47 protein-coding genes and 1 pseudogene (1 of these 48 cut by a window edge) are annotated in these 46046 nt (G+C 71.1%); 28 read left to right on the forward strand and 20 right to left on the reverse strand.

The annotated features are described in order from the left end of the window. The 3 genes from ACIBJB_RS38800 to ACIBJB_RS38810 form a co-directional block, all read left to right on the forward strand. A protein-coding gene (locus tag ACIBJB_RS38800; protein WP_398938132.1) for a polyprenyl synthetase family protein crosses the window boundary here: on the forward strand, positions 1-435 show its end. It extends 540 nt beyond the left edge of the window; 435 of the gene's 975 nt are visible here — the last part of the coding sequence; its start codon lies off the left edge, out of view; it ends in the stop codon at positions 433-435. A 70-nt stretch (positions 436-505) separates the two neighbouring features. Beyond that, positions 506-1465, forward strand: coding sequence for a threonine/serine dehydratase (locus ACIBJB_RS38805; protein ID WP_398938134.1), 960 nt, complete (start codon positions 506-508; stop codon positions 1463-1465). Positions 1466-1630: 165 nt separating this feature from the next. Next, positions 1631-3277 (forward strand): serine/threonine protein kinase, encoded by a 1647-nt coding sequence (locus tag ACIBJB_RS38810; protein ID WP_398938136.1) that lies wholly within the window; start codon positions 1631-1633, stop codon positions 3275-3277. Here ACIBJB_RS38810 and ACIBJB_RS38815 read toward each other — a convergent pair. Further along, a complete protein-coding gene (locus tag ACIBJB_RS38815; protein ID WP_398938138.1) occupies positions 3269-4687 on the reverse strand; it encodes a serine hydrolase domain-containing protein in 1419 nt (472 codons plus the stop codon). The genes ACIBJB_RS38810 and ACIBJB_RS38815 overlap by 9 nt on opposite strands. A gap of 86 nt (positions 4688-4773) precedes the next feature. Between ACIBJB_RS38815 and ACIBJB_RS38820 the strand changes: the two genes are divergently transcribed. The 4 genes and pseudogenes from ACIBJB_RS38820 to ACIBJB_RS38835 all read left to right on the forward strand — a co-directional run. After that, positions 4774-5745, forward strand: a complete 972-nt coding sequence (locus ACIBJB_RS38820; RefSeq protein ID WP_398938140.1) for an LLM class F420-dependent oxidoreductase — start codon at positions 4774-4776, stop codon at positions 5743-5745. Between the two features lie 95 nt (positions 5746-5840). Further along, positions 5841-6896 (forward strand): hypothetical protein, encoded by a 1056-nt coding sequence (locus ACIBJB_RS38825; RefSeq protein WP_398938142.1) that lies wholly within the window; start codon positions 5841-5843, stop codon positions 6894-6896. Between the two features lie 61 nt (positions 6897-6957). Next, a complete protein-coding gene (locus tag ACIBJB_RS38830) occupies positions 6958-7395 on the forward strand; it encodes an SsgA family sporulation/cell division regulator (RefSeq protein ID WP_398938144.1) in 438 nt (145 codons plus the stop codon). A 107-nt stretch (positions 7396-7502) separates the two neighbouring features. Continuing rightward, positions 7503-8183 (forward strand): annotated as a pseudogene (locus ACIBJB_RS38835) (DUF2238 domain-containing protein); the annotation flags it as partial. Here the strand turns inward: ACIBJB_RS38835 and ACIBJB_RS38840 are convergent. Both ACIBJB_RS38840 and ACIBJB_RS38845 read right to left on the reverse strand, forming a co-directional pair. Beyond that, positions 8116-8601 carry a DUF6328 family protein gene (locus ACIBJB_RS38840; RefSeq protein ID WP_398938146.1) on the reverse strand — a complete coding sequence of 162 codons (486 nt, stop codon included), beginning with the start codon at positions 8599-8601 and terminating at the stop codon, positions 8116-8118. The pseudogene ACIBJB_RS38835 and the gene ACIBJB_RS38840 sit on opposite strands and share 68 nt — an antisense overlap. Positions 8602-8685: 84 nt before the next feature. Then, positions 8686-9669: an aldo/keto reductase gene (locus tag ACIBJB_RS38845; protein ID WP_398938148.1), complete on the reverse strand. Its 984-nt coding sequence runs from the start codon at positions 9667-9669 to the stop codon at positions 8686-8688. Between the two features lie 136 nt (positions 9670-9805). Here ACIBJB_RS38845 and ACIBJB_RS38850 point away from each other — a divergent pair, with 136 nt between their 5' ends. Then, positions 9806-11518, forward strand: a complete 1713-nt coding sequence (locus ACIBJB_RS38850; RefSeq protein ID WP_398938151.1) for a cholesterol oxidase substrate-binding domain-containing protein — start codon at positions 9806-9808, stop codon at positions 11516-11518. On the opposite strand, the gene ACIBJB_RS38855 is transcribed toward ACIBJB_RS38850, so the two are convergent. The 3 genes from ACIBJB_RS38855 to ACIBJB_RS38865 form a co-directional block, all read right to left on the reverse strand. Further along, complete coding sequence (locus ACIBJB_RS38855) at positions 11515-12099, reverse strand: TetR family transcriptional regulator (protein WP_062048371.1); 585 nt, start codon at positions 12097-12099, stop codon at positions 11515-11517. The two genes, ACIBJB_RS38850 and ACIBJB_RS38855, sit on opposite strands and share 4 nt — an antisense overlap. After that, entirely contained in the window at positions 12096-13574 is a 1479-nt protein-coding gene (locus tag ACIBJB_RS38860; RefSeq protein ID WP_398938153.1) for an MFS transporter, read from the reverse strand. Before ACIBJB_RS38860 ends, ACIBJB_RS38855 begins: the two co-directional genes overlap by 4 nt. 94 nt (positions 13575-13668) lie before the next feature. Continuing rightward, positions 13669-14880, reverse strand: coding sequence for an FAD-dependent monooxygenase (locus ACIBJB_RS38865; RefSeq protein WP_398938222.1), 1212 nt, complete (start codon positions 14878-14880; stop codon positions 13669-13671). A 186-nt stretch (positions 14881-15066) separates the two neighbouring features. Here ACIBJB_RS38865 and ACIBJB_RS38870 point away from each other — a divergent pair, with 186 nt between their 5' ends. After that, the gene (locus tag ACIBJB_RS38870) at positions 15067-15519 is read left to right on the forward strand and encodes an SRPBCC family protein (RefSeq protein ID WP_069758491.1); all 453 of its coding nucleotides are present in this window, start codon (positions 15067-15069) and stop codon (positions 15517-15519) included. A gap of 21 nt (positions 15520-15540) precedes the next feature. Here ACIBJB_RS38870 and ACIBJB_RS38875 read toward each other — a convergent pair whose 3' ends face one another. Next, positions 15541-16236, reverse strand: a complete 696-nt coding sequence (locus tag ACIBJB_RS38875) for a ribonuclease H (protein WP_059208887.1) — start codon at positions 16234-16236, stop codon at positions 15541-15543. A 23-nt stretch (positions 16237-16259) separates the two neighbouring features. Further along, the gene (locus tag ACIBJB_RS38880) at positions 16260-16841 is read right to left on the reverse strand and encodes a TetR/AcrR family transcriptional regulator (RefSeq protein ID WP_398938156.1); all 582 of its coding nucleotides are present in this window, start codon (positions 16839-16841) and stop codon (positions 16260-16262) included. 74 nt (positions 16842-16915) lie between these two features. Between ACIBJB_RS38880 and ACIBJB_RS38885 the strand changes: the two genes are divergently transcribed. After that, the gene (locus ACIBJB_RS38885) at positions 16916-17716 is read left to right on the forward strand and encodes a class I SAM-dependent methyltransferase (protein ID WP_398938158.1); all 801 of its coding nucleotides are present in this window, start codon (positions 16916-16918) and stop codon (positions 17714-17716) included. Here ACIBJB_RS38885 and ACIBJB_RS38890 read toward each other — a convergent pair. Continuing rightward, positions 17713-18513 carry a VOC family protein gene (locus ACIBJB_RS38890; RefSeq protein WP_398938160.1) on the reverse strand — a complete coding sequence of 267 codons (801 nt, stop codon included), beginning with the start codon at positions 18511-18513 and terminating at the stop codon, positions 17713-17715. The genes ACIBJB_RS38885 and ACIBJB_RS38890 overlap by 4 nt on opposite strands. A 139-nt stretch (positions 18514-18652) precedes the next feature. On the opposite strand from ACIBJB_RS38890, the gene ACIBJB_RS38895 reads away from it, so the two are divergent. The 5 genes from ACIBJB_RS38895 (at position 18653) to ACIBJB_RS38915 (ending at position 24253) form a co-directional block, all read left to right on the forward strand. Continuing rightward, the gene (locus ACIBJB_RS38895) at positions 18653-19660 is read left to right on the forward strand and encodes a zinc-binding alcohol dehydrogenase family protein (protein ID WP_398938224.1); all 1008 of its coding nucleotides are present in this window, start codon (positions 18653-18655) and stop codon (positions 19658-19660) included. 159 nt (positions 19661-19819) lie between these two features. After that, positions 19820-21256 carry a family 2B encapsulin nanocompartment shell protein gene (locus ACIBJB_RS38900; RefSeq protein WP_398938162.1) on the forward strand — a complete coding sequence of 479 codons (1437 nt, stop codon included), beginning with the start codon at positions 19820-19822 and terminating at the stop codon, positions 21254-21256. Further along, positions 21253-22302 (forward strand): family 2 encapsulin nanocompartment cargo protein terpene cyclase, encoded by a 1050-nt coding sequence (locus ACIBJB_RS38905; RefSeq protein ID WP_398938164.1) that lies wholly within the window; start codon positions 21253-21255, stop codon positions 22300-22302. The genes ACIBJB_RS38900 and ACIBJB_RS38905 overlap by 4 nt, the downstream gene beginning before the upstream one ends. Before the next feature lie 50 nt (positions 22303-22352). Then, complete coding sequence (locus ACIBJB_RS38910) at positions 22353-23228, forward strand: geranyl diphosphate 2-C-methyltransferase (protein WP_398938166.1); 876 nt, start codon at positions 22353-22355, stop codon at positions 23226-23228. A gap of 125 nt (positions 23229-23353) precedes the next feature. Further along, positions 23354-24253 (forward strand): SGNH/GDSL hydrolase family protein, encoded by a 900-nt coding sequence (locus tag ACIBJB_RS38915; RefSeq protein ID WP_398938168.1) that lies wholly within the window; start codon positions 23354-23356, stop codon positions 24251-24253. Between the two features lie 27 nt (positions 24254-24280). On the opposite strand, the gene ACIBJB_RS38920 is transcribed toward ACIBJB_RS38915, so the two are convergent. Beyond that, on the reverse strand, positions 24281-24763 hold the full coding sequence (locus ACIBJB_RS38920; protein ID WP_398938170.1) for a VOC family protein: 483 nt from the start codon (positions 24761-24763) through the stop codon (positions 24281-24283). Positions 24764-24899: 136 nt separating this feature from the next. Between ACIBJB_RS38920 and ACIBJB_RS38925 the strand changes: the two genes are divergently transcribed. The 3 genes from ACIBJB_RS38925 (at position 24900) to ACIBJB_RS38935 (ending at position 27460) form a co-directional block, all read left to right on the forward strand. After that, positions 24900-26111, forward strand: a complete 1212-nt coding sequence (locus ACIBJB_RS38925) for an epoxide hydrolase family protein (RefSeq protein ID WP_398938172.1) — start codon at positions 24900-24902, stop codon at positions 26109-26111. Between the two features lie 121 nt (positions 26112-26232). Then, on the forward strand, positions 26233-26856 hold the full coding sequence (locus ACIBJB_RS38930) for a ClpP family protease (protein ID WP_059208879.1): 624 nt from the start codon (positions 26233-26235) through the stop codon (positions 26854-26856). Between the two features lies 1 nt (position 26857). After that, on the forward strand, positions 26858-27460 hold the full coding sequence (locus ACIBJB_RS38935; protein WP_398938174.1) for a ClpP family protease: 603 nt from the start codon (positions 26858-26860) through the stop codon (positions 27458-27460). Positions 27461-27478: 18 nt separating this feature from the next. Here the strand turns inward: ACIBJB_RS38935 and ACIBJB_RS38940 are convergent, their stop codons facing one another. Further along, positions 27479-27910: a helix-turn-helix domain-containing protein gene (locus ACIBJB_RS38940; protein WP_398938176.1), complete on the reverse strand. Its 432-nt coding sequence runs from the start codon at positions 27908-27910 to the stop codon at positions 27479-27481. 88 nt (positions 27911-27998) lie between these two features. On the opposite strand from ACIBJB_RS38940, the gene ACIBJB_RS38945 reads away from it, so the two are divergent. Both ACIBJB_RS38945 and ACIBJB_RS38950 read left to right on the forward strand, forming a co-directional pair. Then, positions 27999-28778 (forward strand): class I SAM-dependent methyltransferase, encoded by a 780-nt coding sequence (locus ACIBJB_RS38945; RefSeq protein WP_398938227.1) that lies wholly within the window; start codon positions 27999-28001, stop codon positions 28776-28778. Between the two features lie 221 nt (positions 28779-28999). Next, complete coding sequence (locus ACIBJB_RS38950; RefSeq protein WP_398938178.1) at positions 29000-29896, forward strand: RNA polymerase sigma factor SigF; 897 nt, start codon at positions 29000-29002, stop codon at positions 29894-29896. A 66-nt stretch (positions 29897-29962) separates the two neighbouring features. Here ACIBJB_RS38950 and ACIBJB_RS38955 read toward each other — a convergent pair whose 3' ends face one another. Beyond that, positions 29963-30421: an ATP-binding protein gene (locus tag ACIBJB_RS38955; RefSeq protein ID WP_398938180.1), complete on the reverse strand. Its 459-nt coding sequence runs from the start codon at positions 30419-30421 to the stop codon at positions 29963-29965. 87 nt (positions 30422-30508) lie between these two features. Beyond that, positions 30509-31741, reverse strand: coding sequence for a DUF6777 domain-containing protein (locus ACIBJB_RS38960; protein WP_398938182.1), 1233 nt, complete (start codon positions 31739-31741; stop codon positions 30509-30511). Between the two features lie 173 nt (positions 31742-31914). Between ACIBJB_RS38960 and ACIBJB_RS38965 the strand changes: the two genes are divergently transcribed. Beyond that, entirely contained in the window at positions 31915-33192 is a 1278-nt protein-coding gene (locus ACIBJB_RS38965) for a streptophobe family protein (RefSeq protein ID WP_398938185.1), read from the forward strand. 44 nt (positions 33193-33236) lie between these two features. Then, positions 33237-33650 (forward strand): nuclear transport factor 2 family protein, encoded by a 414-nt coding sequence (locus ACIBJB_RS38970; RefSeq protein ID WP_398938188.1) that lies wholly within the window; start codon positions 33237-33239, stop codon positions 33648-33650. Here the strand turns inward: ACIBJB_RS38970 and ACIBJB_RS38975 are convergent, their stop codons facing one another. The 4 genes from ACIBJB_RS38975 to ACIBJB_RS38990 all read right to left on the reverse strand — a co-directional run bounded on the left by ACIBJB_RS38975 (position 33651) and on the right by ACIBJB_RS38990 (position 37997). Beyond that, positions 33651-34628, reverse strand: coding sequence for a serine/threonine-protein kinase (locus ACIBJB_RS38975; protein WP_398938190.1), 978 nt, complete (start codon positions 34626-34628; stop codon positions 33651-33653). Beyond that, positions 34618-35166 (reverse strand): hypothetical protein, encoded by a 549-nt coding sequence (locus ACIBJB_RS38980; protein WP_398938192.1) that lies wholly within the window; start codon positions 35164-35166, stop codon positions 34618-34620. The genes ACIBJB_RS38975 and ACIBJB_RS38980 overlap by 11 nt, the downstream gene beginning before the upstream one ends. 7 nt (positions 35167-35173) lie before the next feature. Then, positions 35174-37507, reverse strand: coding sequence for an FHA domain-containing protein (locus ACIBJB_RS38985; protein WP_398938194.1), 2334 nt, complete (start codon positions 37505-37507; stop codon positions 35174-35176). A 79-nt stretch (positions 37508-37586) separates the two neighbouring features. After that, positions 37587-37997: a hypothetical protein gene (locus tag ACIBJB_RS38990; RefSeq protein ID WP_266553580.1), complete on the reverse strand. Its 411-nt coding sequence runs from the start codon at positions 37995-37997 to the stop codon at positions 37587-37589. A gap of 331 nt (positions 37998-38328) precedes the next feature. Here ACIBJB_RS38990 and ACIBJB_RS38995 point away from each other — a divergent pair, with 331 nt between their 5' ends. Together ACIBJB_RS38995 and ACIBJB_RS39000 are read left to right on the forward strand one after the other, a co-directional pair. Further along, complete coding sequence (locus ACIBJB_RS38995) at positions 38329-38712, forward strand: nuclear transport factor 2 family protein (protein WP_398938197.1); 384 nt, start codon at positions 38329-38331, stop codon at positions 38710-38712. A 71-nt stretch (positions 38713-38783) separates the two neighbouring features. Then, positions 38784-39068: a DUF1905 domain-containing protein gene (locus ACIBJB_RS39000; RefSeq protein WP_398938200.1), complete on the forward strand. Its 285-nt coding sequence runs from the start codon at positions 38784-38786 to the stop codon at positions 39066-39068. A gap of 113 nt (positions 39069-39181) precedes the next feature. Here the strand turns inward: ACIBJB_RS39000 and mgrA are convergent, their stop codons facing one another. Further along, the gene (gene mgrA, locus ACIBJB_RS39005) at positions 39182-40177 is read right to left on the reverse strand and encodes an L-glyceraldehyde 3-phosphate reductase (RefSeq protein WP_266376093.1); all 996 of its coding nucleotides are present in this window, start codon (positions 40175-40177) and stop codon (positions 39182-39184) included. 124 nt (positions 40178-40301) lie between these two features. Here mgrA and ACIBJB_RS39010 point away from each other — a divergent pair, with 124 nt between their 5' ends. The 3 genes from ACIBJB_RS39010 to ACIBJB_RS39020 all read left to right on the forward strand — a co-directional run bounded on the left by ACIBJB_RS39010 (position 40302) and on the right by ACIBJB_RS39020 (position 43339). Next, positions 40302-41234, forward strand: a complete 933-nt coding sequence (locus tag ACIBJB_RS39010; protein WP_398938202.1) for a LysR substrate-binding domain-containing protein — start codon at positions 40302-40304, stop codon at positions 41232-41234. A 67-nt stretch (positions 41235-41301) separates the two neighbouring features. Then, on the forward strand, positions 41302-42801 hold the full coding sequence (locus ACIBJB_RS39015; RefSeq protein WP_398938204.1) for a carotenoid oxygenase family protein: 1500 nt from the start codon (positions 41302-41304) through the stop codon (positions 42799-42801). Positions 42802-42829: 28 nt separating this feature from the next. Continuing rightward, on the forward strand, positions 42830-43339 hold the full coding sequence (locus ACIBJB_RS39020; protein WP_398938206.1) for a DinB family protein: 510 nt from the start codon (positions 42830-42832) through the stop codon (positions 43337-43339). On the opposite strand, the gene ACIBJB_RS39025 is transcribed toward ACIBJB_RS39020, so the two are convergent. Both ACIBJB_RS39025 and ACIBJB_RS39030 read right to left on the reverse strand, forming a co-directional pair. Continuing rightward, on the reverse strand, positions 43327-44400 hold the full coding sequence (locus ACIBJB_RS39025; RefSeq protein ID WP_398938208.1) for an adenosine deaminase: 1074 nt from the start codon (positions 44398-44400) through the stop codon (positions 43327-43329). The two genes, ACIBJB_RS39020 and ACIBJB_RS39025, sit on opposite strands and share 13 nt — an antisense overlap. Before the next feature lie 41 nt (positions 44401-44441). After that, a complete protein-coding gene (locus ACIBJB_RS39030) occupies positions 44442-44834 on the reverse strand; it encodes a VOC family protein (protein ID WP_398938210.1) in 393 nt (130 codons plus the stop codon). Positions 44835-45024: 190 nt separating this feature from the next. On the opposite strand from ACIBJB_RS39030, the gene ACIBJB_RS39035 reads away from it, so the two are divergent. Beyond that, positions 45025-45732, forward strand: a complete 708-nt coding sequence (locus ACIBJB_RS39035) for a dienelactone hydrolase family protein (protein ID WP_326671664.1) — start codon at positions 45025-45027, stop codon at positions 45730-45732. The last annotated feature ends 314 nt before the right edge of the window (positions 45733-46046 follow it).

Here is a 46046-nt window from a genome sequence, read left to right on the forward strand (position 1 = left end):
ATGGCCGAGCACAAGACCGGGGCGCTGCTGGGCTGCGCGGCGGCGCTCGGTGCTCTGCTCGGCGGGGCGCCCCCGGCCACGGTGGCCGCCCTGGACCGTGCCGGGCGGCATCTGGGGGTCGCGTTCCAGATCGTCGACGACGTCCTGGGGATCTGGGGCGATCCCCTGGTCACGGGCAAGCCCGTGCACGGCGATCTACGGGAGCGCAAGAAGACGTTCCCGGTACTGGCCGCGCTCGACTCACCTACATCTGGGGCGGCGCGGCTGGCCCGGCTCCTCGAGTCGGACGGGCCCCCGCAGGAGATGGCGGACCTGGTCGAGGAGTGCGGCGGCCGGTCGGCCGCGCTCGCCGAGGCCCGCCGTCGCATGGCCCTGGCGGAGACGGCGTACGAGCTGCGGCCTTTGCTGGACTACCTGCTGCGGCGTGATCTCTGATGCCGAGTTGACCGGCGCCGGCCGCCGGGACAGGGTTCGAGGAGAGCTCTCCCCGCGGGAAGGAACCATCTTGATCGGGATCACGGACATCGAGCAGCAGGCCGGGCTGATCGCCGGACACGTCGTCCGCACGCCGACCCTGCCCAGCCCCGGCCTGTCCGCGCTGCTCGGTGCTCCCGTCACCGTCAAACTCGAACTGCTCCAGCGCACCGGCTCGTTCAAGGCGCGCGGGGCGACGGCCAAGCTGCTGTCGCTGAGTCAGGCGGAGCGGGCGGCCGGGGTCGTGGCGGTCAGCGGCGGCAACCACGGGATCGCCCTCGCCCACATGGCGGCGGCGCTCGACGTCAAGGCGACGGTGGTGATGCCTCGTTCGGCGCCCTCCCGGTCGGTGGAGATCGTGGCGGCGGCCGGGGCGTCACTGCGGCTGACGGACGACATGGACGGTGCCTTCTCGCTGGTGAACCGGCTGCGGGACGAGGGGCTGACGCTGGTCCACCCCTTCGACGACCCTCTGGTGATCGCGGGGCAGGGGACCGTCGGACTGGAACTGGCCGAGGACGCGGGCGACCTCACCGACGTCCTCGTCAGCGTCGGGGGCGGCGGTCTGATCGCCGGGGTCGCGGCGGCACTGCGGGCGCGTCGTCCGGGTGTCAGGGTCTGGGGTGTGGAGACCGAGGGCGCCGAGGCCATGTCCCGGGCGCTCGCCGCGGGCGGGCCGGTGCCGGTCGCGCTGTCCTCCGTCGTGTCCACGCTGAGCGCCCCGTCCGTCTCGCAGTTGACGTACGACCATGTGGCGGCTCTGGTCAACGAGGTCCTCGTGGTCCCGGACCGGGAGGCCGTGCAGGGCTGTCTCGACCTCGCCGAGCACGCCAAGGTGTGGGGCGAACCGGCGGCCGGATGTCTTCTGCCCGCCGCCCGGACGGTGCTGGAGCGCGTCGGTGACGACTGCCGGTTGGGCCTCGTCGTGTGCGGCGGCAACGCGACCACCGCCGACGTCATGGGCTGGGCCGAGCGGTTCGGGCTGCGGTGAGAGAAGTCGGTGAGAGAAGTGCTCAACTGCTTTCGTTCTACTGACTTGTGAGTCAGAAACCGAGCAACCGGAAAGCGGATTCCATCGGTTGACGATTTGATTGAACAGACCCCGCCGCACCCGCCGTACCTCTGTGAAAGGTGAGAGCCAGGGGTTCAGCGAGGGATGACCATGGTCAAGGCGCACGTCTCCACACACGAGTTGGTCGCCGGACGGTACCGGCCCCTGGATGTCCTGCACCGTGAGACCAACCGCACCTGCTGGTACGGCGAGGACGTCTCCACCGAACGCCCCTGTCTGCTCACCGAGATCGGGCTGCCGGCCGGCACCGACGAGGAGACCTCGCTGCGCACCGCCGCGGGAGTCGTCCGGATGTCCAAGACCATGCGGGTGCTCTCCCCCGGCCGGATCGCCGCGGTCGTGGACGCCGTGGCGCAGGAGGACACCCTGTGGACCGTCACCGAGCCGGTCGACGGCATTCCGCTGGGCGAACTCCTCGGCCGTCAGGGGACGTTCGACCACGTGCGGGCGGCGCGCATCGGCCTGGAGCTGCTGGAGGTGCTGGAGGCGGCGCACGGCGAGGGCATCACGCACGGTGAACTCAGCCCGGGCCAGGTGTTCGTGCATCACCAGGGCTCCGTCGTCGTCACCGGCTGGGGCCTGGCCGGAGCGACCCTCGCCCCCCGGCTCTCGGCACCGTCGTACGCCTCCCCCGAACAGGCCCGTGACGAGCGCATCGGCCCGTCCGCCGACCTGTGGGCGCTCGGCGCGATCCTCTACACGCTGGTCGAGGGGCGTCCGCCCTTCCGTGACCGCGACCGTCCCGCGGCCACCCTGAAGGGAGTCGACCGGCTGCCGCTGCGGGCCCCGGTGCGTGCCGGTCCCCTCACGCAGACCGTGCAGGGGCTGCTGCGCAAGGACTCCCGGGAGCGGCTGAGCCGCACGGCCGCGCGGAGCGCCCTCCTCCGGGTTCTCGACGAGGACACCGACATGCCGCCGGAGGAGGAACCCCGGTCCCGGCTGCGCGTCCTGCACGGCGTGGCCCCGGGCCGCGGCAGCCGCCTCCTGATCGCGGGGACCGCCCTGGCCGTCGTCACGGTGGCCGCCGCCGTCCTCACGGTCACCAAGGCGCTGCCCGGCGGCGACAGTGCGACGACGGGTGAGGCGCCCGCCCCGTCGGCGTCGGCCTCCGCCTCCGCGCCCGCCCCGCCGGCTCCGGTCCCCTCCCCGTCGGTCACCGCATCCGGCAGCCGCACCGACGAGAGCGTCGACCCGCCCGCGACGCCCACATCCACGCCCACACGCGCGCCGAGCCGAACGGCCTCTCCCCCCGCGGGCACGGGGCTGCCGTCCGGGTACAGCGAGTACCACTCCCCCGAGGGCTTCTCCGTCGCCCTGCCCAAGGGATGGAAGCCACTGGAGACCCAGCGCCAGGGCGACCTGGCGTACCGCGTCACCTTCGGCGCCTCCGGTGACCCGCGCACGCTCGCCGTCACCTACAGCAAGGCCGTCGGCACGGACGCCGTGGCGGTGTGGCGCGACGACGTGGAGCCGGGGCTGCGGGACAACCCCGGCTACGAGCGTCTCGGTGACATCCGCGCGACGACCTACCAGGGCCGCGAGGCCGCCGACATGCAGTGGGTGGAGGACGTCGACGGCACCCGGGTGCGCACCTTCGGCCGCGGCTTCCTCATCGGCGGGGGCCGCGGCTACTCACTGCGCTGGACGACCCCCGCGGCCGACTGGAACGACGACACGAACCGGGTAGCGCTGGACACCTTCCTGAGCACCCTCCGCGTGCCCTCAGGCTGAGCGCGGCGCACGCATCCGCCGCAGCGGTCCGGCGTGCAGGGGCTGGGTGCGCCAGCGCGCGGTGAACGTCCGGTCCCCGAGCGAGCACGTCACCAGCAGGCGGTGCGGTGTTTCCAGGAAAGCCACATCGACGGCGAGGGTCTCCGCGTCGGTCCAGCCGCCGCTCACCGCGACGGGCACGGGCTCGTCGGCCACCGTCCAGCCGGCTCCGAGCCCCAGTTGCAGCCGGTCGCCGTCGTCGACCAGCGTGACTCGGCCCCCTGGGTCCACCTCGACCGCGCTCAGGGACGGCTGGTCGGCGCAGGCACCGCCGCGGGGAGTGAAGGTGGTGTTCCAGTCCTCCGCCCGGTCCGCGGGGGTCGCCTTGCCCTCGGCGGGCGGCAGCGCGAGCCGTGTCAGACGGTCGGCCAGGGCCGTGTCCGCCGCCTCACGGCCGGGCAGCGGGCCGGCCCCGAACGCGGGGAGCAGATGCTCCCAGACCAGGTCCAGCACCTTCTGCAGGTCCTCGGTCTCCGAGGTGATCGCCAGCACCACGTCGTGTTCGGGCAGCACCACGCAGAACTGCCCGTACGCCCCGTCCCCGCGGTAGCCGTGCCGCGCCATCCAGAACTGGAAGCCGTAACCCTGCTGCCAGTCCGGCCAGCCGGCCACCGGCGGTGTCCCGTGCGAGATCTGGGCCCGCGTCGCCTCGGCCACCCATGATTCGGGCAGCAGCCGCTCGCCCTCCCACACTCCGCCCCGCCGGTACAGCAGGCCGAGCCGGGCGACGGCGTCGGTGGTGGCGTGCAGCCCGCTGAAACCGAGCTCACGGCCCCTGCGGTCGGGGATCCAGGCCACCTCGCCGATCCCGAGCGGTTCGAACAGCCGGGGCCGCAGGTACTCGGTGAGCTTCTGGCCCGTGACGCGTTGCACGATCGCGGCGAGGGTGTAGGTGGCGGGCTGGTTGTAGGCGAAGACGGTGCCCGGCTCCCGGTCGGGCGGCACCAGCAGGAAGCCCCGGACGAGCTCGTCACGGTCCTGTGCGCGCGCCCGGTCGAATGTCTCCTCGAGATGCCCGCTGGCCATCGACGCCACATGCCGTACGAGCATCGCGCGGCTGCGCGGGTCGGTGACATCGGCCTCGAACTCCGGGAAGTACGAGATCACCGGGTCGTCCAGCCGGATCAGTCCCTCGGCGAGGGCGAACCCGGCGGCCGTCGCGGTGAAGCTCTTGCTGAGGGAGTAGAGGAGGTGGAGCCGGTCCGGGGCGTACGGCGCCCACCAGCCCGAGGCCACGACCTGGCCGTGGCGCAGCAGCATCAGGCTGTGCGGCTCGATGGCCGGGTCGGATTCGAGGGCGTCGAGGAAGGCCTGTATGCCGGCGGCATCGACCCCCTGGGCTGCGGGGGTGCTCGTGGGCAGGGAGCTCATGAGGGCATCCTCTCTTGTTCTCCGGCCTTGATCGAGAGGACCCCCGAAGCCCGTTTTCCCCTCCGGTCACCGGGGACTCGGCACCCATGGTGCAAATCGGATACACGATGATGACCGAGCAGGCCGGCCCACGAGAGCTCGTCGGCCATGTGGTGCGGGCGGAGGAGGTGGGCTACGACTTCTCGGTGACCTCGGACCACTACTTCCCGTGGCTGCGGTCGCAGGGACACTCGCCGTACGCGTGGAGCGTGCTCGGGGCGGCCGCCCAGGCGACCTCCCGCATTCCGCTGATGACGTACGTGACCTGTCCTTCCTTCCGCTACCACCCGGCGGTGGTGGCGCAGAAGGCGGCGACGATGCAGCTGCTCTCACAGGGCAGGTTCCGGCTGGGGCTGGGGTCCGGCGAGAACCTCAACGAGCATGTGGTGGGCGGCGGCTGGCCCTCGGCCGACGTACGGCACGAGATGCTGGAAGAGGCGGTGGAGATCATCCGCGCGCTGTTCCGGGGCGGCCATGTGAACCACCGCGGGAACCACTTCGACGTGGAGTCGGCCCGGCTGTGGGACCTGCCGGACGAGCCGCCGCAGATCGGCCTGGCCGTCTCCGGAGAACAGTCCTGCGAACTGGCCGGCCGCCTCGCCGACCTGGTCATCGCCACGGAGCCCAAGGCCGGCCTGCTCGACGCGTTCGACCGGCACGGCGGTGAAGGCAAGCCGCGCGTGGGGCAGCTGCCCGTCTGCTACGACCCCGACCGAGACACGGCGATCAAGCGGGCGCACTCCCAGTTCCGCTGGTTCGGCAGCGGCTGGAAGGTCAACTCCGAGCTCCCGCACCCGGACTCCTTCGAGGCGGCCACCCAGTTCGTCACGCCCGACGACGTCGCGGAGTCGATTCCCTGCGGCGACGACCCGGACGACTTCGTCGAGGCGGTACGGCCGTACGCGGAGGCGGGTTTCACCGAGATCGCCCTGGTGCAGATCGGCGGGGACTCGCAACCGGAGTTCCTCGACTGGTCGGCGAAGACACTGCTGCCAGCGCTGCGCGACGCGTTCGCCTGAGCGGGCCGGGGCTGCCCGACGGTACCCGAGGGTGCAATAGGCTTCCTACCCCGCACATCGTGCGGTCCGAACGAGCCTGCCCAGGAGAAGCACCCGTGACCCTAGCGATCGACCCGTCCGACACGTCCTCCCAGGCCTCGGTCGAGACGTCCGGCGCGCCCTTGTCCGACCTCGTCGCGCGGGACGCCCGGGAGTTCGGTGTTTACGCGCGGACCGGCGGATGGGCCTTCGGCCTGATGGTGGCGCGCAGCGTGCGGCCCGGCGGCCAGAGCGCGGACGAGACACCGAAGGTGTCCGCGAAGGAGTTCGCCGAGCTCGCCGGCTGCTCGCCCGAGCGCGTCATGCGCTACTACAAGGCATGGGACAGGGCCGCCGACGACGGCATGGTCCCGCACTTCGAGGCGCTGGCGCCGGGCCAGGAGGTGGAGCTGCCGGACGCGGACGTGTGGCTCGACTACTACGTCTCCCGCAACAGCGCGACCTCCGAGCGCGGCACCGCCATCGCCGAGGCCGCCGAGGCCGAGGGCATCCGGCCCACCAAGGCCCTGGAGGTCGCCGAGAACCCGACCGCGCTGCGTGCCGCCATCCTCGCCGACCCCTCCACCGCCCGGGCCGCGCGCAGCGCACTGCTCGACCGGATCAAGGAGGACCCGGAGCTCCAGGCCTCGCTGGCCCGGGACGTGGTGCGCACGGACGACCTGAAGAAGGCCGTGGCCACCGAGAGCCGGGCGGCCGACCGGATCGGATACGTCCGCCAGATCGCCGAGTCCGGTCAGGTGAAGACCCCGGCCGGGCAGACCATCGACGCGCCCGTCGACCTGCGCCAGGAGGCCGAGCGGCACCTGTCCCTCCTCGAGGAGCTGGAGGAGGACGAGGACACCGGCGAGTGGGCGGCCGAGGCCTTCGACACCATGAAGTCCCTCGTCGCCGAGACCGTGGAGGCCGACCCCGAACTGCGGGTCCAGGAACGGCGTACGAAGTTCTACAACAGCCTCCAGAAGGCCACCAAGGTGTTCGAGGAGCTGACCTTCGACGACGCCCAGGACTTCTACGAGGACGACATGGTCCAGCAACTGGAGGAACTCCAGCAGGCCATCGCCTCGTGCATCACGGCCTTGCGCGGTGCGAAGGCAAATCACCCGGACGGCTGAGCATCTTGGGCGTGTGAGGGGTACTAGAGGGCGACACGTCGCTCTTCCCGGAGGCCTTCAGGTGAACTCCTTCGTCCGCAGAACCGCGCACAAGACTCTGGTCGTGCAACTGCAGGCGGGCGGCACGGGCCGGTGCCCCGTGCTCGCCCACCTGGGCTACGACGCGGCGGACCCGTTCGCCGTCACCGCGGTGTTCAGCCATGACGGCCGGGTGCTGGCGCGGTGGCGGCTGGACCGGGAGATGCTCGCCGAGGGCCTGCGCGGTCCGGTCGGGGTCGGGGACGTACGGCTCAGCCCCGTCTCGACCGGCGTCTGGGAGGAGCTCCGCCTGGAGTTCTACGGTGACGCCCGCTCCGACGGGGGCCGCCAGCACGCCGTGGTCTTCGCCTGGGCACCGGCACTGGCGTCCTTCCTGCGCGAGACCCGCGAGATCGTGCCGCCGGGACAGGAGGAGGTCCGCGTGGACGACTTCCTGGCCTCGGTCATCGCGGGAGGCTGAGCGGGGGGCCGGGTCGGGGCTGATGCGCACGCGGGCTGAGTAGCCGTACTCATGCCGCCGTCGGCCCCTGCCCCGACGATGAGGGTTCCGACGACAAGGAGCACCTCATGACCGCTGTGCGCCGGCCCCTGCCGGTTCTGCTCGCCTGGGCCGTGGTCGCCGCGCTCGCCCTGTCGGCCTGGGGCCCGCGCGACCGCACCACCTGGTTCCTGGAGACCGTCTGGGTCCTGGTGGGGCTGCCACTGATCGTGCTGACGTGGCGCCGCTTCCCGCTGACCGGCCTGCTGTGCTGTCTGCTGGCGGTCCACGCGCTCGTACTGATCGTGGGCGGCCACTACACCTACGCCGAGGTCCCGCTCGGCGACTGGGTGCGGGACACCTTCGGGCTCGACCGCAATCCGTACGACCGTTTCGGCCATCTCATGCAGGGCTTCGTGCCCGCGGTTCTGGTGCGGGAGCTGCTCTGCCGTACCTCACCACTGCGGGGCAGCCGCTGGCTGGCGCCGCTGACGGTGTGCGCGTGTCTGGCCTTCAGCGCCGTCTTCGAGATGCTGGAGTGGGCGGCCGCGGTGACCGGGGGTCAGGCGGCGGACGCCTTCCTGGCCACGCAGGGCGATGTGTGGGACACCCAGTGGGACATGTTCTGCGCGCTGATCGGCGCCACGCTGTCCGTGCTGTCGCTGAGCCGCCTGCACGACCGGCAGTTGGACGGGCTGCGCGTCACCCCGTCGTATGGCGGCGCCGGGTCCACAGGGGCACCGCGAACCAGCACAGCAGGTACCAGGCCACTACCGCCGCGACGAGCCAGGGCACCCAGGAGTCGTGGGTCGCGACCCGCAGGATCAGCAGCAGGGCGGCCGTCATCGTCGTGAGCAGGAGAACCAGCCCCACGAAGGTCAGCCGGGAAGCGATCCGCACGGCCTGGGGTTTGATGCGCCGCCCCGAGACGAGGCGGTGCAGCGAGACCGGCCCGATGAGGGCTCCGGTGGCGCAGGAGCCGAGGACGACGGTCACGATGTAGATGACCTGGTCGGTGTGGGCGAGGTCGTCGTACCTGGGGGTGAACACCACGGTGAGCAGGAAGCCGAACAGGATCTGGACACCTGTCTGCGCGACGCGTATCTCCTGGATGAGTTCGCCCCACATGCGGTCCGCGCGCTCGTCCTCGGTCTCGTTGCGGCCCTTCCGTCTCACCGTCTCGACCATGCGGTACGGGTATCCGGTGACTGATCGTTCAAACAGCGCGGCTCCGGGAGCGCGAGAAGCCGCCTCCCGGAGCCGGGCGTGGGGTCACCAGCGGTTCTCGACCTGGTCCTTGATCCGGCGGTCGTAGAGGTCCCGGATCGCCGCGAGGGTCTCGTCGGACAGCGGCGGCAGCTTGGCGGCGGCCGCGTTGGCGCGGGCCTGCTCGGGGTTGCGGGCGCCGGGGATGACGGTGGTGACGCCCGGCTGCTCGATGATCCACCGCAGGGCGAGCAGGGCCGGCGAGTAACCCTCGGGAGCGAGCGCGGAGAACTCGGCGGCGGCCTCGACACCGGTCGTGTAGTCCACGCCGGAGAAGGTCTCGCCGACGTCGAAGGCCTCGCCGTGCCGGTTGTAGGCGCGGTGGTCGTTCTCCGGGAAGACCGTGTCCTTGGTGTACTTGCCGGACAGCAGGCCCGAGGCCAGCGGGACCCGGGCGATGATGCCGACGCCCGCCTCCCGCGCGGCGGGGAGCACCTCGCGCAGCGGCTTCATGCGGAAGGCGTTGAGGATGATCTGCACACTCGCCACACCCGGCCGGGCGATCGCGGTCAGCGCCTCCTGGCAGGTCTCGACGCTGACGCCGTAGTGGGCGATGCGCTCCTCCTCGACCAGGGTGTCGAGGGCGTCGAACACCTCGTCGGAGGAGTAGACGGGCGTCGGCGGGCAGTGCAGCTGGACCAGGTCGATGCGGTCGACACCGAGATTGCGGCGCGAACGGTCGTTCCAGGCACGGAAGTTGTCGAGGACGTAGTTCTCCGGGATCTGGTCGACCCGGCGGCCCATCTTCGTCGCGACCAGCACGTGCAGGTCGGGCCGGCCGCTCAGGAAGGTGGCGATGGTCTGCTCGCTGCGCCCGTCGCCGTACACGTCCGCCGTGTCGAAGAAGGTGACCCCCGACTCGGCCGCCGCCTCCAGCACCGAGAGGGCTTCCTTGTCGTCGACGTCTCCCCAGTCGGCCCCCAGCTGCCAGGTGCCGAGTCCGACCACGGATGCGTGCTGCTGCGACCTGCCGAATGTGCGCTCGTCCATGGCGTCAGTCTGTCACCCGTCGCCGACCTGCGCGGAACGGGCCGCTCCGGGCCGACGTCGGTGCATTATTCACTCACACGGGTGACACTTGTCGATGTAAGGCATGCACGTGTCAACGAGCGCCTAGCGTGATCGCGTGACTGATCGTTCAGTGAGCAACCATCCGCAGGACGACTCGTCCTGGTCCCGTCGCGGCTTCCTTCTCAGCGCCGCGGCCCTGGCCGCCGTACCGATTCTGCTGCCGGCCGACCCGGCGGCCGCGGCCGAGGAGCTGCCCGGTTTCCCGGCGGGCGTGGCCCTGCACCGTTCGGCGTACCGGAACTGGGTCGGCGAGATCACCGCCGACGGGCTGTGGGCCTGCGCCCCGACCGGTCCGGACCAGGTGGCCGAGGTCGTCAACTGGGCCTGGCGGCACGGCTGGCGGGTGCGCGCCCGGGGCTCCTCGCACGGCTGGTCGCCCCTGACCATCACCGAGGGCACCGCGTCGGACGCGCCCGTCCTCCTTGTCGACACCGCCTCCCACCTCACCGGCCTGTCCCTGGACTCCGCCTCCGCCGTGCGGGCCGGCACCGGCGTCACGCTGGAGGCGCTGCTGACCTATCTGGAGGAGCACGGGCTCGGGGTCACCGCCGCGCCCGCCCCCGGCGACCTCACCCTGGGCGGCGCGCTGGCGGTCGACGCGCACGGCACCGCCGTTCCGGCCGACGGGGAGCAGCGGCTGCCGGGACAGACGTACGGCTCGCTCAGCAATCGCATCCTGTCGTTGACGGCGGTGGTCTGGGACGAGGGCAGCGGGGCGTACGTGCTGCGTGAGTTCAGCCGTGCCGAGGCCGACAGTGCCGCCCTGCTCACCCATCTCGGGCGGGCCTTCGTCACCGAGGTCGTGCTGCGAGTCGGCGCCAACAGCAATCTGCGGTGTGTCAGCCGGGTCGACATTCCGGCGGCCGAGCTCTTCGCGGCGCCCGGCGGCGACGGGCGGACCTTCACGAGCTTCCTGGAGGAGGCCGGGCGGGTCGAGGCGATCTGGTTCGCCTACACGGAGTTCCCGTGGCTGAAGGTGTGGAGCGTGGCGCCGCGCAAGCCGCTGACCTCGCGGCGCGTGACCTCGCCGTACAACTATCCCTTCTCCGACAACGTGCCGACCCTGGTGGCGGATCTGGCCGGGCGGATGGTGTCGGACGCGGCCTGGTATCTGGCGCCGGTGCTCGGGAACGCGCAGCTCGACGTGGCGACCGTGGGGCTCACGGCGACGCTGTCGGCGGACATCTGGGGGCCGTCCAAGAACACACTGCTCTACATCAAGCCGACGACGCTCAGGGTGACCGCGAACGGGTACGCGGTCCTGACGAGCCGGGACCAAGTGCAGCGGGTCGTCTCCGAGTTCACGGACTTCTACCGGGAGCAACTCGCCGCGTACACGGCACAGGGGAAGTTCCCGGTCAACGGAACGGTGGAGATCCGGGTGACCGGGCTCGACGATCCGGCCGAGGCCGAGCTGGAGGGGGCGCGGGCTCCGCTGCTGTCGGCGTTGCGGGCGGACCAGGCGCATCCCGAGCGGGACACGGCGGTGTGGCTGGACATCCTCACGCTGCCGGGGACGCCGTACGCGGAGGCCTTCCTGCGGGAGATCGAGCAGTTCCTCCTCGACGGCTACGACGGGACGCGTGTCGAGTGGTCCAAGGGGTGGGCCTACACGGACGACGCCGTGTGGGAGGACGAGGAGGTGCTGGGGACGGCCATTCCCGGTTCGTTCGGTGAGGCGGTGTGGGGCCAGGCCGCGGGGGTGCTGGACCGGCTCGATCCGCACGGTGTGTTCGGCAACGCCTTCCTGGACCGGCTGTTCCGTTAGGGCGTCAAGTGGGCCTGCACCGTGGGGGCGTACCGGTCCACGACGTCCTCCACGGCGGTCGCCCTCAGCTCGGTGCCCCGGGCGATGCCGTACATCACGCCCAGGCCCAGGAGGGTGCCCACCGCCAGTTCGGCGCGCAGGCCGGCGTCGGGGCCCCGCAGGCGCTCCGCGAGGCGTTCGACCACCTGGGAGCGGAAGTTGACGCGCAGGATGTCACCGTGTTCGCCCTGGACGGGAGCGAAGGCGATCCGGAGCAGGGGGTCGGCGCCTCGTTCGATCTGGCCGGTCAGGACATGGCGGACCATGTGACGGCCCAGTTCGTCCAGGGGAGCGTCGAGCAGGGCCGTCGCGTCGGACTCGAAGGACATGACGCGGGCGAAGAGGGCGTCCTTGTTGCCGAAGTACTTCACGATCAACGGCGGGCTGACCCCGGCGCGTTCGGCGACCGCCTTGAGGGTGATGTCGGCGTGGGGGGTGCGGGCCAGGAGATAGCGGGCCGCCCTGAGGATGGCGGCCTTGGTCGCCTCGGCGTCCCGGCGGGCGGTCGTGGTGGTGGGGGGCGGTGTGCTCACGGCACTCATGCTCCCTCCATCGCCCCCTCCCGCGCGCCCCGGGTGCGGCCCTTGGCCCGGCGGGTCCCGTCGGGGGCGGAGTCGCCGGGGATGGTCAGCGCCGCCGCGCACGCCGCGAGGGCTATCGCGCCCGCCATGGCGAAGGCCATCAGGTAGCCGTGCAGGGTGGGCACGAGTGCGCCGCCGACCGGGCTGGTGTGGTGGACCAGTACCGCCGCGACCGCCGCGCTGGAGGCGGCCTGGCCGATGGTGCGCATCAGGACGTTGACGCCGTTGGCGGAGGCGGTCTGCTCGGCCGGTACGGCGCGCAGGATCAGCGTGGGCAGCGCCGAGTAGGCGAGGGTGGTGCCGGTGGCCACCACGGTCGCGCCCAGGATGATCATCCACAGATCGCGGCTGTCCGCGATGCGTACCGCGTAGCCGCACGCCATCACCGCGGCGCCGAGGGCGAGCGTGACGCGCGGACCGCGGGAGGCGGAGATCCGGGCGGAGAGCGGTGAGAACAGGAGCATGGTGACTCCGCCCGGCAGCAGGCACAGGCCGGTGGCCACGATCGACAGACCGAGTCCGTAGCCCGTGGCCTTCGGCGCCTGCACGAGCTGGGCCGTGACCAGGGAGTTGGCGTAGAACGCGAAGCCGGTGAGCAGGGCGGCCACGTGGGACAGGCCCACCCGCGGCCGGGTGACCAGCCGCAGGTCGACCAGGGGCTCGTCGGTGCGCAGCTGACGCCACCACCACAGGGCCAGCACGGCGACGGACACCAGGAACAGCCCCAGGACCCGGGGGCTGCCCCAGCCCCACTGCCCGCCCTGGGACACCCCGAGCAGCAGGCTCACCAGGCCCACGGCCAGTCCCAGGGCACCCACCACGTCGAAGCGGCCCGGCTGCCGTACCGGCGACTCGCGGACCGCCCACGACACGGCCGTGACGCCCAGGGCGCCGAGGGCACTGGTCATCCAGAACATGGTGTGCCAGTCGGCGTACTGGACGACCATCGCGGCCAGCGGCAGACCGAGTGCGGCGCCGATGCCGACCGTGGAGCTCATCATCGCGACCGCGGAACCCCGGCGCTCCGGCGGCAGTTCGTCGCGCAGGATGCTGATCGACAGCGGCACCACGGCGGCGGCGGCACCCTGCAGGGCGCGAGCCGCGATGAGCACGGTGATGTCGGACGACAGGGCGCACATCACCGAGCCGAGCGTCATCAGGGCGAGGGCGCCGGTCAGCACCCGGCGCTTGCCGTACATGTCACCGGCACGGCCGAGCACCGGGGTGAGGACCGCACCGGCCAGCAGGGTCGCCGTGACCATCCAGGAGACTGCGCCGGGCGAGGAGTGGGTCAGCCGGGGCAGGTCCGGCAGCAGCGGGACGACCACGGTCTGCATGACGGCCATGAGCGTGCCGCACATCGCCAGCACCGGCACGGTGAGCCGGGTCCGCAGGCCTGCTCCGGGCGGCGGGGATATCGGGCCCTGCTGGTCCATCGGCGCTCCGGACTCGATACGGAAAACGGGGTGAATGACAATTCACTCTAGCGGTGAATCGCCATTCACCCAATACCCTTCCAGGGCCGCCGAGCTACTTGCGAGAAGCCAGCTCCCGTGCGTGCACGCCGCGCGCCACCTTCGGCCCGAGCCAGCGTTTGATCCTGCGCAGCGCCTCGAGCTGCCCGGCGGCCTGGTCGAGCCGGTAGTACAGCTGAGGCGGGACATAGGGCAGCAGCGGCGAGTGACGCTGGCCCAGAAGGGCGAACATCTGCTCCGGGGGCAGGCCGATGTAGCGCGGCAGGTTCTCGTACCACTGGGCGCTGTAGCGGGCCGCGCTCTGGATGGAGAGCAGTTCCGACTTGCGCTGCCGCTCGTAGCGGACGAGGGCCTGCGGAAGCTCGGTGTGCCGCTGCAGGGCGTCGGCCAGGGCGATGGCGTCCTCCAGGGCGAGGGTGGTACCGGCGCCGATGGAGTAGTGGGTGGTGTGGGCGGCGTCGCCGAGGAGGACGAGGTTGCCGCGGTGCCAGGTGCGGTTGGTGAGCGTGCGGAAGCTGAGCCACTGGGCGCTGCCCGAGCCGGTGGAGCGGCCGATCAGGGGGTGGCCGTCGAGGACGTCGGCGAACAGCTTCTCCAGCAGGGCGAGTCCGTCGGCCTCGTTCGCACCGTCGAGGCCGAGGCTGGTCCAGGTCTCGGGCGCGCACTCGACGACGCAGGTGCTGCCTTCGGGGCCGAAGGGATAGCCGTAGCACCAGATCCAGCCGTGGTCGGTCTCGACGAAGGCGAAGGTGAAGGAGTCGAAGACCTTGCTGGTGCCGAGCCAGATGTAGCGGTTGCGGCCTTCCCTGGTCTCGGCGCCGAAGTGGCCGGCGTGTCCGGTGCGCAGGGCGCTGTGCACGCCGTCGCCGGCCACGACGAGGTCGGCCTCGGGGAGGTTGCCGGCGGTGATCTCGTGCTCGAACTCCAGCCGCACACCCAGCGAGCGGGCCCGCTCGGCGAGGATCTCCAGCAGGCGGTGGCGGCCGATGCCGAAGCCCGGGTCGCTGTCGCGCCGGGTGACCAGGTCCCGTACCCGGGCCTCGCCCTGGTTCCAGGTGACCGAGGCCTCCTCGATCGCGCGGGACGACTCGGGGTCGTGGACGTGGAGTTTGTCGAGCAGTCCGCGCCAGTAGGTGACGCCCCAGCCGTAGGTGGAACCTTCCGGGTTGCGCTCGTGGACAGTGATGTCGTGGGACGGGTCCTGCCGCTTCAGCAGGATCGAGAGATACAGGCCGGCGGGCCCGCCGCCGACGCAGGCGACCTTCACACGCACCCCTATTGGTTACTCAAAGCGGTCGATTGGCAACGCAGAGTAGCAGTCCGGAGATGCGCGAACACCGATTCGGATCACGTCGGGGAACACCCGATGTAGCGGTCCTCTCGTCCGGTTTGCCCCGCAGGTCGTGCGGTACCCGCGCCGTACACACCGAGAAGACGAAGGAGGGATTCACCCGTGTCGCAGGTCGAGGAATCCATCGAGGTCGGCGTGCCGGTGCACACCGCCTACAACCAGTGGACGCAGTTCGAGACCTTCCCCGAGTTCATGAGCGGGGTGGAGCGCATCGAACAGCGCACCGACACGCTCACGCACTGGGTGACCAACGTCAACGGGGTGCACAGGGAGTTCGACGCGGAGATCACCGAGCAGATCCCGGACGAGCGGGTCGCGTGGACCACGATCGCCGGCGAGGCCAAGCAGGCGGGTGCGGTGACCTTCCACCGCCTCGACGACGCCCACACCAAGGTGATGCTCCAGATGGACTTCCATCCGGACACCATCACCGAGAAGGTCGGCGACAAGCTCGGGTTCGTGAAGCGGCAGACCAAGGGTGACCTGGAGCGCTTCAAGACGTTCATCGAGGAGCGCGGTCAGGAGACCGGCGAGTGGCGCGGGGCGGTCATCTGACCGTCGCGCTCCGACCGGCCGCTAACCGGCCGCCTCCGTACGGCACTCCGGGTGTCCCCAGCCCTGGGCGTTCTTCGCGATGGGCTCGCCCGCCGCGTAGGAACGTCCGCACAGGCACCGACCGGGGAACTTGGCCTTGATCGTACGAGAAGACGAACCGCCGCTCCGCTTGGGCGACTTGGCCCGGGCGGGGCGGTCGGCTTTCGGGGTGTCCGGCGACGGCGGCGGCTGCGGGGAGCCGAGTTCGCTGCTGGCGGGCTCCTGGACGATCGCCGCCTGGCTGGCCGCGCGGTCGGCGAAGTCGTTCAGCGGGTCGCCGTCGACCTGGTGGGCGGGGACGTAACGGAACTCGACCGAACGCCCGTCGAGCAGTTCGTCGATCCGGACGACGAGGTCCTGGTTGGCGACCGGCTTGCCCGCGGAGGTCTTCCAGCCGTTGCGCTTCCACCCGGGCAGCCAGGTGGTGACGGCCTTCATGGCGTACTGCGAGTCCATCCGGATCTCGAGGGGCACATCCGGGTCGGTCGCCGCCAACAGCCGCTCCAGTGCGGTGAGTTCGGCGACGTTGTTGGTGGCCTTGCCGAGCGGCCCGGCCTCCCAGCGGTCCGGCGTCTCCGATTCGTCGGCAATGACCCAGGCCCAGGCCGCAGGTCCCGGATTTCCCTTCGAAGCGCCGTCGCACGCGGCCACCAGTCGTTCACGCATGCGCTCGATCATGCCATGAGCAGACGGGCACCCTTTCACTCCACCGTGACCACCGTGGCCACGACCCCGCGGACCTCCCCGTCGCCGGGTGTCGCCCCTTCCGTGTCGGCGAAGAGGAGGTGCGCCGCCCCGATCAGCGCGGGGGCGAGCAGGTCCACGTCCGCGTCGGCCGGGAGGCGCCCCAGGTCGCGCTCAGCGGCGAGATAGCCGGCCACCATCGCCGTGGCCTCCCGCAGCACCGGCACTCCCCCACCCCTCGCCTCGCGCAACCGGGCCCGCAGAGTGTCGCGCGCGATGACCAGGCCGACGATCCGCAGGGCGATCGTCCCGAAGAGGTCGGTCAGGGCCGCGGTGAGGTTGTCGACGACGGCACCGGTCCCCGCCGACTCGCGCAGGGACCGGGAGCGGGCCTCGATACGCCCGATGCGGTCCAGCACCAACTCGGCGAGAAACGCGTCGAAGTCCTCGAAGTGGCGGTGCAGAACGCCCTTGGCGACCCCCGCCTCGGTGGTGACCGCCCGGCTGGTCAGCGCGTTCGCCCCGTCCCGCAGCAGGATCCGCTCGGCGGCGTCGAACAACTGCTCCCGCACATCGCGGATGGCGATCCCTGTCGGCACGGCCCACCTCACTCTTCCTCGAACATCCTCCCTGATTCTTGTCGAGTGGGCATGCGCCCACTTAGAGTGGGCGCATGCCCACTCCAGCTGACGAACAGCAGCCGCACACCCAACGCGACATCGCCGAGTCGTACGGCTCGGACGCCGAGCGCTACGACCGGACCCGTCCCCGTTATCCCGACGCCCTGGTGGAGCGGATCGCTGCCGAGAGTCCCGGCCGGGATGTCCTGGACGTGGGCACGGGCACCGGTATCGCCGGGCTGGCGTTCCGGGCGCACGGCTGCCGGGTGCTCGGGGTGGAACCCGACGCCCGGATGGCCGCGTTCGCGCGTCACAAGGGGCTCGACGTCGAAGTCGCCAGGTTCGAGGACTGGGATCCGGCGGGCCGCGCCTTCGACGCGGTCGTGGCGGGGACGGTCTGGCACTGGGTCGACCCCGTCGCCGGTGCGGACCGGGCGGCCCGGGCGCTGCGGCCGGGCGGACGCCTGGCCCTCTTCTGGAACGCCTTCCAGCCCGCGATCGACGTGGCGGAGGTGTTCACCGAGGCGTACGCCCGGGCCGTGCCCGGCATGCCGATGGACTGGCGCCGGATGACCGGCCCGGACGCCTACGCGGGCGTCTGCGCCACCGCGGCCGACGGGATCCGGAAGGCGGCCGCTTTCGCCGAGCCGGAGGAGTGGCGCTTCGAGTGGGACCGGGTCTACACCCGCGAGGAGTGGCTGGACCAGGTACCCACCTTCGGCGGCCACGGGCAGTTGCCCGCCGGGAAGCTCGACGCCCTGCTCAGCGGCCTGGGCGAGGCCGTCGACGCGATGGGCGGGAGCTTCCCGATGCACTACACCGCCGTGGTGGTCACGGCGGTGCGCGGCGGCTAGGGCACGTCGGAGATCTGGGGCATGTCTCCCTGGGTCGTCGTCACGTCGATCACCGAGAAGCTCGCGCCCTGCGGGTCGCTGAGGGCGGCGAACCGGCCGAACGGGGAGTCCATGGGCCCGAAGCGCAGGACGCCCCCGAGCTTGGTGGCGCGGGCGACGGCGTCGTCGCAGTTGTCGACGGTGAAGTAGACGTTGATGTACGCCGGCACCTCGGGCGGGAAGTCGTCCGTCATCTTCATGCGACCGAGGACGGTGTTGTCGCCGACGTTGAACATGCGGAAGTCGATGGCGTCGTCCTGCATCTGCCGCGCGCTGTAGCCGAAGACGGCCGGGAAGAACGCGTCGGACTTCTCGGGCTCGCGGGTGTAGACCTCGGCCCAGCAGAACGCCCCCGTCTGCTCGGGCGGCGCCTCGAAGCCCTCGTGGGTGCCCGCCTGCCACACGCCGAAGACGACGCCGCTCGGGTCGCGGGCGAGGCACATCGTGCCGAAGTCGCCGACCTGCATCGGTTCCATGAGCAGCTCGCCGCCGTTGTCACGGATCTTGCCGGCGGTGGCGGAGACATCCGGTGACGCGAGGTACAGGCACCACTGCGAATTTCCCTCCTGACCGGGCATCGGCGGCACGACGGCGGCGACGGCCTTCCCGTCCGCGTAGGCCTGCGTGTAGTTGCCGAACTCCGACGCTGCCTCGCCGAAGGTCCAGCCGAGGACGTCGCCGTAGAAGCTCTTGGCCCCCTCGACGTCGCTGAACATCGCATCGGCCCAACAGGGGGTTCCCTCAGGTTGTACGGCCATGATCGCGGCCTTTCCCGTATCGGTGGTCGGTCCGACTCCACACGCTAGTCACGGGTGCGCCCGACCGCGCGTCGAACGGACGATTCCGCTTCAGACTGAACAGAAAGGACACTCTCCGAGGGCGGGAACTTCCATGACGATGCAGGCGTGGTCGGTGGCGGCTCCGGGACCGGTCGAGGAAGGCGGTCTCCGGTTCGTCGCACAGCCGGTCCCGGAGCCGGGTGACGACGAACTCCTCGTGCATGTGCGCGCGTGCGGGGTGTGCCGCACCGATCTGCACGTCGCCGAGGGGGATCTGCCGGTGCACCGGCCGGGGGTGACGCCGGGGCACGAGGTCGTCGGCGTGGTGGCCGGGTTCGGAGCGGCGGTGCGCGGCTTCGAGGTCGGTGAGCGGGTGGGGGTGGCCTGGCTGCGGCGGACCGACGGGTCGTGCGCGTACTGCGTGCGCGGGTCCGAGAACCTGTGCCCGGCCTCCCGGTACACGGGCTGGGACGCCGACGGCGGCTACGCCGAGTACACGGTCGTGCCGGCCGCTTTCGCCTACCGGCTGCCCGGCGGGCTCGACGACGTGTCGCTCGCTCCCCTGCTGTGCGCGGGGATCATCGGCCACCGGGCGCTGCGGCGGGCCTCGCTGCCACCGGGCGGGCGCCTCGGGCTCTACGGCTTCGGGGGCAGCGCCCATCTGTGCGCACAGGTGGCCCTGGCCGAGGGCGCCATCGTGCACGTACTGACCCGTGGTGCGTCCGCACGGAAGTTGGCGCTGGACCTGGGAGCCGCTTCGGCGCGGGACTCCTGCGAGATGCCTCCCGAGCCGCTGGACAGCGCGATCCTCTTCGCGCCTGTGGGTGACCTGGTCCCCCTGGCACTGCGGGCCCTCGACCGGGGCGTGGTGCTGGCGATCGCCGGGATCCACCTCAGCGACGTGCCCGCGCTGCACTACGAGAGCGAGCTGTTCTACGAGAAGGAGGTGCGCAGCGTCACCTCCAACACCCGTGAGGACGGCCGGGAGTTCCTGGCCCTGGCCGCCCGGCACGGCGTGCACGCGACCACGCACACGTATCCGCTGTCGGAGGCCGACCGGGCGCTGCGGGACCTGAAGGCGGGGCGCTTCGACGGGGCGGCCGTACTGGTGAACGACCTGTCCTGAGGAGCGCGGGGGCACTCATGATGCGCCGACTGCCTCACCTGCAAGGTTTACACCTTCCCGACCGTGAAGCCGCCCCCTTCACGCCCTGATCGGGCGGCCGCCCCAGCTGTTTGGCTGGACCTCGCGCAAGGCCAGCCCGCTCATCTCCCAGGAGGGAACGTGTCCACACCGGACAGCGCCACCGGCCCCGCCGTCGACGAGCCCGATCCCCCGTCCGAAGACCGGCTCACCAGCCTCAGCACCACGGCCGCCCGGCAACTCGCCACCACCACCAAGTCCGAACCCCAGATGCAGGCCATCAGCTCCCGCTGGCTGCTGCGCATGCTGCCGTGGGTGGACGTGAAGGGCGGCACCTACCGGGTCAACCGGCGCCTCCAGCTCCGGGTGGGCCGGGGCCGGGTGCAGTTCGAACAGAACGGCGCCGACGACATCAGGGTCATCCCCCAGACACTCACCGAACTCCCCACTCTGCGCGGCTACTCCGACACCGAGGTCCTCAAAGAGCTCGCGACCCGCTTCCGGGTCCGGGAGATCCGCGCCGGCCAGGTCCTGGTCGAGGCCGGGCAGCCGGTCACGGAGGCCTACCTCGTCGTGCACGGCCGCTTCACCCGCTTCACCGAGGGCAAGTACGGCGAGGAGGAGATCGTCGGTGTCGTCACCGACGGCGCCCAGATGGGCGACGAGGCCATAGGGCAGCCCGATCCGCTGTGGCTGAGCTCGGTCCGGGCCGAGACCGCGGGCGTGGTGCTGGCCCTGCCCTGGTCGGTGGTCACCGAGTTCACCGAGCGGGTGCCGTCCCTCGCGGCCCACCTGGAGGCCTACGCGCGGCGGCAGAGCCTGCCGATGAACCGCAAGGGCGAGGCCGACGTCCCCGTCCAGGCGGGCCACGTCGGGGAGCCGACGATCAACGGCGGCTATGTCGACTACGAACTCGCCCCGCGCGAGTACGAGTTGTCCCTCACCCAGACCGTACTGCGGGTCCACACCCGGGTGGCCGACCTCTACAACAACCCGATGGACCAGACCGAGCAGCAACTCCGGCTCACCATCGAGGAGATCCGCGAACGCCAGGAGTGGGAGCTGGTCAACAACCGGGAGTTCGGGCTGCTGCACAACGCCGACCACGGCCAGCGCGTCAGCACCTTCACCGGACCGCCGACGCCCGACGACATGGACGAACTGCTCGCCATGCGCCGCAAGACCAAGCTGTTCCTGGCCCATCCGAAGGCCATCGCGGCGTTCTTCCGGCAGTGCAACCGGCGCGGTCTGGTGCCGGGCACGGCGAGCGTCGAGGGGCACGAGATCCCCGCCTGGCGGGGGGTGCCGATCTTCCCCTGCAACAAGATCCCCATCAGCCCGCAGCACACCAGCAGCATCATCGCGCTGCGCACCGGGGAGGGCGACCAGGGTGCCATCGGGCTCTACCAGACCGGCATCCCCGAGGAGTACCAACCCGGCCTGAACGTACGGTTCATGGGCATCGACACCAACTCGATCATCCGCTACCTCGTCACCGCCTACTACTCGATGGCCATCCTCGTGCCCGACGCGGTCGGGATCCTGGAGAACGCCCAGATCGGGCGGACGGCCGAGTGACCGCGACAGACGTCCGGTCCCTGCCGGGGCCACCCGACATCGCGGGCTCGCTGCGCGGCACCCGGCGCGGTGGGGCGATCCCGGGGCTCAGGTACCGGCAGGTCGCCCCCGCCGACCCGGTGAAGGCGGCGGAGATCGACCGCAGGCTGGAGGCCTGGGCCCGGCGCCTGGATCTGTTCCCCGAGGCGTGGAAGGGGGATTTCTCCGGGTTCCAGTTCGGCCGAGCCGTGGTGCTCCAGCACCCCGAGGCGGCCGACCTCGAACGGCTCACGGTCGCCGGCGAGTTGCTGCTCGCCGAGAACGTCGTCGACTCCTGCTACTGCGAGGAGGACGAGGGCCGTGGCGGGGCGCGCCGAGGTCTGGGCGGACGGCTGATCATGGCGCAGTCCGCGATCGACCCGTACCACGGCATCCCCGAACTGGAGGAGGAGTGGCGCGAGGGCGTACGCGCCGACGGTCCGCTGCGCTCCTACCACTTCGCGCTCCAGGACTACGCCGCCCTCGCCACCCCGAGCCAGACCGACCGGTTCGTCCACGACATCGCCCGGCTGCACCTCGGCTATCTCGCCGAGGCCTCCTGGGCGGAGACCCGGTATGTGCCGCGGGTCTGGGAGTACCTGGTGATGCGGCAGTTCAACAACTTCCGTCCCTGTCTGTCGATCGTCGACGCGGTCGACGGCTACGAACTGCCCGAGGCGCTCTACGCCCGTCCCGAGATCCAGCGGGTCACGGCACTGGCCTGCAACGCCACCACGATCGTCAACGACCTCTACTCCTTCACCAAGGAACTGGCGAGCGACCCCACCCACCTCAACCTGCCGCAGGTCGTCGCCGCCAACGACAGGTGCGGGCTCAAGGCCGCCTATCTGAAGTCCGTCGAGATCCACAACCGGATCATGGCGGCCTTCGACGAGGAGTCGGCCCTGCTGTCCGCCACCTCACCGCTCGTGGAGCGCTACACCCGGAGCCTGTCCGACTGGGTGGCCGGCAACCACGAGTGGCACGCCACCAACAGCCACCGCTACCACCTGCCCAACTACTGGTAAAGCGCGATCGCATGACAGGACGTCACACGCACCAGCACAAGGAGTCACCGTTGACCATCGCCCCCCACGCCGGCACCGCGGCCCAGGTGCCGACCCAGTCGACGTACCAGAGCCGTGTCGCGGCCTACTGGAACGCCGAGGAGAACCCGGTCAACCTCGAACTCGGTAGGCTCGACGACCTCTACCACCACCACTACGGCATCGGAGAGGCCGACCGCTCCGTCCTCGACGAACCCGATCCGGTACGGCGGCGGGAGCGGATCACCGCCGAACTGCACCGCCTCGAACACGCCCAGGCCGAACTCCTCGCCGCCCGGCTCGGCCCGCTCTCGCCCGAGGACCGTGTCTTCGACGCGGGGTGCGGGCGCGGCGGCGGCAGTGTCGTGGCACATCTGCTCCACGGCTGCCACGCCGACGGCGTCACCATCTCCGAGAAGCAGGCGGAGTTCGCCAACGCCCAGGCCCGCAAGCGGGGCATCGACGACCGGGTGCGCTACCACCACCGCAACATGCTCGACACCGGGCTGCCCTCCGGGGCCTACGCGGCCTCCTGGAACAACGAGTCGACCATGTACGTCGAGCTGGACCTGCTGTTCGCCGAGCACGCGCGGTTGCTGCGCCGCGGCGGACGCTATGTGGTGATCACCGGCTGCTACAACGACACCTACGGGCAGGCCTCCCGCGAGGTCTCGCTCATCAACGCCCACTACATCTGCGACATCCACCCGCGCTCGGCGTACTTCCGCGCCATGGCCCGCAACCGGCTGGTGCCGGTGCATGTGGAGGACCTCACCGAGGCGGCCCTGCCGTACTGGGAGCTGCGCAGGGAGGCCGACCATCTGGTCACGGGAATCGAGGACACCTTTCTGACCGCCTACCGGAACGGCAGTTTCCAGTACCTGCTGATCGCTGCCGACCGCGTGTGAACCGGAGGACCGGGGCTGTTTTCGCGAGCCCCGGTCCTCCCTTGACGCGCCGCGTGTCTTCCCCCTCGGGCCCGGCTGTGCTTGCCTGGGGAACCGTTTTTCGGCGACCGGGGCGGGAGTCGCGCATGCGGACATCGTGGATCGTGGGAGTACTGACCGCAGTCCTGCTGCTCGGTGCCTGCGGCGACCCGTCGGACGGGCCGGAGACGGCGCCGCCGACCCCGGACGTCTCCCGGGCGGCCACCACGCATCAGCGCGCCCAGTCCTCCCCGAGCCCCTCCGCGGCCGTCGTCGCCCCGCGTGTGCTGTATCTCGGCGACTCGCTCGCCATGGAGGCCCAGCGGGTCCTCGGGCAGGAGCTGCGCCGGGAGCTGCGGGCGACGTACACGAGCGCGCCGTACTCGGGGACCACGCCGTGCGACTACCTGGAGGGCACCGGGAAGAAGTCCCTGGTGCCCGACCGGGACAAGGCGGCCGCGCTGGTCCGAGCGCTGCACCCGGACTTCGTGGTGCTGCAGTTCTGGGGCAACGCGTGGGGCTACACGTGGTGCATGGACGGGATCAGCCATGCCGCCTCGCCGCAGAAGTACTTCAGCAGGTACCGGGCCGACCTTCGCCGGCTGACCGACCAGATCGCGGCGGCGGGCGGTGAGCGGCGGCCGCGGATCGTGTGGGTGGCACAGGGCCCGGACCCGATCACCCCCGACCGGGTCCGGCGCGTGAACGAACTGTACGAGGAGCAGGCGGCCGCCTCCGGGGACGTCGTCGCCGACGCGGGCGCGACGGTGGCACCCGCCGGGTCCCGGTACAGCTGGGTGCAGTACCTGCCGTGCACCTCCTACGAGCACGAGCATCCCGACTACTGCACCCAGCCGGGGCGCGACCGGACCGCCCTGCACCTCGACAAGGACTATCTGCACTTCTGTCTGGCGCCCACGACGTCCACACCCAGGCCCTGCCCGGCGCGCTCCCCCGGCATCCTGCGGATCGCCCGGGAGATCACGCGGGTGATCGGTTCGTCCTGAGATGGTTCGAGAGCGTTCGAGGAGCGCTCACTCGCCCGCGTAGGCCTTGTCCAGGGCGGCGAGGTCGAACTTGCTCATGGCCATGAACGCCTTCATCACACGGGCCGATTTCGCCGGGTCCGGGTCGGTGACCATGGCCTGCAGCCGGTCCGGGACCACCTGCCAGGACAGGCCGTACTTGTCCTTCAGCCAGCCGCAGGGGCCGGGCTCGCCGCCGCCCTCGGTGAGTTTGGTCCAGTAGTAGTCGATCTCCTCCTGGTTCTCGCAGAAAACCATGAAGGAGACCGCCTCGGTGAACTTGAACTCGGGGCCGCCGTTCAGCGCGAGGAACCGGTGACCGTTGGCCGTGAACTCGACGGTCAGCACGCTGCCGGCGGGCTGGGGCGCGCCCTCCGGATAGCGGGCGATCTCGCCGATGCTGGAGTTCTTGAAGACGGAGACGTAGTAGTGGGCGGCCTCCTCCGCCTGGCCGTCGAACCAGAGACACGTGGTGAAACCGTCGGTCGTCATGCGTACCTCCTGGGTGGTGGGAACGTCCGTGGGAACGTCCGTCATCTGTGTCGACCGATCCTCGCCGCGGAACTCATCGGTCGGGCCGTCGGTTAATCCAGATGGCCGATACATCCGTGCGCACTAGCATCCGGGCATGACGTCTGCGCCCCCAGAGCACTCGGACCTCGTCCGGCCTTTCCGCCTCGACATTCCGCAGAGCGACCTCGACGACCTCCACGACCGGCTCGACCGCACCCGCTGGCCCGACGACCTCTCGGCCACCGGCTGGGCGTACGGCGTGCCGGCCGGCTATTTGCGCGAGCTCGCGCACCACTGGCGGCACTCCTACGACTGGCGCGCGGCCGAGGCACGGCTGAACGAGTGGCCGCAGTTCACGACCGTCATCGACGGGACGACCGTGCACTTCGCCCACATCCGCTCCCCCGAGCCGGACGCCACCCCGTTGGTCATCACGCACGGCTGGCCGGGCTCGATCGTCGAATTCCTGGATGTGGTGGGCCCGTTGACCGATCCGGCGGCCCACGGCGGCGACCCGGCCGACGCCTTCCATGTCGTCGTACCGAGCATTCCCGGTTTCGGGCTGTCCGGGCCGCCCGCCGACACGGGCTGGGAGGCGGGCCGGATCGCCGACGCGTGGGCCGAGCTGATGACACGGCTCGGCTACCAGCGGTTCGGCGCGCAGGGCGGCGACTGGGGCTCGGCGATCTCCCGGGAGCTGGGCCGCGCCCACCCCGAGCGGGTCATCGGCGTCCACCTCAATCTGCTGCCGGGCGCGCAGGCGACGCACGAACCGACCGAGGAGGAACTCGCCCCGCTCGCACCGGAGCAGCGGGAGCGCGCGCTGGAGTCCTGGCGCCGGTGGAGCGCCTGGTCGGCCGAGGGCACCGGGTACGCGGTTCTGCACTCCACCCGGCCGCAGACCGTCGCCTACGCCCTCACCGACTCGCCGGTCGGCCAACTCGCCTGGATCGTCGAGAAGTTCCAGGAGTGGACCGACTCCGCGGAGCTGCCCGAGGAGGCCGTGGACCGGGACCGGCTGCTGACCAACGTGATGCTGTACTGGCTGACGGGGACCGCCGGTTCGGCCGCCCGGATCTACTACGAGCGGGCGCACGCCACGGACGGGAGGGCGGCCCGGCCCACCGCACCGTCGACCGCGCCGACCGCCGTCGCCGTCTTCCCGGCGGAGATCCAGATCCCGCTGCGGCACAAGGCGGAACGCACCGAGAACCTCGTGCGCTGGACCGAGTTCGACCGCGGCGGCCACTTCGCGGCGATGGAGGAGCCGGACCTGCTGGTCGAGGACGTGCGGGCGTTCTTCCGGCAGCTGCGCGAGAAGGACTGAGCGGCCGCTGGGCCGGCGCTCTGCCGGTGGCGAATCTGCCACCGGCAGAGAAACCGCTTCAGGGCATCGTCCGAGGTCAACAGTGGAGCCGACGGCATCCCTACGACCACGAGGACAGCCCATGACTTCCATCCGGGCCGAGGAGGGCGACACCCCTCCCACCCGCTTCGACGACCAACTGGCCGCCCAACTCCTCGCCCAGCGCATCGTGCTGCTGGGCACCCAGGTCGACGAGGTCTCCGCCAACCGCGTCTGCTCCCAGCTCCTCGTCCTGTCCGCGGAGGACCCGCGCACCGACATCAGCCTGTACATCAACAGTCCGGGCGGCTCCGTGTACGCGGGCCTCGCCATCTACGACACGATGCGGCTGATTCCCAACGACGTGTCGACGCTCGCCATGGGTTTCGCCGCGAGCATGGGCCAGTTCCTGCTCTGCGGCGGCACGCCCGGCAAGCGGTACGCCCTGCCCAACGCGCGGATCATGATGCACCAGGGGTCCGCGGGCATCGGCGGGACCACCGCCGACATCCTGATCCAGGCGGAGAACCTGGATCACAGCAAACAGACCATGGAGCGGCTCCTCGCCGAGAACACGGGCCAGACACCGGAGACCATCGCCCGCGACGGCGACCGCGACCGCTGGTTCACGGCCGAGGAGGCCAGGGAGTACGGCATGGTGGACCGGGTCCTGGAGTCCCTCGCGGACGTCCGCCCGGCCGCCTCCAAGCGACGGATGGGGCTGTGACATGGCGAACTACACGATTCCGTACGTCGTCGAGCGGACCGCACACGGCGAGCGGTCCTCCGACGTCTTCAGCCGGCTGCTGTCCGAGCGGATCATCTTCCTCGGCACCGAGATCGACGACGGCGTGGCCAACGTCGTGATCGCGCAGCTGCTGCACCTGGAGTCGGCGGCACCGGAGAACGAGATCTCGATCTACATCAACTCCCCGGGCGGATCGTTCACTTCACTGATGGCGATCTACGACACGATGACCTACGTGCAGACGCCGATCTCGACGCTCTGCGTGGGACAGGCGGCCTCCACCGCGGCCGTCCTGCTGGCCGGAGGGGATCCCGGGCGACGGCTCGTGCTGGAGCACGCGCGCGTGCTGCTCGGCCAGCCCGCCTCCGGCGGCAGCCGTGGCGCGATCTCCGATCTCGCCCTGCAGGCCAAGGAGATGGTCCGCATCCGCTCCCAGGTCGAGGAAGTGCTGGCCCGCCACACCCACCACGACATCGCGACCCTGCGCGCGGACATGGACCGCGACAAGGTGTTCACCGCCGAGGAGGCCGTGGCATACGGGCTGGCCGACGAGGTGGTGAGCCGGCGCCTCGTGACGGTCTGAGGCACCGGCCCCGCCGCCTCAGGCCGCCAGGCACATCCCGTTGTACGGCGATCCCGGCACCGCGCGGCGGCTTCGGGCCGCGTGCCGGGTGAGCTCCCCCTGGGCCAGGGAGAGCAGATCGCCGAGACCGAGGCCCAGGGCGTGGGCGGCGGCCGCGAGGACCTCCGAGGAGGCCTCCTTGCGGCCGCGCTCCACCTCGGAGAGATAGGGCATCGAGATCCGGGCCGCGTCGGCCACGTCCTTGAGCGTGCGCTCCTGGGCGAGACGCTCGCGGCGCAGGACGTCTCCGACGAGGTCACGCCACAGGGGTTCCCTGGTGGTCTGCCGGTCTGCGGGCTCCCTGGGCGGTGTCGTGGCGGGGCGTTCGGACACTGGGCGGGCGGTCCCCGGGCGCACGGACTGCGGGCGCAGGGGGATCACGCGGGCTTGGTTCGGCGCTTCGTTGCTCACCGGATCAGCCTAAATTCCGTGGCCGCCATGGGAAGGGTCCGGCATTCTGCCCTGGGTGGAATCGTCCGACGGGAAAGTGCGGGAACCGGTGCTGCGCGACACGTTCAACGAGGCGGCGGAGCTGTACGACAGGGCGCGACCGGGCTATCCGCGGGCTCTGGTCTCGGAGTTGGCCCGGGTGGCGGCCCTCGGCCCGCCCAGCCGAGTCCTGGAGGTGGCTCCCGGGACCGGCCAACTCACCCGCGCCCTGGCCGAGTCGGGCTGCCACATCACCGCCGTGGAACTGGGCGACGCGATGGCGGCGGTGGCCCGGCGGCGACTGGCCGGATTCCCCCGTGTCGAGGTGCGCCACGCTGACTTCGAGGGCTGGACCCTGCCGGACCAGCCCTTCGACCTGGTCGCCTGTGCCACCGCCTGGCACTGGCTCGCCCCTGCCGTCCGTGTGGAGAAGTCCGCGGACGCGCTGCGCCCGGGAGGACACCTCGCCGTGGTCGTCACCGCGCATGTGGCGGGCGGCACCGCCGAGTTCTTCGCCCGGGCCCAGGACTGCTACGAACGCTGGGATCCGGCCACACCGCCCGGGCTGCGGCTCCAGCCGTCGTCGGAGATCCCCTCGGACACGGCGGAGTTCGAGAGCTGTCCGCGCTTCGGTGACGTCACGGTGACCCGTTTCGAACAGGACATCACCTACACCACCGACCAGTACATCGACGTGCTCCTGACCTACTCGGGTCACCGGGCCCTCGACAGCACCCACCGCGAGGGCCTCCTGGCCTGTATCCGGGATCTGATCGACACGCGCCACGGCGGCCGTGTCACCAAGCGGTACCTCCACGAACTCATCGTCACGGCCCGAGTCGCTCCCTGAGCAGCGTCGATTTCGCGCCACCGGGCCACGCGCCGGGCATGTGTCGTCACTCCTCGGGTACGCGCAAGGTGAGGGAACTGCGGGCGGCTGGACTGCCGGTGGCCCGGGACGCTTATGTCGTCGCGTTCCGGGTACACGACAGGCCGCGCACCATCCGCGGAACCCGAGACAACCGAGGCCGAAGAGGCAGACGTCGAGCCGTGACTTTCGTGGGAGAGGTAATGCATACCGTCGTCACCGCCGTGAACCGTTCGGAGGCACAGGTCACCGAGCACGCCAGCGGGACCAGGACGGGTGAGACACCGCTGCCGGGAGTCGAGGAACCGCGGGCCGTCGCACCGCGGGACGCGCGGGAGCTGTCCCGTCAGTTCTTCCACCGTCTGACCGAGCTCGAGGAGGGGACGCACGAGTACCAGTACGCGCGCAACACCCTCATTGAGATGAACATGTCGCTCGTGCGCTTCGCGGCCGGAAGGTTCCGGGGCCGCGGGGACGACATGGAGGACATCGTCCAGACCGGCATGATCGGCCTGATCAAGGCGATCGACCGGTTCGAGGTGTCCCGCGAGGTCGAGTTCACGTCGTTCGCGCTGCCCTACATCGTCGGCGAGATCAAGCGCTTCTTCCGTGACACCACCTGGGCGGTGCACGTCCCCCGGCGCCTGCAGGAGCTGCGCGTCGAGCTGGCCAAGGCCCGCGAGGAGCTCGCCAGCCGTCTGGACCGGGACCCGTCGGTGGCCGAGCTCGCCACCCTGATGAACATCTCCGAGAACGAGGTGATCGAGGCACAGATCGCCTCGAACGGCTACAACTCCTCGTCCCTGGACGCGGCTCTGACCGGCGACGGCCCCGAGAGCGGCGAATCGGTGCTCGCCGACTTCATCGGTGTGGAGGAGGACGGGCTGCGGCTCGTCGAGGACTTCCAGTCGCTCGCCCCGCTGATGGCCGAGCTCAGCGACCGTGACCGGCAGATCCTCCACATGCGATTCGTGGAGGAGGCCACCCAGTCGGAGATCGGTGAACGGCTCGGCTGCTCGCAGATGCATGTGTCCCGGCTGATCAAGCGGATCATCACACGGCTGCGCGAGGGCATGCTGGGCGAGCTGGGCTGCGCCTGACGCACACGGACAGCGAAAGAAGCGGGTGCCGTCCCGGGACGGCACCCGCCGCACGACAGGGCGGACTCATTCCCTGCCGCCGAAACCCAGTACGGCCCGCACCCGCTTGCCCACCGGTACACGTTCCGCCGCGACCTCGCGCGCCAGGACGTGCACGATCTCCAGACCGTGCCGGCCCACGCGCTCAGGATCCCGCGGGAACCTGCGGGGCAGGGTGGCACTGCTGTCGTAGACCGTGACGGCGACCGCGGCGTCGGTGCCCTCCAGCTCGAGGATGTACGGCCCGTTGCTGTGCCGGTCGGCGTTGGTGACGAGTTCGCTCACCACGAGGAGCACCTCCTCCGCGGCGCGGTCACCGATGCCGGCACACCACTCGGTTCTGAGCCTGCCGAGGAAGTCCGCGGCGAACGACCGCGCCTCGGCGATACTTCCCGGCTCCCCGGTGTAGTGCGCCGCCTGCCTCAGGGGTTCCACGGGCACGTCGAAACCAGTCGGTATCACTGCCCCGTCCAGGTGCTCGATCATGCGTTTCTCTCTCGGAAGCCGGACTGGCCGGACGCTGCTGCACCAGTGCTCGTACCCCGAGCCGCGCGTCGCAGTCCAGGTGACGCGTCACATCACCCAGGACACCGGATCGCTGGACAGGGACGCCGACTGTGTGATTCCGGGCGTGGTGTCGGAGGCGAGGGGCGACAGCGGTGCCGAGGACTCGGGGCTGACGGACTCGTCACCCGAGGATTCGCTGGTGGGCGGCTGCGACGAGGGTGTCTTCGGGGCCGGTGAGGACGGGGCGGTCGAGGTCGGCGGGCAGGGGCTCGCCGATCCGGAGGGGGTCCCGGTGGCTCCCTTGGACGGGGAGACGCAGGGCGACGGAGAGGTCGGGGTCTTCGGCGGGGGCAGCGTGGACGCGCTCACCGACGGGGAGGGCCTGGTCGGCGGGTGGGTCTTGTGGTCCTTGCCCCCGGTGTCGCCGCGGTGCCGGGCGATCCAGTCGTGATGGTCGGGGTCGTAGATCACGAAGATGTTGATGACCGTCGTGGAGGGCGCGACCACGACCACGTTCGAGGGCTGGTACGACGACCAGGTGTCGCCGGTGCGCTTCGGCGTGGTCTGCTGGGCGACCGGCGGTGTCAGCGGGTTGCCGCAGGCGCAGCGTGTGCGGGGCACGCCGTGGGAGTCGACGAGGACGGCGGTGCCGGCCTGGAGGACGGCCTGGTAGCTGGTGGGGGCGCCGTCGCGGTAGCCGTGGTTGGTGACGCGGGTGTCCATGCGCAGCTGGACGGGTGTGAGCGAGCGCAGGTACGCCGGGACCTCGGTCGGCCGAACGCCGGCGACCGAGGCGAACGCCCCGTTCTTCGAGGGATCCGCCTGAAGGGCCTTGACCTGCTTCTCGACGTCACAGCTGGAGACGTTGCGGGTGCCGCCGTAGAGCCCGGGGGCGCCGCCGTCGACGCCGCGTACGGCGTTCGCGGGCTCGGAGGTGTCCGTCGGGGAGGCGGAGACGGGCGGGGCGGAGCTGTCCTTCGCGGTCGACTCGGTGAAGGGGTCGGGGCCCGTCTTGGCGGCGGCCTGGAGGAAGACCTCGCCGCCGCCGCCGGCCGAGGGGGAGCCGCCGTCGGAGCGGGTGAAGACGACCGCGAGCACCACGGCGGCGACCACCGCGGCGGCGATCATCGCGACCCGGGGCGCCGACCTCCACCAGGGGCGGCGGGGTTCGGGCGCGGATGCCCCGCCGCTGCTGCCCGGGGGCTGCGAGGGCGGGCCCGAAGGCGGCTGCGAGGGGCCCGAGAGCGGGCCGGAGGGCGGCCCCGTGGGGCGGCCTGACGACGGAGGTTCGACGCTCACGAGCTCTTCTTCTTCCCGACTCGGGATTCTGCGGCGCGCGATGCGCATGCCCCGGTTCAGCCGCATTTTTACTTTCCGTACCTATTCTCTGCTCCTGTCCTGTGCCACTCGCAAGCGGACGCGGACGGACCTCCCGGCGGGCGCCCCGTGCCGGGGCTGCTTAGCGTGGCAGGGTGATCCCGCAACCCCCCTTTGACCAGGCAGTCGTCGCTCGCCACGGCTGGGCGCAGGCCGTGGCCACGGTCCTGGTCGCGCTGGGCGCCATGGGGGTGGTGGCCGCGCTGGGGTTGTGGGCGGCGGGTGCGTCCGACCTTCCGGACCACGCGTTCCCCCGGGTCGTGGCGGCGACCGTCGTCACCGCTGTCGGCGGCACGATCAAGCTGTCGGGAAGCGCGGGAGGGCTCGCCGACACCAAGGCGGGGCTCACCGTGATCCCCCTCTCCGTCACCCTGACCGGTGCGCTGGTGCTCGGTGCGGGCTTTCTGCGTCCGCTGCGGCACCGGGCGGTCGCGGGCGGCCGGGAGCTCGCCGGATGGGCGGCCCGGATCGCCGTCCTGTGGCTGCCGGCGCTCCTCGCCCTGGCCTACGCGGCCCGCCAGACGTTCACGCTCTCCCTCGGCGACGACACGCTGGGCGACCTGGGGGATCTCTTCGGTGTCTCCCCCGAGGTCGGCTTCACCACGGACGTGCCGCAGACCCTTCTGTTCGGCCTCCTGTGGATGGCCGGCGTCCTGGTGCTGGCCCTGCTGGTGTCGGCCAGGGCTCCGCTGCCCGGTCGGCTGCTGCCGTTCCAGGAGTCGGTACGGCCGGCCGCCCACGCCATGGTCGTCCTGCTGCTCGCCTACGTCGTCCTCGGCACCCTGATCGCCCTCGTCGTCGCCGTGACGCGCGGTCATGCGCGCGAGACGCTCGCGGTGATCCTGCTGGGCATGCCGAACCTGGTCTGGCTCACCCTGACCATCGGCCTCGGCGCCACCTGGAACGGGCGGGTGGAAGGGCCCTTCGGACTGCCCATGCCGCACGTCCTGGACGAGGTGCTGCGCTCCAAGGACACCGCCACGCTCGATCTGCACACCCTCGCCGAGCAGGACGGCCGGGTCTGGTGGCTGGTGGTCGTCGACGCGGTCCTGCTGCTGGCCGTGGCCTTCCTGATGGCGGCCCGCTCACCCGCCCGGGTCCGCGCCTGGCGGCACGCCGTGCACGGGGCGGTCGCCCTCGCCCTGACGGTTCTCATGATCTGCCTCGTGGGCCGGATCTCCGCCCGGTACGGACTGTCGGTACTCGGCATCGGCGACCTCGGGGGCGGCCTGGGCGGAAAGCTGTTCCTCGAGCCGGAGCTCTGGACGGCGGTCGGCCTCGGCGCCCTGTGGGGTCTGGCCACCGGCTTCCTCGGCGCGCTGCTGGCGCGGCCGGTGCGGCGCAAAGGAGAGATCAAACCGGCTGACGCGTGACGCGCGGCGTGGCAGGGTGCGCTCAGCCGAGGAAGGGGCACCGCATGACGTTGGCTCTCGAAGACCGCCTTGCCGTGACCGAGTTGATCGCGCTGCACGGACACCTCGTGGACGCCGGGGCGCTGGACCGGATGGGCGAGGTCTTCACCGCGGATGTCGTCTACGACCTGTCCGACTTCGGCCAGGGTGAACTCACAGGGCTCGCCGCGATCAAGGACGCGGCCCTGGCTCTGGGTGCCGGAAACCCCGTGGCGCACCACGTCACCAACGTGTTCGTCGAGGAGATCACCGACGACCGGGTCCACGCCCGTTCCAAGGGCCTCGGCGTCATGGCGGGCGGCTCGTGCGGCTCGGTGACGTACGAGGACACCGTGGTCCGTGTCGGTGCGCAGTGGCGGATCAGCCACCGCAGGTTGCTGGCGCGGAAGCTGCCGTTGAACGGCCTGGGCCAGGGCTGACTACCGCCCCCGGACCACCGGCGCCGCCCAGCGGGGTGGGGGCTTCGGACGGGTCTCCTGCGGTTCTACGGTCGGCAGGGCGACCTCCGTCGGCGGGTGAGCGCCCGTCGCCGCCGAGCGGAGGGCCGCGACGAAGGCCAGGCAGGAGTCGTGGCGGTCGTCGGGCGCCTTGGCGAGGGCCTTGGCGAACACCGCGTCGAGTGGCGCGGGCAGGTCGGGGCGGGACTCGGAGAGGGCAGGCGGGGCGTCGTACTGGTGGGCCCACAGCAGGGCCATGTCGTCGTCGCGGCGGAAGGGCGGGTGGCCCGTGAGGGACTCGTGGACCACGCAGGCGAAGCCGTAGACGTCGCAGCGGCCGTCGACCGGGCGGCCCGAGATCTGCTCGGGTGCCACGTAGTCGAGGGTGCCGACGAACTGGCCGACCGTCGTGAACCCGGTCAGCGACAGGGACTTCTTCGTGAGGCCGAAGTCGGTGAGGTAGGTGTGCTCGGGGTGGTCGCTGTCGGTGCCGCGGGCGACCAGGATGTTGCCGGGTTTCACGTCCCGGTGGACCAGCCCGTGCTCGTGGGCCGCGTCGAGCGCGGAGGCGATCTGGGCGGCGATCCGCAAGGCGGTCGGCAGGGGCAACGGGCCCTGGCGGTCCAGGAGATGACGCAGGTCGCTGCCGGCGACGTACCGCATGGCGATGTACAGGACGCCGTCCGTCTCGCCCGCCTCGAAGACCGGGACGATGTGCGGGTGGTCGATCGCGGCGGCCACCCGGGACTCGTGGCTGAAGCGGTTGCGGAAGGTGTCGTTGCGGGCCAGTTCGGGGGCCAGCAGCTTCAGCGCCACCGTGCGGTCCAGACGCAGGTCCCGGGCCCGGTAGACGACGGCCATGCCACCGCGGCCGATCTCCTGCTCGATGCGGTAGCTCGCGACCTGTCTGCCGACCAGTTCGGAGGGGCTGCCGGAGAAGAGGCTGGTCTCACGTGCCATCGCGCGTCACGACCTGGGTGGGGGCGTGTCCGCCCGCTTGAGGCCCGTCCGCTTGAGGCCCGTCGTCGGTGGCGTAGGTGTTCAGCCGCGTCCCGTCCGCGTACACCCAGCGTCCGTGCTGGGCGTCGTACAGCCACATGTGTTCCCCGTCGACGACCACCCCGATCCGCAGTCCCCGCGTGCGGCCCCGGAACGCCTCCCCGTCGAGGCCGCCGCCGGCCAGCTCCTCGACGGCGGCCCGGTAGCGGGCGAGGGTCTCGTCGGCGCGGGCCAGCAGGGGGCGTGGGTCGGCGGCTCGGGTGAGCGGGCTGTCGGGGGCGGGGGGATCCTGCGGTACGGCGACCAGGTGGCGGCCGTCGACCCAGGCCGACCAGCCGTTGGCGCACAGGACGTGGGCCCAGTCGCCGCGTCGCTCCACGAGCTGGACGGGCAGGAGCGGGTCGAGGGGGACGGTGGGGCGGGCCGGGTCGGGGGCGTCCCAGGCGGGCATGCCCTGGCCGGGGACGACGTGGGTGGGCCGGAAGCCGGGGGTCGTCATCGGCGGCCTACTTCCGCATGACCGCGGGTTCGTGGCGGCGCAGCAGCCGGGAGACGACGTATCCGAAGACCGCGGAGAGGACGACGAGCATGCCGATGTTCAGCAGCCACACGCCCGCAGAGTGCTTGAACAACGGGTCGCCGGTGAGGTCGCCCGGCACGATCCGGGCCAGGCCGATCGTGCCGGCCATCGCTCCGAGCGCCCAGCGCGAGGGCACCAGCCAGGACAGCTGTTCCAGGCCGGGCACACCGTCGAGCTGCAGCAGGGCTCCGCAGAAGACGACCTGGACGATGGCGAGCAGCACGAGCAGCGGCATCGTCACCTCTTCCTTGCGCACCAGCGCGGACACGAGCAGACCGAGCATCATCGCCGTGAACGCCAGCAGGGCGACCGCGATGGTGATCTCGGCAAGGGGCGGCATCAACACGCCTTCGCCGGCGGGGGCATTGAGGTCGACTCCGAGGAGGGCGACCAGGGTCAGGACCACCGCCTGCACGACGGTGATCGTGCCCAGCACGACGACCTTGGACATCAGGTACGCCGATCTGGACAGGCCGACGGCTCGTTCGCGCTGGTAGATGACCCGCTCCTTCACCAGCTCGCGCACGGCGTTCGCGGCGCCGGTGAGGACGCCTCCGACGCACAGGATGAGCAGGGCGTTCATCGCGGTGTCGCGGGTGAGTTGGCTGCCCGCGAGGGCCCGGGCCATGGCGCCCATGACGAACGGCAGGGCGATCATGATGGCGAGGAAGGTGCGGTCGGCGACGAGAGCGGCGCTGTAGCGGCGGATCAGGGTGCCGAGCTGGGCGCCGCGGCTGCGGGGCCGCGGCGGGGGCGCGATGATGACCGGCTCGGAGCGGGGCATCCGGGGTTGTGCGGTGGCCTCGGTGACGTACTGGTGTTGGAAGGACGAGACGCGGAAGTCGCCTGCCCAGTCGCGGTCCTGGTCCCTCTCGAAGGCCTCGAACGCCTCGGGCCACTGGGCGAAGCCGAAGTAGGCGAGGGCGTCCTCGGGCGGGCCGTAGTAGGCGATCCTCCCCCCGGGAGCGAGGACGAGGAGGCGGTCGCAGACGTCGAGGCTCAGGACGCTGTGGGTGACGACGATGACCGTGCGGCCGTCGTCGGCGAGGCCGCGCAGCATGTGCATCACCGAGCGGTCCATGCCGGGGTCGAGGCCGGAGGTCGGTTCGTCGAGGAAGAGCAGGGAGGGCTTGGTCAGCAGCTCCAGGGCCACGCTGACCCGCTTGCGCTGGCCGCCCGAGAGGCTGTGCACGGGCTGCCGGGCGCGCTGTTCCAGGCCGAGCTCGCGGATGACCTCGTCGACCCGTTCGCGGCGTTCCGCCTTCGCGGTGTCCTGCGGGAAGCGCAGTTCGGCGGCGTAGGACAGGGCGCTGCGGACGGTCAGCTGGGCGTGCAGGATGTCGTCCTGCGGGACCAGGCCGATGCGCTGGCGCAGCTCGGCGTAGTCGCGGTAGAGGTCGCGGCCGTCGTACAGGACGGTGCCGTGGTCGGCGGGGCGCTGTCCGGTGAGGGCGTTCAGGAGGGTGGACTTTCCGGCGCCGCTCGGGCCGACGACCGCGAGCAGGCACTTCTCCCCCACCGGGAAGGATACGTGGTCGAGCAGGGTCTTGCGGCCGCGGTCGACGGCGACCGTGAGGTCCTGGACGTCGAGGGAGACCTCGCCGGTGTCGACGTACTCCTGGAGCGTGTCGCCGACCAGGCAGAACGCCGAGTGGCCGATGCCGACGATGTCACCGGGGCCGATGGCGGCGCCGGTGACGGGCCGGCCGTTGAGATAGGTGCCGTTGTGGCTGCCGAGGTCGGCGATCTCGTAGCTGTCGTCGGGCAGGGCGCGCAGCTCGGCGTGGTGGCGGGAGACGACCAGGTCGTCGATGACAAGGTCGTTGTCGTCGGCGCGGCCGATACGGACCGTGCGGGTGGGCAGCGGGCGTACTGCGGTGGGCCGCCGGAAGGTGCCGGTCAGGCCCGGCATCGAGACGGCGGAAGGGCGCTCGGGGGCGAGGCGGCCCAGCAGGACCGCGCAGGGGCCGTCGGCGGGGCTGCCGAAGTGGATCACGCTTCCGGGGCCGACGTCCCACTCGCGGACGCGGCGGCCGTCGGCGTAGGTGCCGTTGGTGCTGTTCTCGTCCTCGAGGGTCCAGTGGTCGGCCTCGGGTCGCAGCACCGCGTGGTGCCACGAGACCCGGGCATCGTCGATGACGATGTCGCTCAACGGGTCGCGGCCCACGTGGTAGTCATGGCCCGGGCTCATCACCGTGGAGCCGGTGTCGGTCTCCAGGACGAGCTCGGGCGCCGTCGGTGCGACCGGCCGCTCCGCCATGCCAGAATTCTACCGATTCACACCTTTTGTCGCCCGGTGGCGCGGATCGGGCGCCGCGCACAGAGGGCGCCGACTCGGCTCAGGCGACCGGCGTGAAGAGCGCCGAGGCCATCCGGTGCATGCGCACCGCGTCCACGGACTCGGCGAGCAGTTCGTACTCGGTGGTGTCGTCACTGGCGGCGATCCGGACCAGCCGGCCGGCCGCCAACTCATCGGCGACCAGGTCCTGTTGGTACAGGTCGGCACACCAGGCCCGCATGACGGCGGGCACGTCGAGCACGGTCCCGGCGACGGGAGCGAGGGCACCCGCCGGGAAGTACTCGGCCTCGGGCTGGGGGTCTAATCGGTCGGCGATCCACGAGGCCCGGTCGCGTAACCACCACAGGGCGAGGGCGAGGGTGGGTGCGCGATAGGTTCCGAGGGGCACGCCGATGCGCCGCCCGTCGCAGATGCCGTACCCCGTGACATGGCACAGGAATTCGTCGTGCACGATCCACTCCCCCGCTTGCTCCGTTCACCTGGCGGCAGGGCCTCGCTTTCGTGCGGCTCATGTGCGGTACGCGGTTCTCGGTGCTGTATGTGACGGACACTTCGCTCGATGTGAAGGACCTGTCAGTCGAGTATGTTCACTACTGAAACACTGTCACCACATCTTTTTGGCCAGTCTCCTGGCATATTCCCGGACCCTCCTGGCCGAAATCTGACGGGTACACGCTCAAACGTCATGACCCCGGAAGTAATCGACGGTTCCGAGGGCCGCGGGCAGGGTTGCGGTATCAGGTCCCACCAGCACAGACGACCTCGACGGAGGCTGATCACCCATGCCCGCGCACACAGATCGTTACGAGAACGCCGTCAGCCGCTACTTCGAAGCCTGGAACGCCAGGGAGCCGCAGGCACGTGCGAAAGCCGTGGCGGCCGCCTGGGCGGTGGGCGGCGGCTACACCGACCCCCTCGCCGACGTGGTCGGCCACGAGCAGATCGCCGGGGTCATCGCGGCGGCCCACGAGCAGTTCCCCGGTTTCGCGTTCCGGCTCACCGGCGCCGTCGAGGGGCATCACGACACCGCGCGGTTCTCCTGGGAGCTCGTGAATGAAATCGATGGTTCGGCGCCCGTGGCCGGGTCCGATGTGATCACGCTGGCCGGTGACGGACGGATCAGGACCGTGCTCGGATTTCTCGACCGGGTTCCGGACGGGGCGTGAGCGACGGCCGCGATGAGTTTTCGCATCGCCGATGGTCTCTTGGAGAGCAGCCACCGGCGAGGGAGGACCTCATGGGCACCACCGGAGAAGTGGACGCGGAATTCACCGCGGTCCTCGGCAGGAAACCGGAGAAGGGCAGCTGGACCTGTGTCCACTGGCCCGCCTCCGTCGAGTTCTTCGGCACCCGCGGGCTGGTGAAGGTCCGCGGGAAGATCGACGGACACCCGTTCCGGAGCTCCTTCATGGCGCTAGGGGACGGCACCCACATGCTGCCCGTGAAGGCCGATGTGCGGAAGGCCATCGGGAAGGAGGCCGGGGACACGGTCACCGTGCGGATCGAGGAGCGAACCGGCTGATCAGGGCTGCCCCACACGGCATCACCAGCAGCACCGAGTCAACGGGACCCGGGCACCGGCCGAAAGCCGGTGCCCGTCCGGTCGACCTCCCGCGGCCATGACGGCCGCGTCGGTCATCCCTTGACGATCGCGTCGATCCTCGCCAGTTCCTCCGCGTCGAAGTCCAGGTTGGCGATCGTGCCCACGCTGTCCTCGATCTGCTTCGGGCTGCTGGCGCCGACGAGGGCCGAGGTGACGCGGCCACCGCGCAGGACCCAGGCCAGGGCCAGCTGGGCGAGGGTCTGGCCGCGGCCCTTGGCGATGTCGTTGAGCTCGCGGAGCTGCTGGACCAGGTCCTCGGTGACCGCGTCCGAGTTCAGGAAGGGGCTGTCGCTCGCGGCCCGGGAGTCCTCGGGGATGCCGTCGAGGTAGCGGCCGGTGAGCAGGCCCTGCTCCAGCGGGGAGAAGACGATCGAGCCGACCTGGAGCTCGTCCAGCGCGTCCAGCAGGCCGCCGTCCTCGGGGCGGCGGTCCAGCATCGAGTACCGCGGCTGGTGGATGAGGAGCGGGGTGCCCAGCTCACCGAGGATGCGGGCGGCCTCGCGGGTCTGCTCGGCCGAGTAGTTCGAGATGCCGACGTAGAGCGCCTTGCCCTGCTGGACCGCGGTGTGCAGGGCGCCCATCGTCTCCTCCAGGGGAGTCTCCGGGTCGGGGCGGTGCGAGTAGAAGATGTCGACGTAGTCCAGGCCCATCCGGGTGAGGCTCTGGTCCAGCGAGGACAGCAGGTACTTGCGGGAACCCCACTCGCCGTACGGGCCGGGCCACATCAGGTATCCGGCCTTGGTGGAGATGATCAGCTCGTCGCGGTACGCCGCGAGGTCGGCCTTGAGGGCCTCGCCGAAGGCGGACTCGGCGGCGCCGGGCGGCGGACCGTAGTTGTTGGCTAGGTCGAAGTGGGTGACGCCGAGGTCGAAGGCGCGGCGCAGGATGGCCCGCTGGGTCTCGACCGTACGGTCCGCCGGGCCGAAGTTGTGCCACAGGCCGAGCGAGATCGCGGGAAGCTTCAGGCCGCTGCGTCCGGTGCGCCGGTAGGGCATCTCCGCGTAGCGGTCGGGGTGTGCGGTGTACAACGCGACTCCAGAGGGGTTGGCACGGTGGAACCAGGGTTTTGAACCTGTGTGCACTCTTTCGCGACCTGGGGGCATTGGTCCAACAGAAGAATCCGATGGAATTCAGCGGATAGGCTTCTCAATCATGGAACTACGCCATCTCCAGCACTTCGTCGCTGTCGCCGAGGACCAGCACTTCACCCGGGCCGCCGAGCGCCTCCTGGTCTCCCAGTCGGGGCTGTCCGCGTCCATCCGGGCGCTGGAGCGGGAGCTGCAGACACCGCTCTTCGTGCGGACCACGCGCCGGGTGACGCTCACCCCGGCGGGGCGGGCCCTGCTCGGCGAGGCCGAGCGGATCCTCGCGCAGGTGCGCGCGGCCCACGAGGCGGTGGCGGCCGTGCAGGGGGTGCTGCGCGGGATGCTCGCGCTGGGTTCCGAGCAGTGCATCGCGGGGCTGCACGTGGCGGGGCTGCTCGCCGCGTTCCGGCGGCAGCATGCGGACGTCGAGATCTGTCTGCGCCAGGCGGGGTCCGCCGCCCTCGCCGAGGAGGTCGCCGCCGGCCGGCTCGATCTGGCGTTCGCCGTCCGGGCGGCGCAACAGGACACCGACCAGCTGCGCGTCGTACCGCTGTCGAGCGAGCCCATGACCGTGCTGTGCCACCCCAGCCACCGGCTCGCGGCCGTCGGCGCGGCCGTGACGCCGGAGGACCTGGGCGGCGAGGTCTTCGTCGACTTCCATCCGGACTGGGGGCCGCGCCGCACTACCGACGCCGCCTTCGCCGCCGCCGGACTGCGCCGCAACGTCGCGCTGGAGGTCAACGACGTGCACAGCCTCCTCGACCTCGTGGACGAGAACCTCGGCGTGGCCGTCGTGCCCCAGCACTTCCGGCACAAGCGGCCGTCGCTGACGGCGCTGCCGGTCAAGGGCACCGGCGAGACCGTGTACGAGACGGTCGCCCTCCTGCCGCCCTCGCAGGCGACGAGCCCGGCGGCGCGGGCGCTGATGTCCCTGCTGGAAACAGGGGGCTTGGAAACAGGGGGCTTGAGTACACCCCCGGACGGGGCCCAACCCTCGTGACCTGATCCGTCCCGCACACCAGACTCATGACCGTTCCCGAGGACAACCACGGTCAGGAGTAGGGAAGATGACGGATCCCACACGACGGAACGTACTGCGCGGCGCGGCGGCGATCACGGCGGCCGGCGCGCTGGTCGGCACCGGAGCGGGCGCGCTGCCCGCCGCGGCGGCGCCCCGGACAGCGCGCCGCTTCCCCTTCCTGGAGGGCGCGTTCGAACCCGTCACCGAGGAACTGACGGCCTTCGACCTGCCGGTCACCGGCCGCATCCCACGTGAGCTGAACGGCCGCTATCTGCGCAACGGCCCCAACGCGCTCGGAATCGAGGACCCGCGTGCCCACCACTGGATGCTCGGTGAGGGCATGGTGCACGGCGTCCGGCTGCGCGAGGGCCGCGCGGAGTGGTACCGCAACCGCTGGGTGCGCTCCTCCCAGGTGGCGAAGAAGCTCGGCGAGCCCTATCCGGGCCCGGTGCCGCCGGACGACTTCCCGTGCAACACCCATGTGATCCCTTACCGCGGGCGGATCCTCGCGCTCCAGGAGAGCGGGCCGCTGCCGTACGAGCTGGACGACGAGCTGAACACCGTGGGCACGTACGACTTCCGGGGCACCCTGGAGGGCGCGTTCACCGCGCACACCAAGTTCGACGCGCACGCCGGTGAGCTGCACGTGATCGCCTACTACCCGACTTGGGACCACGTGCGGCACCTGGTCGTCGATCCGGCCGGCCGCGTCTCGCGCAGTACACGGATCCCGGTGGCGGACGCGCCGATGATCCACGACTTCGCGCTCACCGAGAACCATGTGGTGATCCTCGACATGCCGGTCACCTTCGACCCGGCGGGCGCCGAGCGCGGCGACATCGTGCCGTACGTCTGGAACGACCGGCATCCGGCACGGGTCGGTGTGCTGCCCCGCAAGGGTGGTGCGGTCCGCTGGTTCGAGGTGGACCCGGTGTACTACTCGCACACCCTCAACGCGTACGAGGAGGGCCCGAACCTGGTGATCGACATGACCAACTTCGACGCGCCCTTCCTCGTGGCGGGCAACGGCTCGGGAGGGCCGTACGGGGCGGGCACCCCCCGCCTTGACCGCTGGACGGTCGACCTGCGTCAGGGGCGGGTACGGACCCGGACCCTCGACGACCGCCCTCAGGAATTCCCGCGCGTGAACGAGGCGTTGGTGTCCCGTCGGCACCGTTACGGCTACTCGGCGGCGGCCGCGGAGATGGCGGTGGCCTATCAGGCGGTCGACGGCAACCCGCCGCCGGACCGGGCGTTCAGCAACGCACTCATCAAGCACGATCTGCTGCGCGGCACCGCGCAGGTGCACCGGCTGCCGCGGGGCGCGGCGGCGAGCGAGGCCGTGTTCGTGCCGTCCGACCCCTGCGACGAGCGGGCCGCGGAGGACGACGGGTATGCGATCGCGTATGTGCACAACCCCAATCGCGGGGCCTCGGACCTGGTGATTCTCGCGGCCCAGGACTTCACTGGTGAGCCGGTGGCCCGGATCCATCTGCCGGGGCGGGTGCCGCTGGGCTTCCACGGGAGCTGGATTCCCGACGCGTGACGCGGCGCGATGCGCGATGGTGGATGTCATGCATGCAAAGGACATCCTCATCGACGCGTACACCCGCATCCAGGAAGAGGTCCACGCGGCCGTCGAGGGCCTGACCCTGGACGACCTCCACCGTCGTCCCGGCCCCGACGCCAACTCCGTTGCCTGGCTGGTCTGGCATCTCACCCGGGTCCAGGACGACCATGTGGCCGGTGCGTTCGGCCTCGACCAGGTCTGGCTGACGCAGGACTGGGAGAAGCGCTTCGGCCTGGACCTGAAGCCCCGTGACATCGGGTACGGCCACACCTCCGCGCAGGTCGCCAAGGTGCGGGTCGACTCCGCCGACCTGCTGACCGGCTACTACGACGCCGTGCACGCCCAGAGCCTCGAAGCCCTGCGCGGCCTGACCGCCGCGGACCTGGACCGGGTCGTGGACGAGAACTGGGATCCGCCGGTCACGCTGGGCGTCCGGCTGGTCAGCGTCCTGTCCGACGACTACGAGCACGTCGGACAGGCCGCCTATCTGCGGGGGCTGTATCAGAGCGCGTAGCCCGGCAGGACGACGTCCTCGATGAGGGCCCTGCGCTCGTCGAACGGGATGAAGGCGCTCTTGAGAGCGTTCACCGTGACCGTGCGCAGGTCCTCGACCGTCCAGCCGGCCTCCTCGACCAGCAGGGACATCTCCCGGGTCATCGTCGTACCGGACACGAGTCGGTTGTCGGTGTTGAGGGTGACCCGGAAGCCCAGGTCCTTCAGGGCAGTGATGGGGTGCTCGGCGATGGAGGTGGCGGCGCCGGTCTGCAGGTTGGAGGTCGGGCACATCTCCAGGGCGATACGGCGGTCCCGGACCCAGCCCGCGAGCCGGCCGAGCTTGCCGACCGCGAGGTCGGGGATGTCCTCGGTGATCCGCACGCCGTGGCCGAGGCGCTGGGCGCCGCAGACCTGAACGGCCTGGTGGATGCTGGGCAGGCCGTGGGCCTCACCGGCGTGGATGGTGAACGGCACGTTCTCGCGGCGCAGGTACTCGAAGGCGTCCCGGTGGTCGGCGGCCGGGAAGCCGTCCTCGGCGCCGGCGATGTCGAAGCCGACGACACCGGCGTCCCGGAACGCCACCGCCAGGTCGGCGGCCTCGCGCACCCGGTCGAACATCCGCATCCCGCACAGCAGCGTGCCCACCCGCACCGGAGTGCCCGCGGCGGCGGCCTTCGCCATACCGGCGGCCAGGCCCTCCTGGACCGTCTCGACGACCTCCGCCATGGTCAGTTCGCCGTTGGTGTTCAGCTCGGGGGCGTAGCGCACCTCGCCGTACACGACCCCGTCGGCGGCCAGGTCGAGGACGTACTCCTCGGCCGTGCGCAGCAGGCCCTCACGCGTCTGCATGACGGCGAGGGTGTGCTCGAAGGTGGCTATGTAGCGCACCAGGTCTCCGGAGTTGGCGGCCTCGAAGTACCAGGCCGCGAGCTCGTCCGGGTCGGTGGTGGGCAGGGTGTGGCCGACCTCCGCCGCGAGCTCCACCACGGTGGCGGGGCGCAGGCCGCCGTCGAGGTGGTCGTGCAGGACGGCCTTGGGGAGGCTGCGGATCAATGCGGCGTCTACGCGCGTAGCGGTCATGGCGGGGTCTTCCTCGGACTTCGAACAGGGTGGTGTGAGGGTCAGTCGGCGGGCTGGAGCAGGTCCCAGCGGTTTCCGTAGAGGTCCTGGAAGACGGCGACCGAGCCGTAGGGCTCGTGGCGCGGCTCCTCCAGGAAGGTCACACCCGCGCCGAGCATGCGGGCGTGGTCGCGGGCGAAATCGTCGGTGTGCAGAAAGAAGCCGACGCGCCCGCCGGCCTGGTTCCCCACCCGGGCCTGCTGAGCCTCGTCCTTGGCTCGGGCGAGCAGCAGGTCGGTGCCGCCTTCGCGCTCGTCCGGCCGTACGACGACCCAGCGGGAGCCGTCGGGGCGGGGCGCGTCCTCGACGAGCCGGAAGCCGAGTGCCTCGGTATAGAAGCGGATCGCCTCGTCGTAGTCGTCGACGACGAGGGTGACCAGGGCGATGCGTCTCATCGGAACCTCTCGGACCGGCTGCTCGGCGGGTAGTTGACGGGAGAGGTTATACGTAAAACTTCACGCACGCCAGTCCGGTCTTCCGGGGCTCCCGTGGGTGGGCCGTACGCCGCGTGACAGGCTGGTGATCACCGCCGGGGTCACGGCTCCGGCGCCCCATCACCGGACTGTCGCACAGGAGTCGAGCACCATGACAGAACTGCCGAAGTCGACTGGAGCTCCCGCCCGCCAGAACGTCACCTTCCCGAGTGGCGGCACCACCGCGCACGGCTATCTGGCGCTGCCGCCGTCCGGGAGCGGGCCGGGTGTCATCGTCATCCAGGAGTGGTGGGGCCTGACCGACCACATCGCCGACGTCGCCGACCGGCTGGCGGCGGAGGGCTTCGTGGCCCTCGCCCCCGACCTGTACGGCGGCAACGTCGCCCACGAGAGCGCCGAGGCCCTGCGGATGATGCAGGACCTCCCGGTCTCGCGGGGTGTGGAACTGCTCTCCGGCGCGGTCGACCACCTGCTGTCGCTGGACGAGGTCACCTCGGACACCGTCGGCGCGGTCGGCTTCTGCATGGGCGGCGGATTCGTCCTGTACCTGGCGGCGGCCGACCCCCGGGTGAGCGCCGCGGTGCCGTTCTACGGCGTGATCCAGGGCGAGCTGCCCGACTTCTCGGGCCTGAAGGCGGAGATCCTGGGCCACTACGGCGAGCTCGACGAGAGCATCCCGGCGAAGAGCCTCGACGCTCTGCGCGAGGCCGTCCGGGAGCAGTCCGGGATCACCCCGGACCTGCGCCTCTACCCGGCGAACCACGCCTTCTTCAACGACGGCCGCCCGGTCTACGACGCCGAGTCCGCCACCCGTGCGTGGGAGAGCACGGTGCCCTTCCTGCACGAGCGGCTGGGCTAGGGGCTGCGCTGGGAGCAGGGCGGCTGCGAGGCGCGGGCGTCCTGCGACGTTGTCGGACGGCTGCGGGCCGCTGGGGGCTGGTCGCGCAGTTCCCCGCGCCCCTGAGGAGTTGCAGTCACCCGCGACACGAGGGACCGATCCTCACCCTCCGCACCACGACGGACCGTTGGCCGCACCCCACGCCACGACGGGCCGCAAGCCGCGTACGGCGGCAAGGGGACGGGGTGGGGGGTGTCCGCCCGCAGCGGCCGGCGTCCGTTACCGAGCACCGCTCAAGAAACCGAGCCGCCGGACCGAGGACGGACACCCCCCCC

The organism is Streptomyces sp. NPDC050759 (genome assembly GCF_044456945.1).
In the GTDB taxonomy this organism is placed as follows: domain Bacteria; phylum Actinomycetota; class Actinomycetes; order Streptomycetales; family Streptomycetaceae; genus Streptomyces.

Excerpts from the sequence above, each read along its gene's own strand:
- ACIBJB_RS38840 (WP_398938146.1), bottom strand. The coding sequence starts at position 8,601 with ATGGTCGAGACGGTGAGACGGAAGGGCCGCAACGAGACCGAGGACGAG.
- ACIBJB_RS38890 (WP_398938160.1), bottom strand. The coding sequence starts at position 18,513 with ATGGCCGTACAACCTGAGGGAACCCCCTGTTGGGCCGATGCGATGTTC.
- ACIBJB_RS38845 (WP_398938148.1), bottom strand. The coding sequence starts at position 9,669 with ATGGACGAGCGCACATTCGGCAGGTCGCAGCAGCACGCATCCGTGGTC.
- ACIBJB_RS39010 (WP_398938202.1), top strand. The coding sequence starts at position 40,302 with ATGGAACTACGCCATCTCCAGCACTTCGTCGCTGTCGCCGAGGACCAG.
- ACIBJB_RS38920 (WP_398938170.1), bottom strand. The coding sequence starts at position 24,763 with ATGACGACCGACGGTTTCACCACGTGTCTCTGGTTCGACGGCCAGGCG.
- ACIBJB_RS38875 (WP_059208887.1), bottom strand. The coding sequence starts at position 16,236 with ATGATCGAGCGCATGCGTGAACGACTGGTGGCCGCGTGCGACGGCGCT.
- ACIBJB_RS38995 (WP_398938197.1), top strand. The coding sequence starts at position 38,329 with ATGCCCGCGCACACAGATCGTTACGAGAACGCCGTCAGCCGCTACTTC.
- ACIBJB_RS38820 (WP_398938140.1), top strand. The coding sequence starts at position 4,774 with ATGGTGCAAATCGGATACACGATGATGACCGAGCAGGCCGGCCCACGA.
- ACIBJB_RS38930 (WP_059208879.1), top strand. The coding sequence starts at position 26,233 with ATGACTTCCATCCGGGCCGAGGAGGGCGACACCCCTCCCACCCGCTTC.
- ACIBJB_RS38950 (WP_398938178.1), top strand. The coding sequence starts at position 29,000 with ATGCATACCGTCGTCACCGCCGTGAACCGTTCGGAGGCACAGGTCACC.
- ACIBJB_RS38885 (WP_398938158.1), top strand. The coding sequence starts at position 16,916 with ATGCCCACTCCAGCTGACGAACAGCAGCCGCACACCCAACGCGACATC.
- ACIBJB_RS38980 (WP_398938192.1), bottom strand. The coding sequence starts at position 35,166 with ATGACGACCCCCGGCTTCCGGCCCACCCACGTCGTCCCCGGCCAGGGC.
- ACIBJB_RS38975 (WP_398938190.1), bottom strand. The coding sequence starts at position 34,628 with ATGGCACGTGAGACCAGCCTCTTCTCCGGCAGCCCCTCCGAACTGGTC.
- ACIBJB_RS39035 (WP_326671664.1), top strand. The coding sequence starts at position 45,025 with ATGACAGAACTGCCGAAGTCGACTGGAGCTCCCGCCCGCCAGAACGTC.
- ACIBJB_RS38810 (WP_398938136.1), top strand. The coding sequence starts at position 1,631 with ATGACCATGGTCAAGGCGCACGTCTCCACACACGAGTTGGTCGCCGGA.
- ACIBJB_RS38925 (WP_398938172.1), top strand. The coding sequence starts at position 24,900 with ATGACGTCTGCGCCCCCAGAGCACTCGGACCTCGTCCGGCCTTTCCGC.
- ACIBJB_RS38935 (WP_398938174.1), top strand. The coding sequence starts at position 26,858 with ATGGCGAACTACACGATTCCGTACGTCGTCGAGCGGACCGCACACGGC.
- ACIBJB_RS39025 (WP_398938208.1), bottom strand. The coding sequence starts at position 44,400 with ATGACCGCTACGCGCGTAGACGCCGCATTGATCCGCAGCCTCCCCAAG.
- ACIBJB_RS39015 (WP_398938204.1), top strand. The coding sequence starts at position 41,302 with ATGACGGATCCCACACGACGGAACGTACTGCGCGGCGCGGCGGCGATC.
- ACIBJB_RS38815 (WP_398938138.1), bottom strand. The coding sequence starts at position 4,687 with ATGAGCTCCCTGCCCACGAGCACCCCCGCAGCCCAGGGGGTCGATGCC.
- ACIBJB_RS38915 (WP_398938168.1), top strand. The coding sequence starts at position 23,354 with ATGCGGACATCGTGGATCGTGGGAGTACTGACCGCAGTCCTGCTGCTC.
- ACIBJB_RS39020 (WP_398938206.1), top strand. The coding sequence starts at position 42,830 with ATGCATGCAAAGGACATCCTCATCGACGCGTACACCCGCATCCAGGAA.
- ACIBJB_RS38955 (WP_398938180.1), bottom strand. The coding sequence starts at position 30,421 with ATGATCGAGCACCTGGACGGGGCAGTGATACCGACTGGTTTCGACGTG.
- ACIBJB_RS38985 (WP_398938194.1), bottom strand. The coding sequence starts at position 37,507 with ATGGCGGAGCGGCCGGTCGCACCGACGGCGCCCGAGCTCGTCCTGGAG.
- ACIBJB_RS38895 (WP_398938224.1), top strand. The coding sequence starts at position 18,653 with ATGCAGGCGTGGTCGGTGGCGGCTCCGGGACCGGTCGAGGAAGGCGGT.
- ACIBJB_RS39000 (WP_398938200.1), top strand. The coding sequence starts at position 38,784 with ATGGGCACCACCGGAGAAGTGGACGCGGAATTCACCGCGGTCCTCGGC.
- ACIBJB_RS38855 (WP_062048371.1), bottom strand. The coding sequence starts at position 12,099 with ATGAGTGCCGTGAGCACACCGCCCCCCACCACCACGACCGCCCGCCGG.
- ACIBJB_RS38860 (WP_398938153.1), bottom strand. The coding sequence starts at position 13,574 with ATGGACCAGCAGGGCCCGATATCCCCGCCGCCCGGAGCAGGCCTGCGG.
- ACIBJB_RS38970 (WP_398938188.1), top strand. The coding sequence starts at position 33,237 with ATGACGTTGGCTCTCGAAGACCGCCTTGCCGTGACCGAGTTGATCGCG.
- ACIBJB_RS39030 (WP_398938210.1), bottom strand. The coding sequence starts at position 44,834 with ATGAGACGCATCGCCCTGGTCACCCTCGTCGTCGACGACTACGACGAG.